The organism is Marinomonas sp. A3A (assembly GCF_018336955.1).
GTDB lineage: Bacteria > Pseudomonadota > Gammaproteobacteria > Pseudomonadales > Marinomonadaceae > Marinomonas > Marinomonas lutimaris.
Genome location: NZ_CP025532.1, coordinates 2323619 through 2381289, shown reverse-complemented (window position 1 = coordinate 2381289; position 57671 = coordinate 2323619). Strand labels below are relative to the sequence as shown.

Below are 57671 nucleotides of genomic sequence, written 5' to 3'. Positions count from 1 at the left end.
TGGCGAGATTTTGTGCTTCTATCAGTTTTGCTTTAGCAATTTGACGAGTAAATGTGGGGGCTGAAAGACTAGCTATTATAGAAATAATGGCAATAACAACCATTAACTCTAATAGCGTAAAACCACGTATGGTTAGACGAGAAAATAACATTCTTCACTCCTTGAAGATTTCTTAATAATTGGCATCCTGCCAAAAAACTCAATTCATTGAGTTTTTATAGATTAAATAATTTGATCGAGAAAGTCTCCCGTTGGTGTTTTTTCATGGTAGCTATTGGTTTTGCTCTCCTTAGTTGGTGGGTGAATAGTAGGTTCAAGACTGTCCTCGACGAACTCTTCCTCTTGTTCCTGTAGTATATCTGTATTTTTTTTAGCTTCGATTTCTTCTGACTTTGTTCTATTTCGCTGGGACAGCGCTTGGCCTTGTTCTGAAATAGTAACAACAAGATCACTCGACGCCTTTGCATTTCGAGCATTAAGAGCGGCCATGTTCGTGTCTTCATCAGAGCGTAAGTCAAACGTTGTGTAGCCAGGTGTGGTCGTACTTGTAAAAGTATGATTTGAAAGCGCTATAGAATGAGGGAGGCTACCAGACATGTTGATTACCCACGTAATGTTTATTCATAAATACTAATTGGCAATATGAAATATGTCTACTTTTTAGCCTAATCTAGTTAGAAAATTTTATACTGTGGATAAATCAACTCGTCTTTACTTATTAGAAAGCAAAGACGAGTTTATAAGGGGTGGGTTATTCGCCTTTAAGCTTGCCCGCCTGAATGGCTGTGATGGCAATGGTGTAGACAATATCGTCGACTAATGCACCACGTGACAAGTCATTAACCGGTTTGCGAATACCTTGCAGCATAGGCCCGATGCTGACGACGTCGGCACTGCGTTGAACGGCTTTGTAAGTCGTGTTGCCGGTATTTAAATCAGGGAAAATAAATACAGTCGCTTTACCAGCTACCTTGCTGTTTGGTGCTTTTTGTTTTGCAACCTTTTCCATAATGGCTGCGTCGTATTGCAGAGGGCCGTCTATTAATAAATCAGGACGAAGTTTTTGTGCAATCGCAGTAGCTTCTCGGACTTTGTCGACATCATTACCTGTACCAGAACCGCCAGTACTGTAACTAATCATGGCGACTTTGGGTGTGATGCCAAAAGCAGCAGCAGAATCAGCACTTTGAATGGCAATTTCTGCAAGTTGCTCAGCCGTTGGATCTGGGTTGATAGCGCAATCACCATAGACTAATACTTGATCCGGCAAGCACATAAAGAAAATTGATGAGACAAGATTTGAGTTAGGTGATGTCTTTATTAATTGCAGAGCAGGGCGGATGGTGTTTGCCGTAGTGTGTACAGCACCAGAAACCAAACCATCCACATCGCCAACTTGCAGCATCATGGTGCCTAATACTACGTTGTCTTCAAGTTGCTCACGAGCAACGATATCAGTTAGTCCGCGGCTCTTTCTTAATTCAACCATTGGCGCTACGTAACGTTCACGAATGCTGCTTGGGTCAAGTATTTCAACGCCATGGCTTAGCTCAATACCATTGTTTTGAGCAATTCGAAGGATCTCGGTTTCGTTACCTAGTAATGTGCAGCGAGCAATACCGCGTTCAGCACAGATAGACGCCGCTTGAATGGTGCGAATCTCTTCGCCTTCTGGAAGAATGATGCGTTTGTTCAACGAACGAGCGAGCTCAATCAAACGGAATCGGAAAGCAGGAGGAGAAAGTTTTCTTTCTTCTTGGTTTAGGGCAAATGAGTTGATCCAGTCGTGATCGATACAACGAGCAATATGCTCTTTCACCATCAGGACTCGCTCTTTATCGTCAAGCGGAATTTCTTGGTTGAATGATTGCATGTTAATAACCGTTTCCCAGCTGTTCGATTCAACAGAGAGAACTGGTAATCCTTTCGCCATCGCTTTGCCACAAAGCGCCATCAGTGCTTCACTTGGCTGGTAGCCGCCAGTCACAACTAATGCAGCGATTTTAATATCATTAAGTGCTGCAATGGCTGTTGCCATTATAATGTCAGTCCGATCACCTGGTGTGAAAACCAACACACCGGGGCGCAAAGCTTCAAGCATATTTTCAACACCGCGAGCACAAAGTGTATAAGATTGTACTCGGCGAGATTCGATCTCACCTGCATTGATAATACGAGCGCCAAGAAAGTCCGCCACATCTTTAACGCGAGGATAGGTTAGCTCGTCTGCTTTTGGTATTTGCCCTAGCAGACTAAAGTTACGTTTGAAAATTCCCCTTTGAGCAAAAAGATCGCCGTATGATTTGACGCCTAGAGATCCAGGTGTAGTTTTGTTCAAAATACAGCCAATCACATCGTTGGCTTTAATGCCACCATAAGAACCAGCGGCAATTTCAACATGATGTTCAAGTTCGTTAACTCGCATGTTGTTCGGTGCAGTGACTAAAACCAATCCAGCATCTAGAGTTCTTGCAATGGCTTTATTTAATCGAGTCGCATAGGGATGTCCTGCAATTTGAGCAAGACCTTCCACAATTACTGTTGAGTCAGGTTCTACGCTGGCTTGAAAGCGGCCAACGATTTCTTCCATGAGTTCGTCAATATTGTCGTTATACAAGTAGCGTTCCGCTTCATGAAGTGGAATAGGTTCAGCGGGGGTCAGTGTTGAACCCTGAGCAACCATAGCTGTTGATTTGTCAGGACCTTTATCTCCAGGTTGAGGTTGGGCGATTGGCTTGAAAAAACTGGCTTTTAGGCCTTGTTGCTCGAGCGCGCGGACAAGACCTACAGAGACTGATGTTAAGCCGACGCCTGGGCCTGTAGGAACGGTCATGAGTACATTTATTGACATATCTGATGAATCCTAAATTAGTCCATTATGGTTAGCATGGTTTTGATCATTGCTGAATTAAACTTATAGTATCAAGTGCAATCATTAGCTCTTCGTTAGTTGGTATAATCCATACATGCGTGTTGCTGTTTTCTAAGCTAATATTTAGCGCTTCACCACGAGGGGCGTTTTCATTCAATGCTGAGTCTATACAGATATTTAACGCTTTTAAATGATTGCAAATGACTTGACGTAAATAGCTAGAATTTTCACCGATTCCGCCAGTAAAGACCAAGTGATCAATACTTTCTAAAGTAGTTGCCACACTTGCTAAGTGTTTGGCCGTACGCGCTGCAAACATGTCTAAAGCCAGTTTCGCTCTTTGGTCTCCAGATTCCATAGCTTCTTCTAGTGTACGGCAGTCGTTTGAAATTTCTGACACACCAAGCAGGCCGCTTTTTTTATTGAGAATATCAAGAGCGGCGTCAGCCGATATGTTTTCAGCTTGGCTAATAAAAGAAAGTAAACTTGGGTCCAAACTTCCAGATCGAGTGCCCATCATTAGGCCTTCTAATGGCGTGATCCCCATACTGGTATCAGAGGATTGGCCTTTGTTAATTGCACAAGTGCTGGCGCCATTACCTAGGTGGGCGACGAGTACACCTTGAAGATCACTCCCTTGCGCAATTTCTGCTAAGCGCTGGCTGATATAACGATAGCTTGTTCCATGAAAACCGTACTTGCGGAAATGATGTTCACGATAGAAATGCATTGGAATGGGGTACAGATATTGTTCTGGAGCCAAAGTTTGATGGAACGCTGTATCAAAAACTGCGACTTGAGGTAAGCCCGGAAAAAGCTCAAAGGCAACTTCCATTCCTTTTGCATGTGCAGGGTTATGTAACGGAGCAAATTGTGCGCACTCTTTAATACCTTTAATAACGTCTTGATTGATTAAAACAGACTTACTAAAAGTTTCTCCGCCATGTACAACTCTGTGTCCGATGCCAGCTAATGACTTTTCTATAATTGTATGGTTTTTAAGCCAGATTTTTATTTGCGCAACAGCATTTTTGTGGCTGCTATCCTCAAGTTGAATGACATTTTTTTGCCCTTCAAACTTGAAGGTTATGCTGCTTTCATCTGAACCTAATCGGTCAGCGATACCTTCAACTAAAGTATCTTGTCCGGCATTGGCAAGAATGGCAAACTTCAAAGAAGAGCTTCCACAGTTGATGACTAAAATACTATCTTTCATAGTTATTCCTGAGATACGCGCAAAGACAGATCTATTGCTTGGATGTGTTTTGTTAATGCGCCAATGGAAACAAAGTCAACGCCTGTAGCAGCGACTTTTAATAGACGATCTTTGTCCATGTTTCCCGATGCTTCAAATTTCACTTGGCCTTTGAAGTCGGCAACCGCTTTGCTCATATCTTCATAGGAGAAATTGTCCAGCATAATGATGTCTGCACCAGCTGCAACAGCCATGGCAACTTCATCAAGATTTTCAGTTTCTACCTCAATGGTTTTACCTGGTGCAATTTTCTGTGCCATGCTGACGGCATTGGCAATGGAGCCTGCAGCCATAATGTGATTTTCTTTTATTAGAAACGCGTCATATAAACCCATTCGGTGATTCCTTCCACCGCCAACTGTGACTGCATATTTTTGTGCTTGGCGCATTCCGGGTAGTGTTTTTCGAGTATCTAGGATGGTTAGTTGAGTATTGGATACAATTTCGCTGTATTGACGAGTCACTGTGGCTGTATAAGACAGTGTTTGTAGAAAATTTAAAGCAGTGCGTTCACCCGTTAGGATGGTTCTTGCGTGACCTTTAATCGTCAAAAATGCTTTATTGGGTTCTAATAAGTCACCATCATTATTGTGCCAAGTGAGAGAGACTCGATCACCTAGTTGAGAGAATACTTCGTTTACCCACGCTTGGCCGCATAAAACAGCAAGCTCTCGGCTGATTACAGTGGCGGAGATTTCTTGATCATCAGGGATTAGCTGAGCTGTTATATCTCCTAAGCCCATATCTTCTTCTAATGCAAAAGTAACTTGCGATTGAATGTGCTCGGTTAATAGAGCGTTCAAAAGGGTCATGTACTATCCTAATTATGCCAAGTAAATAAATAAGCATTGTAGCTTTATATTGTTAATGCGTCAGTGTTGATTTTTTATATTCATTGATTTGCATGGTCTTTCTGTACAGAAAAAGGCATGGATCTACAACTTTTTTGCATAGGATGATTTTTTAAATGAAATTTTCGTGTTTGTTAAGTCGCCAAATTTCTGTCTATACAAGAGTGTCGATCGGAGGTAAATGGGTCTTGTTGGCCTAATAATGTGATACAGAAAATCATTTTTTGAATGGTACTTTGGCGCGAGTGCTGTGTATTCTTTGCCTGCTGAAGCTAGATGGAGAATTCATGTGGTTTATATATCTTATATCTCTGGTGAATTTTGGTGTGGTCGTTACAAGCTTTAAACCTTTTATTATGGGCTTTTAGCCTTTTTCTAGATAAATTCTAGAGGATTTAAAAGCTTCAAAAGTGCGTTGAGGACTTCAATCTTTATGTGGGTGGCTAGGCGATCTCTTGATTAGGTGTTAATCTAACGCCCGAATTAGGTGCTTCTGATATGTAAAAAAGCCTTATTTAGTGTAAGGTTTTAGTAAAATATCTAGAGTGCAAAAATCTTAGAAACGCTTTATCTATGCACTTTCTAAGTAAAAGACTTTGATTTTTTACATGTATTTAGTAAGGCTACTTGCATGTGGAAATTTAATGTTGGGTTTGATGAACCAAACCCAAATTGGAAGCGAACTGACTAGATTTATAGTGGTCGATGCAATGGAAATAAAATTAAAACAATAATAATTGCCATTGGAACGGATAAAAACGACGCGTTTTAAAACGTAACAAACAGTGCGTCGTTTTATCCTAGGTCGGCTGGAACTTAGTGGCTATTCATATAAGTTCCGACGGTTCGTTTAAGTAGCCTCCAAGGCTTAAACACACATAATGTCCTTGGTAGGTTAGTATCTGTTCTAATAGCGGGAGTTATTAACACGATGACTGAGCAGCATATTCTCGAAGACATCGATCCAATTGAAACAAAAGAGTGGGTCGATGCGCTTGAGTCTGTCCTTCGCGAAGAAGGTCCTGATCGCGCGCAATACATTTTAAATCGTTTGACGAATGAAGCTTCAAAAGCTGGTTCGTCTTTACCGTCGTCTATCACGACTGCATACCGAAACACAATCGCTCCTGAAAATGAGAAGCCATTGCCGGGTGATGTATTTATGGAGCGTCGTATACGTTCTATAATTCGTTGGAATGCATTGGCTATGGTAATGAAGGCAAACCGTGTTGATTCAACACTTGGCGGCCACATTACAAGTTTCTCTTCTGCAGCAACGCTTTATGATATCGGCTTTAACCACTTTTTCCGTGGTAATGACGGTAAACAACAAGCGGATATGGTCTTTTTCCAAGGTCATATTTCTCCTGGTATTTACGCGCGTTCATATATTGAAGGACGCCTGACAGACGAGCAGCTTGATAACTTCCGTCGCGAAGTGGATGGCAAAGGTATCTCTTCTTACCCGCATCCTTGGTTGATGCCGGATTACTGGCAGTTCCCAACAGTGTCTATGGGATTAGGGCCTTTACAGGCGATTTACCAAGCACATGTTATGAAGTACCAGCATAGTCGTGGCCTTATCGACCAAGGCGACCGTAAAGTATGGGCGTTCCTAGGTGATGGAGAGTGTGATGAGCCAGAATCTTTAGGTGCAATCGCTCTTGCTGGGCGTGAAAATCTAGACAACCTTATTTTCGTGATCAACTGTAACCTACAGCGTCTTGATGGCCCTGTACGCGGTAACAGCAAAATTGTTCAGGAACTTGAAGGTGTATTCCGTGGCGCTGGCTGGAATGTCATTAAGTGTCTATGGGGTCGTCATTGGGATCCTCTTTTCGCGAAAGATCACAACGGTTTGCTTGTTAAGCGTATGAACGAAGTTTGCGATGGTGAACTTCAGAACTACAAAGCAAATGGTGGTGCTTATACTCGTGAACATTTCTTCGGCAAATATCCAGAATTGCTAGAAATGGTTAAAGACATGACTGACGATGAGATTATGAATCTTAATCGTGGCGGCCATGATCCTTACAAAGTTTACGCAGCGTATTCTGAAGCAACTTCTCATAAAGGTCAGCCGACCGTTATCTTGGCGCAAACCGTTAAAGGTTACGGCATGTTTAAAGCGGCTGAAGCGCAAAACACAGCGCACCAAACGAAGAAGTTGGATGAAGAATCCCTTGCTCAGTTCCGCGATAAATTCGGTATCCCTATTAGCGATGAAGAGCTAAAAGACTTGCCGTATTACAAGCCGGCTGAAGACAGTCCTGAAATGCAATATATGCGCTCTCGTCGTAAAGAGTTGCATGGTGCTTTCCCTATTCGTAACCATGATTGTGAAGCGCTTGAAGTTCCTTCTTTGGAAGCGTTTAAGTCTCAGATCGCGGGAACAAATGGGCGTGAAATTTCTACTACTATGGCGTTTGTGCGTGCACTAAACGTTATGGTTAAAGATAAAGAAATTGGCAAACGTGTTGTACCGATTGTTGCTGATGAAGCTCGTACTTTTGGTATGGAAGGCATGTTCCGTCAGCTAGGTATTTACTCATCTGAAGGTCAGCGTTATACGCCTCATGACCATACTCAGATTATGTATTACAAAGAATCTGCTGACGGTCAAATTCTGCAAGAAGGTATCAATGAGCCAGGTGCATTCTCTGCATGGTTGGCATTGGCTACATCTTATGCAAACAGCGCTCTTCCAATGATTCCTGTTTATATCTACTACTCAATGTTTGGTTTCCAGCGTATTGGTGACTTGGCTTGGGCGGCAGGTGATTCGCAGGCACGCGGTTTCTTGATTGGTGCTACAGCAGGTCGTACTACGCTAAATGGTGAAGGTTTGCAGCATGAAGATGGTCATTCCCATATTCAAGCTGGCCTAATTCCAAACTGTGTGTCTTACGATCCAACATATTCATACGAAGTTGCTGTTATTATGCAAGATGGCTTGCGTCGTATGTATAAAGAAAAAGAAAGTGTTTTCTATTACCTAACAGTAATGAATGAAAACTACACGCACGAAGATATGCCTGAAGGTGTTGAAGAAGGCATTATTAAGGGTATGTATAAGCTTAAATCTCATGCTAAGAAAGCGAATAAGAAACAAGTTCAATTGCTTGGTTCTGGCGTTATTCTTCGTGAAGTTGAAGCCGCTGCAGAGATTCTATTTAATGATTTCGGTGTTAACTCTGATATATGGAGTGTAACGTCTTTCAATGAATTGCGTCGTGAAGGTCTTGATGTAAGTCGTTGGAATATGCTTCACCCTGAGTCAGAAGCTCGCATATCTTATGTTGAATCTTGCTTGAATGGAAACGGTCCTGTTATTGCATCTACTGATCATATTAAATTGTTCGCAGATCAAATTCGTCCATTCGTAAAAGGTACATACAACGTGCTTGGTACAGATGGTTTTGGCCGCAGTGATACTCGTGCTCAATTGCGTCACTTCTTTGAAGTTAACCGCTATTGGGTAGTGGTTTCTGCCTTGAATGCACTGGCAAAAGACGGTGTGATTGATGCATCTGTAGTTAGTGGGGCGATTGCTAAGTTTGGTTTAGATCCTGAGAAGCCAAACCCTGTAACTTGCTAATTACCTAACAAGCTAGGTATCTGGCTTAGTGTATATTTATACCTAAGTCAGATAAGTTTTTAAGTTTGATGCGTCTATAAGACAAAGGAGATTTCTGTGAGTACTGAAATCATTCGAGTACCAGATATTGGTGGTGCGACTGATGTCGAAATTATCGAGATCAGTATTGCGGTTGGTGACACTATTGAAGTGGACCAATCTATTATTGTTTTAGAAACAGATAAGGCTTCCATGGATGTTCCATCTTCCATGGCTGGTAAAGTAAAAAGCATTTCTGTGAAAGAAGGCGATAAAGTTTCTGAAGGTGATGAGCTTCTTGTTATTGAGGTTGAAGGTGCAGAAAAATCTGCTCCTGAAACGCCAGTAGAAGCTTCTGCGCCAGCAAAACCTGCCGAGAAGACTGCTCCAGCTTCATCCTCTTCTAGTGAAGAAAAAGTTTCTGTGCCTGACATTGGTGGTGCGACTGACGTAGAAGTTATTGAAGTCTGTGTTGCTGAAGGTGACATGGTTGAAGAGGGTGACTCTTTGATCGTTTTGGAAACTGATAAAGCATCTATGGATATACCTTCGCCGTTTACAGGCAAGATCGGTAAAATTTCGATCAAAGTAGGTGATACGGTTTCTGAGGGTGCTGACATACTTGTGCTAACAACCGAATCATCTGCACCTGCTGCTTCAGAAGAAAAAGCTGAAACACCAAAATCGTCAGCGCCTGCGGCTGCTGCGCCAGTATCTGGTGTTGAGGCTGTTAAGGTTCCTGATATTGGTGGGGCGGAAGGTGTAGAGGTGATCGAAGTTGCTGTAGCGGCTGGTGATCAGGTTAAAGAGGGCGATTCTATTATCGTTCTTGAGACTGATAAAGCTTCCATGGAAATCCCTGCGCCGAAATCAGGAACAGTGAAATCTGTTTCTATTAAGGTTGGTGACAAGGTTTCTGAAGGACATCTTGTCCTTGAGCTTGAAGTAGAGGGTGGTTCTGAAGCTGCGGCGCCTGCGGCAGTTGCTGAAAAATCGGCCCCTGCGCCTGCTGAAGCGCCTAAAACTAATACTGCAAAAGCGGCTCCTGCAGCTGATCAATCTGCTGTCTTGTCTGAACCTTCGAAGAAAGTTCACGCTGGCCCAGCAGTGCGTATGCTTGCTCGCGAGTTAGGTGTTGATCTGTCCCTTGTTCGTCCTACAGGCCCTCGTGGTCGTATTACGAAAGAAGATTTACATGCCTACGTGAAAGCGGCTGTACAAAAAGCTTCATCAGCTCCAGCGGGTGTTGCAACAGGTTCTGGTCTACCGACTGTGCCTGATCAAGACTTTAGCAAGTTCGGCGATGTCGAAGTTGTTAAGATGAGTAAGATTCAGCGTCTGACGGCTCAGAACATGGTTCGCAACGCGCTTGTTGTGCCTCAAGTTACTCAGTTCGACAAGGCAGATATCTCTGATCTTGAAGAGTTCCGTAAAGGCTTGAAAGGCGAAATGGAGAAACAAGGTGTTAAATTGACGCCACTTCCATTCCTGATTAAAGCGGTTGCACAAGCTATGGTTGCAAATCCTAGCTTCAATGTGTCGCTAATGGCCGATGGTGAAAGCTACGTTCAGAAGCATTATGTACACATTGGTATTGCTGTTGACTCTCCTGCTGGCTTGGTTGTTCCTGTTTTGCGTGATGCTGATAAAAAGTCAGTTATTCAAATCGCAAAAGAAGCGAGCGAGTTGATTAAGAAGGCGCTTGATAAGCAGCTTAAACCTGCTGATATGCAAGGTGGTTGTTTTACTATTTCTAGTTTGGGTGCAATTGGCGGTACAGGATTTACTCCTATCGTTAACTGTCCTGAAGTGGGTATCCTTGGTGTTTCTAAAGCAGACATTGAGCCACGTTGGAATGGTAAAGAGTTTGAGCCTCGTACAATGTTGCCATTGTGTCTGTCTTATGATCACAGAGCTGTCAATGGTGGTGATGCTGGTCGTTTCATGACCTTCTTGAACTCATTGCTAAGTGATGTTCGTCGCTTATCTCTTTAATGAGTAGCTTTGTTAAATAGCTAAGTAAATAAAAAAGCCGCTTATATAAGCGGCTTTTTTTGGTCTATTGCTTTTGGTTTAATGTAAATCTAGTTGAGCGACTACGTTATGTGTTTGTTAGGCTGGCAACGGCCTGAATTAAGGCGGATTTGCGAGAGTCGCAGAATGCATTGTGCGGTAATCGGCTTAATACGCCCAGCTTTTCAAGTCGCTCAGTGGTTTGTCCGTTGGGGCTAAATATATAAACGGCACAGCCTGCTTCTATTGCGTCTTTGATGGCGTTTTCTAGTGCAAGACCTATGGTTAGATCCATCATGGGAACGGCGCTCAGATCTAGTACTACGGCTTTATAGTTATGGATCCGGTTGTGGTGTTTTGCAATGGCTTTACTTGCGCCAAAAATCATTGGGCCGGATAGATAGAAAAGTAATACTTTTCCGTCTGCTTGATCTAACAGTTCTTTCTCTGCTTCTGATAACAGGATGTCATCATCAGCATCACTGATTGCTTTCACGTTTCCAGATTGTAGTCGACTTAGTTTTTCTATTGTCATGATGTTGGCAATAAAAACACCGATTCCTACCGCAACCATAAGATCAACAAATACAGTTAACGCCATAACTCCATACATAATGATAGTTGGCGATAGGGCGATTTTGTGAGCGCGTTTCAAAAAACTCCAGTCGAGAATGTTGATCCCTACATACAGAGCGATACCAGCAAGCACAGCCATTGGAATTGGGCTGATTAGTTCGGATGCTCCAAGTACAACCAATAGTAGAATTAAGGCTCTGGTAATGCCTGCAAGTGGTGATTTGCCACCAGACTGTATATTAACCACAGTTCCCATAGTTGCACCGGCGCCAGGAAGGCCGCCGAGTAGCCCAGAGAAGAAATTGGCTGTGCCTTGGCCGATAAGCTCTCGATTCGAATCATGCTCTTTACGCGTAAGGCTGTCCGCAATAACCGCTGTAAGTAAGGTGTCAATGCAACCTAAAGTACCAAGTACTAATCCATTTATAATCATTTCTATAAATACAGACTGCTCAAAGGTGGGCCAGTGAATTGATGGTAGGCCAGATGGAATAACACCTATGCGGCGCACATCCGAGTCGTTAAATAATAGAATGGAAATAAGCGTAATTGTTACCAATGCAACCAGTTGAGGGGGAACGTATCGGCGCCAGTGTTTTGGAAGATAAAAAAGCACCGCCAGTGTTAGTAGTCCTAGAAATAATTCTGAGAATTTCAAGTTAACAATAAGATTGGGGAGGGCATTTAATGTGCCCATCACTCCACCAGGTGGAGATGAGTGCCCTAGAAAAGGGGCGATTTGCAAGATAATCAATATAATACCAATGCCAGACATAAAGCCTGATATAACGCTGTACGGCATTAGTGTGATGTATTTGCCTAGTTTGAGATAACCTAGTGTAATTTGAAATAGGCCTGCGATCATCACCACGGTAAAGGCCATAGCCACACCGCCTTCTGGGCTGCTGGCCATCATGCTGGTTAGTACCGCTGTCATGATGACTGTCATTGGTCCAGTTGGTTCTGAGATTAGGCTGGTTGATCCGCCAAATATCGCAGCAAATAGGCCTACGAGTATGGCCCCCCAAAGCCCTGCTTCTGCTCCAGCTCCTGAAGCAACACCGAAGGCTAGAGCCAAAGGGAGCGAGACAATAGCGGTGGTTGCCCCGCCAAATAAATCGCCGGCAAGAGTCCAATCTTTAAAGCGAGAGAAATCAATGATCATTGTTTTGTACCTATCCGTTATTTATATTCAGATCAATCCGTTGAAATAATCCATAGTGCTCTGTTTGCAAAAGAGCCCGCATAGTGCGGGCTCTTTGTATTTCTTAGAAAGAAGCGGCAGTGCTTAGCACTTACTCTGCATTGGCTTCTGAGCTTTGCTCGGCGCCTTTTTCTTCTTCTCGTGCAATCCTAGGGTCGTTTTTCACACGGCCTGCTGATGCACGTCGACGTGACGTCGCAGCGTTACGCTTTTCTTCTTGCTCTAAGCGAAGCTTCTCTTGCTGAGCCAAAATAGCAGCTGGTAATTCTACTGGAGCTTTGGCTTCGGCGTTTGCTGGTTTAGTAGCAGCTTTGCCGCGTCCACGACGAGGAGTTCGAGTTGAGCGACCAGTGTTATTGCTTGATTCCTCAACTTTCGTTTCTTCGATTGCTGTTTCTGTAGTTGTTGCTTCTGAAGTGGTAGCTGGCTCAGTAGCCTTAGTAACCTCTTGCTCTACAGATTTTGTGTCTTCAGAGTTAGCTTCTACGGACCCTGTTTCTACAGTGGCTGTATTAATTTCTTGTGCTTCGGTATTTGTCTCGACTGCTGAATTTACCGCTTCCGAAGATGTTGCTGTTTGATTATCTTCTGAAAGGTTTGCTGTTTCTGGCTCAGCTTCAGTTTTTTCAGTTGCAACTTCTGATGTCTCTTGCTCGATTTTACGCATTTGAGCTTTTACTGACATCTTAGGTTTTGCAGGCTTAACTTCAGGAGTTTCGACTTTAACGGTTTCTTCTGTTGTTTCTTGAGTATCTGCTGGAGATACTTCAACAGCTTCAACAGCTTCAACAGCTTCAACAGCTTCAACAGCTTCAACAGCTTCAACAGCTTCAACAGCTTCAACAGCTGTAGTTTCTTCTTTTGTAGAAGGTTCTGACGGTGTGTCTTCTGATTTTGCTTGGGCTTCTGTTTCTGCATGCTTAACTTCTGGAGCGGTTGATTTTGCTTCTTCCGTTTGAGCTGCTGCAACGTCAGTAGATTGTGTTTCATCGGTTGTAGATTCAACATTTTCTTGCTGTGCGTTGTTTTCTTCTTTTTGTGGGCGACGTGAACGACGTGAGCGACGTGAACGACGTTGAGGTTCATCACCGTTTTCGTTACTTTCCACTTCAGCATTTTGAGCGGCTTCCACTAGAGCGGCATCTTCTTGCTCTTGTAGTTTAGTTGCTTCTAATGCTTCGTCTTTTAGTTTGCCATTACGACGACGATTGTCATTGCGATCGCGTTTACGCTCTTTAACTTCAGGAACTTCTTTTTGAGGTTGGCGCGGAGCAGCTTTTACAGCAGCTTCTTGCTTTTCAACTCTTGGTTCTTGAGTTTCTTGTTTGTTGCCGCGATTGTTACGACGGTTGTTGTTAGTGCCTTTCGTGCCAGCCTCGGCTTGTTCTCGGCGAGATTGACGAGTAGAGCGATTTTTTTCAGCTGTATTGTTATCGTCGCGGTCCGCATTTTGATGCTTAACGTTACGTTTGTTTCTGTTTACACGAGTCCCTTTAGGCTTGCTTGAGGTATCACGATCATTTTGTGAAGGCGCTACAGGAGGTGTTTTGCTTACGGGTTTTTGTTTTGGTGTACTTTTAGTTTCGCCAAACAATGCAGTCATTATGCGTTTAAGCAAGCTAGGTTTATTCTGCGTGTTTTTCGCTGCTTTTGGTGTTGTTGCTGCTACTGGTGTAGTGTGCTCAGGAGCTGGTGCTTTTGGTGCAATGCTAGTCACGGCTGCTTGTGGGCGAACGTTTTCATTCGCTTTGCGAGGCTCGTATGGCGGCTGCTCTGGCGTCTCTACCAATGTGTAGCTGTTTTCGTTTTGCATAACAACAGTGCTGTCGTCACGAATACGTTCCACTTCAAAGTGCGGTGTTTCCATATGTGGATTTGGCACAAGAATAATATGAACGTTGTTACGTTTTTCAATTTTAGCAATGTTGGTACGTTTCTCGTTTAACAAGAAAGTCGCAACAGATACTGGTAAAACAGCACGAATTTGAGCTGTGCGTTCTTTAGAGCATTCTTCTTCGATTAGACGAAGTACAGAAAGTGCTAGAGATTCCACGTCACGGATAAATCCTTGGCCATTACAGCGAGGGCAAACAATGCCGCTGGTTTCGCCAAGAGAAGGGCGCAAGCGCTGGCGTGACATTTCTAATAAACCGAAGCGAGAAATGCGGCCAAGTTGAACGCGAGCACGATCCGCTTCTAGAGCGTTCTTCATTCGTGTTTCAACTTCTTTCTGATTGCGTACTGGTGTCATATCGATGAAGTCGATAACAACTAAGCCACCAATATCACGAAGGCGTAATTGACGAGCAATTTCGTCTGCGGCTTCTAAGTTGGTTTGCAGTGCTGTTTCTTCGATGTCTCCGCCTTTCGTGGCTCGGGCCGAGTTGATATCGATAGAAACTAGGGCTTCTGTAGGATCGATAACAATAGATCCGCCTGAAGGTAGGCGAACTTCACGCTGGAAAGCCGTTTCGATCTGAGTTTCGATTTGGAAGCGGTTAAACAGTGGAGTTGAATCAGTATACATCTTAATGCGTGACTTGAAGTGCGGCATTACTTGCATAACAAAGTTAATAGCGTCTTGGTAAGCACTTTTCTCATCAATTAGTACTTCGCCAATGTCTTCACGCAAATAATCGCGAATGGCGCGGATAACGATGTTACTTTCTTGATAGATTAAGAAAGGGGCAGGTTTTTCAGATGCTGCTTTAGTGATGGATGACCATAAAGTATCAAGGTAATCCAAATCCCACTGCAACTCTTCAGTTGAACGACCAACGCCAGCGGTACGAACAATAAGGCCACCGTTTTCTGGTGTGTTCAGGCCTGACATGGCTTCTTTAAGGTGCGATCTGTCATCACCGTCGATGCGACGAGAAATACCACCAGCGCGAGGATTGTTTGGCATCAAAACCAAATAACGACCCGCTAAACTAACGAAGGTGGTCAAGGCAGCGCCTTTATTACCACGTTCTTCTTTGTCCACTTGAACAATCACTTCTTGACCTTCGCTTAACACATCTTTGATGTTAATTCGGCCTTCGTGGTTCGATTTTTTGGAAAAATAGGTTTTGGAGATTTCTTTTAGAGGTAGGAAGCCGTGGCGATCTGCTCCGAAATCAACAAAAGCTGCTTCCAGACTCGGCTCAATGCGAGTGATGCGACCTTTATATATATTTGACTTCTTCTGTTCGCGAGAACCGGATTCGATATCTAGATCATATAGACGTTGTCCGTCTACTAGGGCGACGCGCAACTCTTCTTGTTGAGTTGCATTAATAAGCATTCTAATCATTATATGTGTGAACTCTGTGGGCTGATACGAAAGAGTCACAACAGTGATAGGGTAACCATTAATAAATCTGACTCAGAATTAGAGCAAGTCATTCAGTGTTCTCTGGCGAGAGGAGTACGCGATTCGTTTATTTTATCTTAAACGCTTTTGTGCGGTCGCTGCCGTGATCAATACTAAATAGTCTCTTTAACCGGTCTCGTTTCTTTGCTTTTACGAAACAACGCGAACGCGCGGCCTAGCAATTTTAATGAGAGTTCCTTCCACTGAAGCGGATTTTTCCGAATCATGCGGTTTATTATTTAAGATTAACTGTTACAGAGGTAAGATAGGGGGCCAAAGTGTCGCTTCGGCAATTGTCATTCAATTCTTGCATCTTATCTTCGAGGTGTTTTGTTGCCTCTTACCCTTTGCGAATGTGAATATAACAGTAAAAACTAAGTGCTTCAATTATAAAGGAAACCAATCTTAGCTTATGTCGGACTCAGAACTAAATTCAACAGAGCGTCCCGCGGTTCGTTACGTCACGATTGACGACAATAATGCGGGCCAGCGAATCGATAATTTTTTGGTTACCTTTTTAAAAGGTGTTCCGAAAGGCAAGATTTACAACCTACTTAGAAAGGGGGAAATTCGCGTCAATAAAAAGCGGACCAAGCCGGACTATCGCCTTCAAAATGAAGATGTTGTGCGTATTGCGCCAATTGTTATTGCGCCAGAATCCGACAAGCCTGTCTTGTCAGATCGCCTTAAAAGCGAGATAGAATCACGCATTGTTTATGAAGACAAAGGGTTGATCGTCATTAATAAACCTTCTGGCTTAGCTGTTCACGGTGGCAGTGGTTTGAGTTTCGGTCTGGTTGAAGTTATTCGCCAAATGCGACCGTTAGAGAAGTTTATTGAGCTTGTTCATCGACTTGATCGTGATACTTCTGGTCTTATCATGGTCGCTAAGAAACGCGCAGTCCTAAAAGAGTTGCATACAGCATTGCGTGAAAAAGAAGGAGTACAAAAAACTTACCTTGCATTGGTTTATGGCAGCTGGCCTAAAAGAAAATTGCAAGTTAACGCGCCTTTATTGAAAAATGAGCTGCAATCTGGTGAGCGCGTCGTCAGAGTGCATACTGATGGAAAAGAGAGTTTGACTCGGTTTAAGCTTGTTCGACAGTTTGAAGGTTATAGTTTGGTTGAGTGTGAGCCAGTAACAGGCCGTACGCATCAAATTCGAGTTCATACCCAATATGCAGGTTATCCGATTGTTGGCGATGAAAAATATTCGCCTGCTGAGTCTTTAAAAGAGACAAAAGCTCTTGGCTTTAAACGCTTGTGTCTGCACGCGACGCGATTAGACATTATGTTGAACGGCGAGCGTATGTTGTTTGAGGCGCCACTTGATAAAGAATGGCAAACCTTGATGAATGACAATCTAACTGGGATTTTCTCTTAACTATTTGTCGTTTTTGAATCATTAGATAAAAAGACTTGCTGCGGCAGGTCTTTTTTTTAGCTTATTTTTAGTGAATCTTGCTTTTGTGATGTGTATCACCTTTCTCTAATGCTAAATGCCCTACCATGTCAGGGTGATTCCCTTGTTTTTAACAGGGAAACTTTTTCTAAGATGAAAGGATTTTTCATGAAAGCCTCTGATATCCGGACGATTCCGGGACTCATTTCTATTTTTATCACGCTGTTAATCTGGTTTGTTGTGCCAGTACCTGATGGAGTATCTGCTAATGCTTGGCATTTGTTGGCTTTGTTTGTTGGTACTGTGGTTGCTATTATCGGTAAGGCGATGCCAATTGGGGCGCTCGCGATTTTGGCCATTACTCTAGTTGCTCTAACTGGCGTAACAAGTGATTCGCCTGCAGGTGCGATTAAAGATGCATTAAGTGGTTTTTCGAATTCTCTGATTTGGTTGATTGGTATTGCGATTGTTATTTCTAGAGGTTTAGCAAAAACTGGGCTTGGAAATCGTATCGGCTATTACTTTATCTCTTTATTTGGTAAAAAAACCATCGGTATTGGCTATGCTTTGGCTATTTCAGAGTTGGTTATTGCTCCGGTAACACCAAGTAATACTGCGCGTGGTGGCGGTATTATTCATCCTATTATGAAGTCCATAGCAACTAGTTTTGGTTCTTCACCTGAAGAGGGTACTTCTCGGAAGATTGGTCATTACCTTGCCTTGGTTAATTACCATATCAATCCCATTACTTCGGCGATGTTCATTACAGCAACCGCACCCAACCCCTTAATTGTTAAATTAATCTCTGATGCCACTGGCGCTAACATTAGTATTACTTGGGGGACATGGGCACTAGCGGCGCTTTTGCCAGGTTTGGTGTGTATTGCACTTGTGCCCTTGGTTGTTTATGTCATTTATCCTCCAGAGATAAAAAGCACGCCAGATGCAAGGACTTACGCAAAGTCTAAACTCGCCGAAATGGGACCTATGTCGTATGGTGAGAAGGTGATGGTGGCGGTATTTGCTCTGTTGCTAATTCTTTGGGCTGGTATTCCTGCAATGTTGTTCGGCGCAGACTATGTGGTGAATACAACGGCGGTAGCATTTTTAGGTTTGTCTGTTTTATTAGTGACAGGTGTTTTGAGCTGGGATGACGTGCTCAAAGAAAAATCAGCTTGGGATACGGTTGTATGGTTCTCCGCCTTGGTAATGATGGCCACTTTTTTGAATAAGCTAGGTTTGGTGCAATGGTTTTCGACTGTTGTTGAAAGTAATATTGAACACTTAGGATTTGATTGGGCTATTTCTGTCGTCATCTTGGTCGCAATCTATTTCTATGTGCATTATTTCTTTGCCAGTACGACGGCGCATATTACGGCCATGTTCGCTGCTTTCTATGCCGCAGGTTTGGCGTTAGGTGCACCACCTTTGTATCTTGGTCTGTTACTGGCTGGCGCGTCTTCCTTGATGATGTCATTGACTCATTACGCTACAGGCACATCGCCGATTATCTTTGGGTCTGGTTATGTCTCGATGGAAGATTGGTGGATCATGGGCTTTATTATGAGTGTGGTGAATTTAGCCGTATGGGGTGTTGTCGGTGGCTTATGGTGGAAGGTATTGGGTTACTGGTAATGAAAGCTTTAAACAAAAACAGTCACCTATTCGGAATGAATTAGGTGACTGTTGGTGATCGTTTTTCCTCCAGAATTGACTAGATGGTGATTAGATTTTAAAGCGATCTGTTAGTGATTTAAGTTGATGGCTTAATGCTCTCAAGTTGCTAACGGCAGCAACAGATTCGATAGAGCCTTCAGCGGTTCGATCTGCTAACTGACGGACATTTTCAACACTGCGATTGATCTCATCAGACACTTGAGATTGCTCTTCCGCTGCGGTAGCTATTTGATTGTTCATATCTTGGACATAGCCGACTTGTTCGCTAATGTTTGCGAAAAGTTCCAATACTTCTTTTGCTTGTTCAGCGTTTTTCGAAGATAAATCACGGCTTCTTAGCATTTTATCCAGGGATTCTTGGGCGCCATTTTGCAATTCGACAATTAAGTCCTCAATCTCTTTAGCTGAACTTTGAGTTCTGCTAGCTAGTCCACGCACTTCGTCTGCCACTACCGCAAAGCCTCGTCCTGCTTCACCAGCTCGTGCCGCTTCTATTGCCGCATTTAGCGCTAGTAAATTGGTCTGCTCCGCAACGGCTTTAATAACTTCTAATACATTGCCGACATTATCAGTGCGTATTTTTAGTTGTTCCATTGCTGTACTGGTTACAGTCAAGTCGCTAGCTAACGATTCGATTGATTTCGCTGTGTCTGATACCTTCAAATTGCCTTGGTTTACTATGTTGTCAGTTTTAGTGGTTGCTTCTGCTGCTGTTTCCGCATTACGAGCAACTTCAGAGACTGTGGAAGACATTTCATTGATTGCCGTCGCTACTTGATCGGTTTCATCTTTTTGAGACTGCATCATTGTCTGGCCTTGTTTTGATATTGTTTCTAATTGCTCACTGGTTGAGCTTAAATTTAGAACGCCAGTAATAACTTCAGAAATGAGCTTGTTTAGAGTGCGACTCATTACCCCAATATTGTTATAAAGTTGGCCTAGTTCGTCTTTGCGATCTGTTTTTAATGTCTGAGTTAAGTCGCCATTAGATATTTTCTCAACGGCGGCCTTAACATCATTCATTGGTTTTACGATCATATGGCGGATTAGAAGAGCAAAGAATATTCCCATCAAAATAGCAATCACAGTGACGGTAATTAATAAGGTTGATACTCGTTCACCATCTTCTTTGCTTTTTTGCTCTTGAAGGGATGTGATTGAATCAATTTTATCATTCATGCTAGATGACAAATTCATTAGCTTTTCTTGTGCTTTTACAAGTTCAGCATTAACGGCGGGATTACTTTTTCCAAGCTCTTCGTATTGATTTAAAAGAGATAGGATTGTTTGCTGTTTACTTTGCAGGTCACTTGATAGCTGTAGATTTTTTGTCTTGTTGATCACTGCTTGAAATCTTGTCGTGACAAGTTCAGCTGGTATGTTTTCTTTTTTGATGACATGGTCATTTATCTCGGACGTTAGGGCGTACCAACTATTTGATGCATCCAAAGCCGTATTCATGTTCTCTACATCATTTTGCTGGCGAAGCTCTAGAATGGTTTGATTGTATTGGTTGAATATACTGCGGCGTATTATGGTGGCATTGTTATCAATGTCTTCCCATTTGTTACGGGCATTAGTAAGGTTTGTTAGCGCTTTTTGGTATTCAAGGAGATTTTGCTCTGTTTGCTTTATTAAGTCTTTAACGTCTGCACCGTTGTATAGTGTTTCGCCCGTTTTTAATAAGCTGGCGAGGGTTTCCGTTCGGCGAATTAGCTCATTTTTATCATCTGTAGATCCTGATTCTGCAAAATGCTCTCGAGCAAGTTGAATATCAATCACAGTATCGTCTAAATCGTTTGATAGACGAACTTTCTCCGCTCTATTGAGTAAGGTATTTACACCAGAAATACCGACCATTCCAACAATAAGCGCAAGTATTAATACTGACCCAAAGCCTAAACCAAGTTTAGTGCCAATGAGCCTGTTTTCTAAAAAAATTTTCATGAGAATGCTTCCTTAGCTATTCTTTGGGGGAGGAGGGGGATAGAGCGGTTAAATATTATCCTTATTATTCATGTAACCGTTTTCTTGCTCTATCATAACTGTTTCTCACTGTTTCAATAAACAGTAAGAAGGTGCATAAAATAAGATGTTTCAAGGTTTTGGTTATGTTTGTAATGCAATACTTTGATGTGTCGTTTATGCATTAATTCGTTTTTGATAGTGGTAGGGTGTCGTTCCTAGTGCTTTTTTAAAATGACTGTTCATATGGCTTTGATCGAAGAAACCGCATTCTGAGGCTACGTTGCTTGGTTGCTCACCATTTTTGAGTAATGATTTTGCTTTTTGTAGTCGAGATTGAATCTGATATTGGTGAGGAGTTATGCCAAATGATGCTTGGAATTGGCGAATGAGATGATATTTACTCATACCCACTAACCTTGATAAGTTTTCTAGGCTAATTTCCTGGCTGGCATAAGCATGAATGTACTCTTTCGCAATTAGTAATGACTTATTTGCTTTTTTCGAAGGAATGACTGAGCTGTTGGTTTTACTATTGAGAGTTAATTGTACGAAAAAATTATAAACTGTTGTTTCTATGGTTAGCCTTGATGGCTTATCAGCGAGAGAGCGGAATATGAGGTTAAATAGTTTTATAAGCTTTTCGTCATCAATAATCGGACGATGGAAATAGGGTGCGTTTTTTGATTTGAATGTTAAGTCACTCAAAAGATCATCAAAGAGCTCTGGGGTTGGGTACATGGCTCTATACCCCCAACCATTTTCTGAGGCGGGGCTACCAGTATGGGCGGTATCGGCATTCACAATAACTAAACTACCCGCGCCGGAAGTGTGGTTCTCTCCTTGGTTGAAAAAACTTTGTGCCCCATGTTCAATGACGCCAATAGCGTAACCTTCGTGTATATGTTTTGAGAAGTGCTGATTTTTGAAGTTTGCTCGCACGCATTCAATCCCATCGTAACAATCCAGATTAAAGAAATGTGAACCGATTTCCTCTTTCATAAAATGCCCTTTGAGTTGTTGAGTTGTCATAAAAACGCAATTTTATCCTATAAGCAAATATCTCTACATAGATAATAGCTTCTTGTTTTATATAGGAGGAATTATGTTTAATCTTGGTGACGATACTGTTTTGTATTACATCGCAATTTGTTTGGTTGCAGCCGGGACGCCAGGCCCAGGTACGCTTGCTGTATTGAATTCTGCTTTGTTCTTTGGTGTCAAACGGACATTGCCAGTAATGCTTGGGATTTTATTTGGTATGGCTGTCGTTTCTGTCGCCACGGTAACTGGTTTAAGTGCGTTGATTTTGCACTCTACGTTTGCCTTTTCGGTGATCAAATACTTTGGTGGATTATATATTGGCTATTTAGGTATGCGCATTTTATGGTCTATCTTTAAAAGTATACAAGGTGGGATAAAGGCCGAAAAGTCCGAGAAAGAAATGACATTCGTAACCGGTGTTATTCTGTCCATTTTTAATCCGAAAACCTTAGTGTTTTTTACCGCTCTGCTTCCTGCTTTTATCCACCAAGAGAGCAGCGTAATTTCACAGACTGTTACCCTTACACTGATTTTGTTGCTTTGTACTTTTCTTGTGCATTTAACCTACAGCATGTTATGTGGTTATGTGTCTGCTTTCTTTGTACGACATATGATATGGGTGGACGCCATTACAGGCTCGATGTTTGTCTGTTTTTCAATCGCTGTTTTGTTGTTGTCTTAATATGTACTTACTATGATGCATAAGCAGATGAATTCATCAATGTAGAACTTGGGAACATATTATCTGGTTTGAATGCAATTAATCGATAAAAAAAAGGCAGCCAGATGGTTGCCCTTTTCGTTTTTACGTAACTAAAGCGCTAGCTCTTAAATCTTAGGCGCTCATATCTTAGGTATGCCCGTGATGTAACCAACAGCAGCACCGTAACGGTCTTTGTAGTTAGCGCGAATGTATGGATCTAATGTGTCTTTTACTTTCGCGTGTAGTTTGTCATCCCAGTCACCAGCGTGTTGGATATTACTCATGATGTAAGTCCAGCCGTTGATTTCATCTACAGCGTGTAAGCCAGTTGATTCTGCGCCAGCAGGACAAGACATGATGCGTGATAACTCACCGCTGTCTACGTTATAAGCCCAAAGGAAGTTGTTTACGTGGTTGCCACTGTCTTCACCAATGAACAAAGTGCGAAGTTTTTCAGAGAACTTGATGTTATCAGGGTTCGCAATACGATCAGCGTGAGCTGTGTTGCCAAGTGCATCAGGCGTTGCTAAGTCTTCGCCAATTAGGTTTGCAGGAGCATGCATGTGAACAGACACCCATTCACTGTCGATTGCTTGGCCGTTATTGTCTTTTTGACCGCCGGTTAATTTATGTTCATAAACCGCACCCGCTTTAGGGCCTTCAACATGAATGTCGTTGCTGCCATCTGTCATGGTTTTGTAGATGTAAGACATAGCTGAATAGGCTTTTTTGTCTTTAATGTTGACAGTGGTGCCTTCCATTTTTGTGAATCCCAATGATCCGCCAACTAATGCTGCATAACGGTGAGTTTCTAGGAAAGCAGCTTCTTTTTCCATGCCAGGTTTTAGTTTTACCCAGTTGGTTTTACCGCCGTAGCCAATTTTGGTGAAGCTAGAATCTTTAGGGTCTTTAGTATGAATTTCCATGATGTCGGTCGATTTAATCCCCGCATCTACCAAACGTTGAATCTCATCACTATTGGCTTCGCCTAATTTGATCCAAGAGATATCGCCTGTACCTGGGCCTTTACTAGAAATTTGAGTCCATTTAGCCACGTAAAGCTTACCAGAAGAAAGGTCGCGGGCTTTATCTGCAATGAACATAAACAAACCGCTGTTTGTCGCATCGTCACCCATGATAACAGTGCGCTCATCAGGCATAACTTGTACAAGCTCGTGAGAAATACGACCCATGCAGTAATGTTTCTTGATAGATCCAGTGCCGTCTTTGTTAACCGTTACTTCGGGCAGATGGCCATAGTTGTATGGTTTGCCTTTATTTTCATCACCAAATAGGTTTTTAGAATAGGCTTTGAATTGTTTGTCGTCCGCTTTTGATGCATCCGGTTCGTATTCTTCACTGGAAAGGTGAGTTCCCCAAGGAGAAAGGCTGGCACCACAGGTGATCCATAAACCACCAACATTTGACGTATCAACGTTGTGGTATTTAACCAGTTTCAATTCACCGGTTTCTGGATTTTGGTCTAAGGTCAGAATAGCAATAGGAGAAGGCAGCTTGCCGTACATGTCTTCGCCAGCACCATCGCGAGTAGCATATTCAAATTGAACGACTGCAAAGACGTGATTACCGTAAACGCCAGCGACTTTTGCGTCTTTAACCGTTAATAAACTAGAGCCATCTGGACAGTCTGAGAAAAACTGACGATTACCAGCACTAGGATCAAGTATTGGCTTGTTGTTGATGTCGTAATAACCACCAGCAATCACTGTATTGCCATTACCGTCTGCCACTTTGTCGCCTGTCATGAAGAATGGTTGGTAATCCAGTTTAACCATGCGGCTTGTGCCATCTTCGAACTTCAACTGCATCGCTGAGTTAATAAGGTTGGTTGACATGGCAGCAGGATTGCTTAGTGATGGCGCGGCCATAGGAACAAAGCTAACAGAAGAAAGAGGCGAGTCCGTCATTCCTGCAAAAGCAGTAGAGCTAAATACACCACCTGCAAGTGGTAGTAATGGTGCACCAGCCATAAAGCCGAGCATACGACGGCGATTTGAGTCGACAGAATTAGTCATGATTTTTTCCTTGATTCCTACAGGTCGCAACCTGAACTACGTGTGTAAAAAGAAAGTGAGAGAGCCACTGAGATAGGGTTCTTGAAAAGGATTAAATCAGGGTTTGATGAAGTTTCTGTGACAGATTTAAATTATTTGGTTACAAATAGAAAAATACCCCATGAATGAGAATGCTTTTTATTTCAATTGGTTAAGCTCAGAGTACATTTTCAGTTTGGCTTTTAAATCGAGCTTTCTTGCTGTTGATCATTCGTAGCATTGGTTTTATGCAATTCATGAATTTAATTGTCATGAATTGATGGAATAGGATATGTTCATGATCAAACGTGGGAGTAAATTAAATCATGAATATATCCATTTTAACTTTCGATGGCTTTAATGAGTTGGACTCATTTATAGCGCTTGGTATTTTGAACAGAGTAAAAAATAAAGGCTGGAAGGTATCTATTGCCAGCCCAACTAAACAAGTTAAGTCAATGAATGGTGTTGTGATTGAAAGGCAGGCTTCCCTTGAAAGCTTATCTTCTGCTGATGCTGTCATTGTAGGGAGTGGGATAAAAACAAGAGAAGTGGTAGCTGATGCATCTATTATGGCGCAATTACAACTTGACCCAAGTCGTCAGGTAATTGGGGCTCAATGTTCTGGCACTTTAGTTTTAGCTAAACTGGGATTATTGGACGATGTTCCTGCTTGTACCGATATAACAACATTGCCATGGGTAAAAGAGGCTGGCATTGAAGTACTTAATCAAGCTTTTTTTGCAAAAGGAAATGTAGCCACTGCTGGTGGCTGCTTGGCCTCTCATTATCTTGCAGCTTGGGTAATTGCTCGGTTAGACAGCATTGAAGAAGCGAAAAACGCTATCGACTACGTTGCCCCAGTTGGTGAAAATGAAGACTATGTAAGTCGCGTCATGCAAAATATATCGCCTTATTTGTAGTGTGCTGTTGAGTGCAGTGTCAGGTAATAGACCTTAAAGGCGTAAAGATAAGGTTAAAATGTGCATCTGTACTTTGGCTGTTGTTCTTATTGTTTTGTCTCAATAGAATCAACTGTTACTTTTATTTGTCTTGTGGCGACTTTGTTTTTTGATGGGAGTTAAAAAGCAAACCAAGGCAGATTTTATATTTGCATAGAACAAGAAGGTCCGCATGAAGAAAGTTTTCTTGAAAAAACTGCAGTCTCTTACCGCGATTCTTGTGTTGAATACGGTACCTGTTAGTTTTGCCCAGACTGGTGGGATTAATTATGAAGCGGAAGTGCTGCAAGCTAGAGTACTTACGGATGATAGAAAAAATACACTTAAGAGTGCTGGTTCTCAAACAGACTCATTAAAACAACTGTATTTTGATAATTCATTGGCTTACATCCAAAAGCACTCTGAACAAACAGCTAGCTATCAGCATCAAGTGGCTTTGGCGCTGGTGGAAGAAGCGTATCAAGATGATTATGACACTCTGTTGGATACGTATGAGAGAGAGTTAGAGGGCGCGGTGGCCAGTAACGATGTTGATAGAATAGAAGGTGCTAAAAGTCTAGTTGAGGATCAATTGCAGGAATTAAAAGCGATAAGAAGTGCTAAAATTGCTGAGTTTAATCGGCAGTTCGGTTTGTCTTAAAGTTTAATTGTTTGCCCTCAATAAAGTATACAAATAGCGAGTTTTAATGTCGTTTCATCAAGCTGTAATTAACTTTGTTTTAATACGTCGGCAATTTGACTTTCGTGGCATTGAGATGGGCCGTTGGGTGACGCCAGAGGAAAGAGATCGCGCGGCGGTTAACTTCCATCAAGCGCTAGAAGATTTAATGACTGTGCTGCAAGGGCCAGAATTGCTGATATCTTTACGAGGCACTCTGGGTCTTCAATATGGGAAAGGTGGCAGGCCTGGCGTTGCTGCTCACTATGTTCCAGCAACGCGGCAGTTATCTTTAGCGAAGAACGCAGGTGCTGGCAGTCTCGCACATGAGTGGTTTCATGCTTTCGACCATTATATGGGCGAAAAAATGTTTTACCAAATATCATCTTCTCGTTTTGCTTCTGAAAGTTGGTTGAATGACGCCAAACTGCAATTGTCCCGCAACAAACAACCTCATCCTCTAAACTTGCTATTGGCCGAATGCTTCAAGACTATCATGCTAAATGAGCAAGGAAATGAGCCCAGTGACCTGTTTAAAGCGTCCCGTCTTGCAGACCAAAAGCTAAAAATAGTCTATTACGCCAAACCAGAAGAGATGTCAGCAAGAGCTTTTGAAGCCTTCGTTGAAGACACAAAACCTACCAGTAGCTTTTTAGTCAAAGGCAGTCGTCATTCAGAAGAGGCCAAAATGGGTCTTTATCCTCAAGGCGAACAGCGTCATCAGGTCAATCAAGCCTTTCAAAATTATTTTAGTTTGCTTGGTCGGGCATTGAGCCAAATTTAGCATTTCTATTGTCTTTTTATTATTTCTTAGCCCTTTTGTCGTTACTTGTCGGTTGTTTTATATTCTATATGATAAATAGGGATTAATTTTTATGAAATTTATCTTTAGCTTCTTATCATGTAGCTGTGTATTTCCTTCTTAACAAAAAAGGCGAATCATTGCTGATTCGCCTTTTTTGGTTCTAGTACTTTTTAGTAGCTTCGAAGATTAGTCTTCGTAGCTGTCTATTGGTGGACATTCGCAGAATAGGTTACGGTCACCGTAAACGTTATCGATACGACCAACCGGTGGCCAGTATTTACGCGCTTTGATCCAATTTAAAGGATAAGCACCTTCTTTACGTGAATAGGCGTGATTCCATTCCATATCTAAAAGGCTATCTGCAGTATGTGGTGCATTAACTAGCGGGTTGTCTTCTAGTGGCCATTCGCCTGCCTGTACTTTGCTGATCTCTTTGCGAATCTGAATCATGGAGTCGCAGAAGCGATCTAGCTCTTCAAGGTTTTCAGATTCCGTAGGTTCGATCATTAACGTACCAGCTACTGGGAAAGACATGGTTGGCGCGTGGAAGCCAAAGTCCATCAAGCGCTTAGCGATATCTTCTTCACTGATGCCTGATTCTGCTTTTAATGGGCGAATGTCGATAATACACTCATGTGCAACCGTACCGTTTTTACCAGTATAAAGAACAGGGTAGTGCTCGCCTAGGCGTTTAGCTATGTAGTTAGCATTCAAAATGGCATTGAAAGTTGCATCACGCAAGCCTTTGTCGCCCATCATTTTGATGTACATCCAAGTAATTACAAGGATACTTGCGCTACCGTACGGTGCTGCAGATACTGCGCCGTGTTGCTCAAGCATGCCCATTACTGGCGCAACAGCGTGACCTGGTAGGAAAGGCGCAAGGTGAGATTTTACGCCAATCGGACCCATGCCTGGGCCGCCACCGCCATGTGGAATGCAGAATGTTTTGTGTAGGTTAAGGTGAGAGACGTCACCGCCAAATGTGCCTGGAGGCGCAACGCCAACAAGTGCGTTTAGGTTTGCGCCATCGATGTACACTTGACCGCCAAATTTGTGAACGATGTCACATACTTCGCGAATGTGCTCTTCAAATACACCGTGAGTAGATGGGTAAGTCGCCATGATGCAACTAAGTTGCGCGGCATGTTTTTCTGCTTTTTCAGCAAGATCGACCAAATCAATGTTGCCGTTTTCGTCGCATTTAACAATCACAACTTTCATACCCGCAAGAGCAGCAGAAGCTGGGTTTGTACCGTGAGCAGAACTTGGGATCAAACATACATCGCGGTCATGATCGCCACGAGATTTGTGATATTTATCAATAGCGATAAGGCCAGCATATTCGCCTTGCGCACCAGAGTTTGGTTGCAAAGAAACCGTATCGTAGCCTGTTGCTTTAGAAAGCATATCGACAAGCTCTTGCAGTAATGCGTGATAGCCTGCAACTTGATTGCTTGGCGCAAACGGGTGAATACGGCCGAATTCTGCCCAAGTAACTGGGATCATTTCAGAGGCTGCATTTAGCTTCATGGTGCAAGAGCCAAGTGGAATCATGCTTTGGTTTAATGCAATGTCTTTCACTTCCAATTGGTGCATGTAGCGCATCAATTCGGTTTCGCTGTGATGGCTATTAAATACTGGGTGAGTCAGGATAGCATCTTGACGCAGCATCGAAGCATCAAAGCCGAATGCAGTCTCAGAGTTAGTAATGTCTTCAAGTGATAGTTCTGCGCCGAAACATTCAGCCAAATCGATAAGGTCGTTTGGTGTGATGGTTTCGTTTAATGCAACAGATACTTGGCTTTCAGACACTTTGTAGAAGTTCATTAACTTCGTAGCGCCTTTTGCCATGATGCTATCTGTTTGGTCGCCAGTGTTAACAATGACTGTATCAAAGTAGCTATCATTGGTTGAGAAGCCTTGCTTTTGAATGGCGCTAGCAAAGCAATTAGTTAATGCGGCAATGCGATTGGCGATTCTCTTAAGACCAACAGGGCCGTGATAAACCGCATAGAAGCCAGCCATCATGGCAAGTAATGCTTGGGCGGTACAAATATTTGAAGTCGCTTTTTCGCGGCGAATATGTTGCTCACGAGTTTGCATCGCCATGCGAAGTGCTGGTTTGCCATGGCTATCTTTAGATACGCCGATAACGCGACCTGGCATAGAACGTTTAAATGCGTCTTTCGTTGCTAAGAAGGCAGCGTGAGGCCCACCAAAGCCCATTGGTACACCGAAGCGTTGTGCAGAACCGAATACAATGTCAGCGCCCATTTCACCTGGAGATTTAAGTAGAACAAGAGAAAGCAGATCTACAGCGATGCTCACAAGAGCGTTCTGTTCATGAGCTTGTGCGATGACTGGGCTTAAATCAGTAACAGTGCCGTCAATTCCCGGATATTGGAAGATGGCGCCAAACACATCATGCTGTGCAAAGTTGGCGATGTCGTCAACAATGACTTCTATGTCTAATAGCTCAGCACGAGTTTTAACAACGTCAATTGTTTGTGGCAAGCAATGGCTCGCAACAAAAAGTTTGTCGCTCTTCTTGCGATTTGAGCGTTTCATTAGTGTCATAGCTTCGGCAGCAGCCGTTGCTTCATCTAACAAAGAGGCGTTAGATATCTCCATGCCAGTTAGGTCGATGATGACTTGTTGGAAGTTTAATAGTGCTTCCAAACGACCTTGAGAAATCTCTGGTTGGTAAGGTGTGTACGCTGTGTACCAACCTGGATTTTCTAGTAAATTGCGTAAAATAGGGGATGGCACATGCGTATCGTGGTAGCCCATGCCGATAAAAGAGCGTGCCACTTTATTTTGATTGGCAATGGCTTTTAATTGCACAAGTGCTTCGCTTTCGCTAACAGGGTTGGCTGAAAGGTCTAGATTTGCTTGACGAATGGCTTCCGGAACGGTTTTTTCGATTAGTTCTGGAAGGCTGTTTATGCCGATTGTTGCTAGCATTTTGGCTTGTTCTGATTCATCAGGGCCAATGTGGCGAGCAATAAATTCATCGTTATTTAACAAATCGCGGATGCACGAGGTCATGGTTCAATCACCTATTAAGATAAAAATCTGGGAGATTAGGCTCTCGATACAGAATAGAGGGAGAGCCTATATTTGAGACTATTCGATAGTGGCTGAATAGCCCGCAGCATCAAGTAGTTTATCAAGATCAGCTGTGTTGCTTAGCTTGATTTTTACAATCCAAGCGCCTTCATATGGTGCTTCGTTGATTAGTTCTGGCGCATCGTTTAGTGCGTCATTCACTTCAATTACTTCGCCATTAACAGGAGCATAAATGTCAGAAGCGGCTTTTACAGATTCTACTAGAGAGAATTGCTCAGTTGCGGTTACTTCTGCGCCTACTTCTGGTAGCTCAACGTAAACAACGTCGCCTAGTAGATCTTGTGCATGATCGGTAATGCCAACAGTTACTGTACCGTCACCGTTGTCTAAAACCCACTCATGAGAGTCTGCGTATTTTAGGTTATCTGGAATAGTGCTCATAATATTAATGCCTCTTTAAAAAAATACCCAAGGAGGTTAAGCCTTGGGTATGTGATTTTAGCGGTAAAGTGGGAAGCGTTTACACAGCTCTTTTACTTCTGCAAGTACGCGAGCTTCAACTTCAGGATTGCCTTCTGGCATTTCAACTAAACCGTCTAGTACGTCACTGATAAGATGACCCACTTTTTGAAACTCTTCAATGCCAAAGCCACGTGATGTTGCTGCTGGTGTGCCGATACGGATACCAGAAGTGATCATTGGTTTTTCAGTATCAAAAGGGATGCCGTTTTTGTTACAGGTAATACCAGCACGCTCTAGTGCTTTATCAACAACATTACCTTTCAAGCCTTTAGGGCGTAGATCAACCAGCATTAGGTGGTTGTCTGTTCCGCCAGTTACGATATCGCAACCACGTTCAATCATGACCGCAGCCAATGCTTTAGCGTTAGCAACAACTTGATCGATGTAGACTTTAAACTCAGGTTTCAGCGCTTCACCAAATGCTACTGCTTTACCAGCAATAACGTGCATTAGTGGGCCGCCTTGGTAGCCTGGGAAAACGGCTGAGTTAATTTTCTTACCAAGATCAAGATCGTTGGAAAGAATCATGCCGCCACGTGGGCCACGAAGTGTTTTGTGCGTTGTTGTGGTAACAACATGAGCATGTGGAAGTGGAGACGGGTGAGCGCCAGTCGCAACAAGGCCTGCAATGTGTGCCATGTCAACGAATAGGTAAGCACCGACTTTGTCAGCAATTTCACGAAAGCGTTTGAAATCAATAACACGAGGAATGGCAGAACCACCCGCGATGATCATTTTTGGTTTGCACTCTAAAGCTTGTGCTTCAATGGCATCATAATCAATCAATAGTGTTTCTGGGTTAACTTGGTATTGAACCGCATTAAACCATTTGCCAGATTGAGCTGGTGGCGCGCCGTGAGTCAAGTGACCGCCAGCATCCAAAGACATACCTAGAATTGTGTCGCCTGGTTGAAGTAGAGCAAGCATCACTGCGCCATTGGCTTGGGCGCCAGAGTGAGGCTGTACGTTGGCGAATTCACAGCTAAATAATTGCTTAGCGCGATCAATAGCAAGTTGCTCAGTAACATCAACTGCTTCACAGCCACCGTAGTAACGACGATTTGGGTAACCTTCTGCGTATTTGTTAGTTAGAACAGAACCTTGAGCTTCTAAAACCGCTTTTGAAGTGATGTTTTCAGATGCGATCAATTCAATGCCAGTTTCTTGACGTTCTTGCTCTTCAACGATTGTTGCAAAAAGCTCTGGATCTCGTTCAGCTAGCGTTTGGCTGAAAAAGGCTTCGGTGTTAGCCATGGGGTAATTCCTCTTAAATAAACATGTATGCCCAAAAGACAATGAGTCGTGCGTATAATAACACTAAGGAAGTCTAAGATGATGAAAAAAGATCATCTTTCTAAGAGCGTCAGTCATTGTTCGGTTTACGTCAATTTTGCTTATCATAATCAAAAAGTTTCCAATTGGAAACAGCAAAGGTGAGTCAATTTTCAAGTTTGTTTGTTATTAAAGTTGACCGATCATTTAGGTTTTTTGTTGATGTCTATTGGTTTTGATTTCAGATATTGCTGAATAAATGTCGCTTAGTGCTTGTCAAAACAAGTTGCTTTTAGATACTCTGTTTCCAATTGGAAACAGACTCTATCACAATTTTAATTAAGGTTTTTGTTATGAAACGTACTGCTCTATGTGATCTACATATCGCTTCTGGCGCTAGAATGGTTGAGTTTGCTGGTTATGAAATGCCTGTTCAATATCCGTTGGGTGTAATGAAAGAGCATTTGTGGACTCGTGAAAATGCGGGCTTATTTGATGTTTCGCACATGGGGCAGGTCATGTTGCGGGGTAACAATGTAAAAGCAGCTCTTGAGGCTATTTTGCCTGTTGATGTGCTTGGATTGGCTGAAGGTACGCAGCGTTATGGCATGTTTACTACCGAAAAAGGCGGTATTACGGATGATTTGATGTTTGCCAATTGGGGGGATGAAATCTTCATGGTGGTTAATGCTGGCTGCAAAGAACAGGATTTTGCTTATTTGAAAGCGTCTTTGGTCGATTGTGAGGTAGATATTATTGATGATCGATCTTTGCTAGCTATTCAAGGTCCAAAAGCGCGTGAGGTTTTTGCTCGCATGGTGCCTGGTGCGGAAGCGATGACTTTCATGCAGAGCCTAAAATTTGATTGGCAGGGAGTTGAGCTGTGGGTTAGTTGTTCTGGCTACACGGGTGAGGATGGTTATGAGGTTTCGGTACCAAATGATCAGGCTGAAGTTTTTGCTAATGCTTTGTTGGCTTATGATGAAGTTGAGTGGATTGGTCTTGGTGCTCGTGACTCTTTGCGTCTTGAAGCTGGCCTGTGTTTGTATGGTCATGACATTGATACCACCACAACACCAATAGAAGCGTCTCTTAATTGGGCGATACAAAAAGTACGTCGTTTAGAGGGTGAGCGTGCTGGTGGTTTCATTGGTGCTGATATTATATTGCCACAATTTACCAATAAGCCGACAAGAAAGCGTGTTGGTTTCTTGGTTGATGGGCGTGCTCCTGTTCGCGAAGGTGTTGAAATCGTAGACGCTTCTGGAGTGGTGAAAGGCACAGTAACCAGTGGTGGCTTCTCCCCAAGTCTTGCTCAACCTATTGTCATGGCTTATGTATCGACTCAAGCTCTTGACTCTAACGAGCCGTTGTTTGCTAATGTCAGAGGGAAAAGCATTCCTCTAAATCAAGCTGCGATGCCATTTGTGCCTTCTCGCTATTTCCGCGGCTAATAACTAATGTACTGTTGAATTTAAGGGCTATTGATCAAGCCCAATTCAAATTTTAAATGAAATGCGCTATGCGAAGCTTGGTTCTTTGCGTGGCGCATTTTTATTTCTTATGTGATAATTCTTTACTTTTGGAGTCTGCAGTTGGCAAGTGCAATACAGCTTGTGGAAGCCTTCAGCGCCTGTTTCCTTTCAAGTTTTAATACCCGCCTTATTGGTGGTGCAGATGAGCCTCTTTATCTGCCCGCTGAGCCAAATGGCTCGGCTGCTATATATTTCCGTTTTGATTATCCTTCAAGCGCGCTGCATGAAGTCAGTCATTGGTGTATTGCTGGGCGCGAAAGGCGATTGCTAGAAGATTATGGTTATTGGTATGAGTCGGATTCGCGTAACTTACAAACGCAAAAAGAGTTTGAAAAAGTTGAGGTGAAACCTCAGGCGGTCGAGTGTATTTTACATTGGGCGGCGGGGTTACCTTTTCGTGTCAGTGTGGATAATTTGTCTATGCCCGATTATGACGCGAAAGATTTTGAACGGGCAGTAATGTCTCAGGTTAGCCAATATATCGTTTCTGGTTTGCCAGAAAGGGCAGAGGTCTTTTCTAAGTATTTATTGGCACAGCGTCTTCCTGATCAAATATTTAATGAGTTTTTAAAACGACAGTATGAAAATTATTGCAGATGAGAATATGCCAAATGCTAAAGCCTTGTTTTCGCATTTAGGTGTCGTTGAGTTAGTGAATGGTCGAATGCTAACTCATGAACAAGTAAAAGACGCTGATGTGCTTCTGGTGCGTTCGGTGACAAAGGTGACTCAGGGGTTGCTTGAAGGTAGTTCTGTTCGTTTTGTCGGTAGTGCCACAATAGGCGTTGATCATATTGATTTGGATTATCTTGCCAAATCAAATATCACCTTTAGTAGTGCGCCAGGGTGCAATGCAGACGCTGTTGCCGATTATGTTTTTAGTGGCTTAAGCCACCTATATATGACGAAAAAATTTAGCTGGCTAAGTAAAAAAATCGGCATTATTGGTTATGGTAATGTTGGTAAAACCGTTTATGACCGTTTTGCCAGTATGGGTTGTCAGGTATGCGTTTATGATCCTTTTAAAGAAAAGAGTGGTAGCTCGGCTAACTTTGCTTCTTTGAAGGATATTCTTGCTTGTGACGTGATTTCTTTGCATGCACCATTAACCAGTTCTGGTCTTTATCCAACAAAAGGGATGATAGGAAGTGGAGAGCTTGCTCAGCTGTCTGCGGGTGTTGCTATTGTTTCTGCCGGTCGAGGTGGGGTTATTGATGAGATTGCTTTGCTTGAACGACATAAACAGTTAAATGGTAATATTCACCTAGTGCTAGACGTGTGGGATGGTGAGCCTATCATCAATCAAGAGCTGGTTTCTATTGTTGATATTGCAACTCCTCATATTGCAGGTTATAGCAAGCAAGGTCGTGAAAAAGGCACATGGATGGTATATCAGGCCCTGTGTCGGTATTTAGAGCTAAATGCTGATGTTGTTAGTAAAAGTGATGCTATCAGTGCTGGGTGGTTTTCTTCTGTTAATGTTGGCGCTGAAACACCTCAAGAAGAAATGCTAGCTCGAAGTGTGCAGGCAATTTATGATGTGTCAAGGGATGACGTGAGATTGCGTTATAAATATCGAGAAAATAAAGAAAAAAATGTTTTTGATTGGTTGAGAAAGCATTACGTTGAAAGAGATGAATTTAATACTTGTATCGTTAATGCTAGTAGTTGTGATGCAGGACATATTTTGAGTGCCGCTGGTTTTTCAGTAGAAAATAAATAATAGCTAAGGTAAGTGCATGGCTGGAGTAATGCAGGTTGATCTAGGAGATCTTGATGTACCAATAGGGACAAATGTTCAGGTGGAGTTTATCTCTCCTCCAGGGCGCTATATGGTGAAAGTCCTTGGTAATATTCCAAGAAGCTCGCTGATTGTGTCTTGCCCTAAGTTAAATGGAAAGAATATATTGGTGAGAGAAAGTCAGGTTGTCAATGTTCGTCTGATGCTGAGTACTCATGTTTGTGCTTTCTCGAGTAAAATTGCTAAAAGCTATATGGAACCCGCAGCCCACCTTCATATTGCTTATCCAAGCTATGTCGAAACATCTGAGGTGCGTCAGGCGGTTCGTGTTGAGACCCGTCTGATATCTAATATAGAGCCCAATGGGCTAGCAACATCAATTGGTGGTTCTTCTTCAGCGATTGTTATTGATTTGAGTCTTGGTGGCGCTAAATTGATTTCTAAAGAGGATTTTGGTTCAGTCAATCAGACGATGCGTTTAGCTTGTAATGTCAAAATCGGTCCTTATAGTCACATTCTTAAGTTGGATTGTGAAATTCGCTCCCAAGAAATTCAGATGCTTGAGCAAGTTCAAGCAACTTTGGTTGATAACGATTTTTTGAATCGAATGGGTGTTGAGTACTTCTATGTTTATGGTGTGCGCTTTGTAGATGTCTCAAAGGAGGCGGGGATTCCATTGATGGCATTTATTTTGGAGACTCAGCATAATAAAGCAAAATAAAGCTTTGGTCTTTCAGGTAAAAAAACGCCAGCATTAGCTGGCGTTTTTTTGTGTCTATTGCTTAACTGTTATAGCGCTTGAAGTGCTTTGATGCGGTCTTCAATTGGCGGGTGACTTGAGAAAAGTTCCCCCATCGTTGGTTTTTTACCGCGGCGAATACCGAAAGCAAGCATGGAGTCTGGCATGCGGCTCTCTTCGTGCTCTTGTTGTAGTCGAGCAAGAGCGGCAATCATTGCTCCTTTTCCAGCTAATCGTGCGCCAGCTTCGTCTGCTCTGAACTCTCTGAAGCGTGAGAACCACATAACAATTATAGATGCCAAAATACCGAAGACAATTTCAAATATGAATGTTGCAATGTAGTAGCCCCAGCCAACAGAGCCTTCATTGTCATCTTTACGCAAGAATTGATCGACAGCATAAGCGGCGATACGAGCAAAAAACATAACGAACGTGTTAACTACGCCCTGGACGAGAGATAAAGTAATCATGTCGCCATTTGCAACGTGACCGATTTCATGGCCAAGTACGGCTTTAATTTCATCAGGCGAGAAGCGGTCTAGCATGCCGCTGGAAACGGCGACTAAAGCGGCGTTTTTATTCCAGCCTGTTGCAAATGCATTAGCTTCATATGCGGGAAAGATAGCCACTTCTGGCATTTTGATTCCGGCTTTCTGTGAAAGCTCTTTTACCGTATCAAGCAACCATACTTCTTTGTGGTTGCGTGGTTGTTCGATAACAACGGCACCTGATCCGCGTTTTGCCATCCACTTTGAGAGAAGTAGTGAGATTAAGCTGCCAGTAAAGCCAAACACACCACAGAAAATAAGCAGCGAGGTGAAATCTAGGCCATTGCTGGTCATGTAACCGTTAACGCCTAAAAGGCTTAAAACAATACCTGCTACCACCATGACAGCTAAGTTTGTCAGTAAAAACAGAATAATACGCATTACTATGCTCCTTAAAAAACTGTTAAGGAGCATAGTAGGGCTTTCTTGGATTATTTCAAGAGAGAGGTTAACGCTTTCTTAATCTACCTAAAAACGCTGCAAATCTTTCCATAGCGGGGGTTAGCTCTTCGATATGAGGAAGAAAAACGAAACGTACATGGTCCGGTGTCGGCCAGTTGAATCCAGTACCTTGAACTATGAGTACTTTTTCTTCTCGTAAGAATTGCAAAACAAGATCCATATCATTTTTGATTTTGTACATTTTTGGATCAAGTCTAGGGAATAAATACAGTGCACCTTCTGGTTTATGGCAGTGGACCCCTGGAATTGAGTCGAGAGCTTCCCATGCTACCTTGCGCTGTTCATAGAAACGACCACCAGGCACGATAAGTTCGTTTATGCTTTGGTAACCTCCTAATGCGGTTTGTACGGCGTGTTGGGCGGGCACATTGGCACATAGTCGCATTGAGCTAAGGATGTCTAGGCCTTCTATGTAGTCGCTTATGCCGCTTCGATCGCCAGTAATCACCATCCATCCTGAGCGGAATCCAGCTGTTCGATACACTTTTGAAAGTCCGCCAAAGGTAATGCAGGGTGCGCGTCCTTCTGTAAGGGTCGCTGTCGGTATGTGCTTAGCTTCGTCGTATAGAATTTTGTCGTAAATTTCATCTGAGAAAATTAGCAGATTGTGTTCTTCTGCCAGTTCAATAATGGCTTCAAGAATGCCTTTCTCATAAACCGCACCCGTTGGGTTGTTTGGATTAATAATGACAATGGCTTTTGTTTTGTTTGAAATCTTAGAGCGGATGTCGTTGATGTCTGGCTGCCAACCTGAGCCTTCATCACATAAATAGTGTCTCACGTAACCGCCAGCTAGCGTCGCTGCCGCTGTCCAAAGAGGGTAGTCGGGCGCTGGTATTAATATTTCATCGCCGTCATTCAATAGGCCCTGCATGGCCATGACAATAAGTTCACTAACGCCGTTGCCCATCCAAACGTGATTTACGTCGGCCGATTTAATGCCCATGGCTTGGTATTTCTGCATAACAGCTTTACGGGCAGAAAAAAGCCCCTTGGATTCACAGTAGCCTTGAGAAGTTGGTAGGTTGCGAATAACGTCAACTAATATTTCGTCAGGTGCTTCAAAGCCAAATGGCGCGGGGTTGCCTATGTTGAGTTTGAGTATGCGTTGACCTTCTTCTTCCATTCGCACAGCTTCTTTTAAGACTGGACCACGGATTTCATAACATATATTAGCGAGTTTGTTTGATTTGCGAATTTGCACCACTTTATCCTTACTGAAGCTGGGCGGAGGAAATGTTAACTTTACTCCTTACTTGAGCGCATTCAAGATGGAGGCTTGAGATATAGGTAAAAAATTGGCTTGGATCTATAAAGATAAGTGGTGCTGGTGATTAGTTATCATAAAAAAGCCTGACTGAATGTTAATCAGTCAGGCTTTTTTATTTTATTGAATGGTTTTATTTGAGTAGGGCGATAATGTTTGGATCAGTTAATAGGCGATTAACTGTTTGGCTTGCAAGTGCATTCATATCGTCTTGAACTGCTTGTTGATAAGGCATGGTGCCGTACTCTCTAACTTTTTGAGATCCATAGTTAGCTTTATAAGTTTGTCCTTTTGTCGCTAATGTTGCTCTTAGTTCGAATTGTAGTGTGGCAACAGTCTTGAGTGTTTCTACTTTTGTTGTGTAGCTCATCTTGGTTATTTCGATTTTCAGATCTGCTGCAGGCATTAGACCTTGATCTGGAGTGAAGCCCATTTTGCGTAATCCGCTTAGTACACTGTCTTTAACACTCTGCTTTACATCATTTGTTGTGAAAATATCAGCTCGTTCATTTATGCCGGTTTTAATTGAGCCAACAGCATTGGTTAATTTTGTACTGGTGGTTACATCAATAACTCTTTCGTTAGAAAGGGCTGCTGTCTTAACGTCTTCTTGTGGAGTGATGCTTATATAGTGCGTTGTAGAGCAGCCAGCTAATAAAAGCGTCGAAAGGGACAAGGTTAGAAATAGTTGTTTGTTTAGCATAATAGCTCCGATCAGATTGATTTCTAAAGCGACTTTTTATCTAAGTAGCTTAAATTAATGAAAAAAACTGTTGATTTTAAGATTGGTAACAGTAATATACGCACCCGCTCACACAGCAAGATTAAAACGTTGTCCCATTCGTCTAGAGGCCTAGGACACCGCCCTTTCACGGCGGTAACAGGGGTTCGAACCCCCTATGGGACGCCATCCTTTCACACGGTTGGCTGTATAGTCTACATAAACTTAGTGCTGAATGAGAAGTTTTTTGCGGGAATAGCTCAGTGGTAGAGCACAACCTTGCCAAGGTTGGGGTCGCGAGTTCGAGCCTCGTTTCCCGCTCCACTTTCTTTAATATAGAAAGTTTAAGAAAATAGTTATAGCTCTATAAAAGCTAAATTGTGTCCCATTCGTCTAGAGGCCTAGGACACCGCCCTTTCACGGCGGTAACAGGGGTTCGAACCCCCTATGGGACGCCACTTTTAAATTAACCTTGCAGTTTGGCAAGGTTAATAGACAGTCCACTCGTTTATGCGAATAAAGAGTAGGGGTGTTAGTAATGCGGGAATAGCTCAGTGGTAGAGCACAACCTTGCCAAGGTTGGGGTCGCGAGTTCGAGCCTCGTTTCCCGCTCCACTTTCTTTAAGTAGAAAGTTTGAAAAGAAGATAGTTATAGCACTATAAAAGCTAAACTGTGTCCCATTCGTCTAGAGGCCTAGGACACCGCCCTTTCACGGCGGTAACAGGGGTTCGAACCCCCTATGGGACGCCATTTTAAATTGATCTTGCAGTTTGGTAAGGTTAATAGACAGTCCACTCGATTATGCGAATAAAGAGTAGGGGTGTTAGCAATGCGGGAATAGCTCAGTGGTAGAGCACAACCTTGCCAAGGTTGGGGTCGCGAGTTCGAGCCTCGTTTCCCGCTCCACTTTCTTTAAGTAGAAAGTTTGAAAAGAAGATAGTTATAGCACTATAAAAGCTAAACTGTGTCCCATTCGTCTAGAGGCCTAGGACACCGCCCTTTCACGGCGGTAACAGGGGTTCGAACCCCCTATGGGACGCCATTTTTAAATTGATCTTGCAATTTGGCGAGATTAATAGACAGTCCACTCGATTATGCGAATAAAGAGTAGGGGTGTTAGCAATGCGGGAATAGCTCAGTGGTAGAGCACAACCTTGCCAAGGTTGGGGTCGCGAGTTCGAGCCTCGTTTCCCGCTCCACTTTCTTTAAATAGAAAGTTTAAGAAGATAGCTGTAGCTCTATAAAAGCTAAATTGTGTCCCATTCGTCTAGAGGCCTAGGACACCGCCCTTTCACGGCGGTAACAGGGGTTCGAACCCCCTATGGGACGCCACTTTTACATTTTTAATGCAAAAGTGATGTTAGGAACGTGAAATTGTTAGTGTAATAAAAGTTTATGTCCCATTCGTCTAGAGGCCTAGGACACCGCCCTTTCACGGCGGTAACAGGGGTTCGAACCCCCTATGGGACGCCACTTTTACCTTTTTATTAAAGGTAAAATATTGCTAAGTAGTGTATAGCAATAAAAATGCGGGAATAGCTCAGTGGTAGAGCACAACCTTGCCAAGGTTGGGGTCGCGAGTTCGAGCCTCGTTTCCCGCTCCACTTTCTTTAAATAGAAAGTTTAAGAAGATAGTTATAGCTCTATAAAAGCTAAATGTGTCCCATTCGTCTAGAGGCCTAGGACACCGCCCTTTCACGGCGGTAACAGGGGTTCGAACCCCCTATGGGACGCCATCCTTTTTTGCGCTATCATAGCTAACCTTCATTTTTGAGTTTTTAGCCATGACTTGGTTTGTCAATTACAGATTAGACAATTCGGTTTCCGTTGCTGATCGTGGTTTGGCTTACGGCGATGGCGTTTTTGAAACTATCCGTGTTTTTCCTCAGTGCTTCTTACAAATCAATGATCACCTTTCTCGTCTTTTTCGTGGGCTTTCTAAGCTTGCTATGCCTTTTTCTTCGGATCAAAAATCATCTCTGTATAATTTCTTGCATTCCGATGTTTTGCCATTCATAAATGAAGAATCTGTCGTAAAGATCATTGTCAGTCGAGGCGAGGGCGGAAGAGGTTATTTAGCGCCTGAGAGCTGTATTCATTCCATTATTATCGGTATCCTACCTGCGCCTGATTACCAAATTCATCGAGAAAAAGGTGTTTCGCTTTCCGTTTCCCCCGTTCCTGTCAGTTCAAATCGTTTTCTTTCGGGCATCAAGCATTTAAACCGACTTGAAAATGTGATTGCTAAGCAATATTTATCGTCACCTGATTTTGAAGCAATTATGGTGAACGGTAATAGAGAGTTGGTTGAGTGTATTCAGAGCAATATTTTTTGGTGTAAACAAGGCCAGCTTTATACGCCTTCGCTTGAACAATCCGGTGTGCAAGGTACTTATAGAAAAGCCATTATTGAAAATCAATCTAATTATATTGTTCAAGTTGGGCGTTTTTTACTTGGTGACTTGATGGCTGCGGATGAGGTGTTTATTACAAATAGTCTGATGGGTGTCGTTCCTGTCATCAGTGTTACTGGAGTATCTTTTCCAATTGGGGTTCATACCCGGAAATTACAAATTTTAATGCAAGCTAAGGATATGCATGGCGTTCATTAAGTGGTTTTACCGCGTTGTTTTTTTATCCATTACATTGTCAGCTATTTTGGCTGGCTATCTTTATCACTCTATTACAGCTCCTGTCGAAATAACCTCCAAAGAAGAGTTTGAAGTTAAGGCCGGAGATACTGCTTATAGCATAGGCAATGAGCTGAGTGAAAAGGGTTTGATTGATAGCCCATATTTGACTCGGGTAGTTGCGAAGCTACATTCAGAGTGGGTACCTAAGGTTGGTAAGTATGCAATCAAACCTGAGATGAATTTATTGGATATCATGGCACTGTTTGATTCAGGGCAATCTATTTTTTATTCCATTGCTTTGTTGGAAGGAAAGACCACCCGTGATTTTCTATTGGCAATGCAAGCTCGTGGAAATATCACTATGACCTTGCTGGATGCATCGAATGAAGAAATAGTAAAAAAAGTAGGCTTAGATGTTTCACACCCTGAAGGCCAGTTTTTTGCCAATACCTATCGCTACCATGAAGGCGATACTGACGTTAGCATATTGAAACATGCACATGAATTAATGGCTCAGACATTGACTAATTTATGGGAGAATAAAGTGCCTAATTTACCTTATAAATCGCCTTATGAAGCCTTGATTATGGCGTCCATTATCGAGAAAGAAACCGGCGTGCCTTACGAGCGGCCATTGATTTCTCAAGTCTTTATTAGTCGCTTGGAAAAAGGCATGCGTCTACAAACGGATCCTACGGTTATCTACGGCCTTGGTGATTTGTTCAAAGGCAATTTGACACGCAAAGGCTTACAAGATTCATCACCGTATAACACCTATAGAATTTATGGCTTACCGCCAACTCCGATAGCTAATGTCGGTCGTGAGGCTATTGAAGCAGCATTAAACCCTGAGCAAACAGAAGCCCTGTATTTTGTTGCTAAAGGCGATGGTACGCATGCTTTTTCCAATACGCTGAAAGAGCACAATCAAGCGGTCAGAAAATATCAGTTTAAACGTCGAGAAGACTATCGTTCGACTCCAGTCATTGCGAAATAGAGGAATAGTGGTATGAGAGGTAAATTTATTTCTCTTGAGGGTGGAGAAGGTAGTGGTAAAACGACGGCGATTCATTTTATTCGTCAGTGGTTAGATGATCACAATATTCCATACATAATGACGCGTGAACCGGGTGGCACGCCACTTGCCGAAGAAATTCGTCAGCTTATTTTGTCCCCACGTGATGAAGCGGTAAATGATGTGACTGAACTATTGCTTGTTTTTGCAGCAAGAGCCCAGCATTTAGCGGAAAAAATTCAACCCGCATTAGAAAAAGGGATTTGGGTGATCAGCGATCGCTTTTTGGATTCAAGTTACGTTTATCAAGGTAAGGCACGTGGTGGTGATATCGCCATGCTTGATCAATTGGCAAATTGGATCGTAGGCGATAATAAGCCTGACGCCACATTGGTTTTAGATGTGCCTGTTGAAGTAGGGCAAGAACGCGTTGTACAGCGTCAACATCAAGACCGTTTAGACAAAGAGTCACTAGCATTCCATCAAAAAGTTCGTGATGGTTTTCTTGAGAGAGCGAAAGCGGACCCTAAAAGAGTTAAAGTTGTTGATGCTAGTCAGTCTTTAGAATCAGTCAAAAAACAGATTGAAGAGCAGCTGGCAAAACTAAACAAAACTTGGGCTGGTGACTGTTAGATGGCAAATATTGCTGATTGGTTGATTCCGTGTTTGCGCCAAGTTCAGGTGCTGAAACAAACCAAAAGCCTTTCTCATGCGTTATTAATTACTGGTGCTGATGGCGTTGGGCAAGAAGAACTTGCCCATGAAATGGTAAAAGATTTAATGTGCGAAAGGGATCAGGCTGCCGCGTGTGGGTCCTGTCATTCTTGTCAGCTGATGAGTGCTGATACGCACCCTGATTTTCGCGTTTTAGATGGCGAAGCCTCAACGATAAAAGTTGATCAAGTTCGTTTATTGGTTCGTCAAATTAGCCAAAAGCCCCAAGTCGGTCAAAATAAAGTCGTATTAATTACTCACGCACAAGCGATGAATATTAATGCAGCCAATGCTGTATTAAAAGCACTTGAAGAACCTGCCGATAGAACCTTTTTTGTGTTGACTAGTTCTGAATCTACTAGCCTTTTACCGACGATTCGTAGCCGTTGTTTATTGGTTAACGTGCCGACCCCGAGTATGAGTGACGTTAAATCATGGTTGATGCAGCAACCAGATGGTGAAACCTTAAGTTCGTTGTTTTGGTTAACCACTCAGCCGTTTCGTTTATTGACGATTCAGCAGCAAGGTAAAACTCAACTGTACGCAGCTTTGCCTGATCAATTGGCTGCTATGTTACGAGGCTCTTCATCAGTCTCGGCTGTATTGAAAGGGCTAGACAGTAGCAATATTGAAGATTACTGCAACGGCTTAGCGGCGATTCTTCACCAATGCATTTGCCACTCTACTGGTGCGCCTATTGATGAAGCACTTCAAGGGATTTATGACACGCTGATTGCTCGTCTAGGTATTCAAACTCTCATGCTGCGCTATCAATCGTTGCAAAAATTGAAGTCAGACCTTCAAAAAACAAATTTAAACCCCATTATGCAACTCACACACGAATTGAATCAGTGGTAAACCAACTATGTTAATTGATACCCATTGCCATCTTGATATGCTCGATCTGGCTCCACATAACAATGATATAAATTCCGTCATTGATGCCGCGTACCGCAAGGGCGTAAGACAGCTAGTTACTATTTCTGTCGATCTTAACAAAATGGATGCCGTGCTTGGTTTTACCAACCGTGACGGAGTCTACGCGAGTTGTGGTGTGCATCCATTACAGAGTGAAGGTCTTGTTACCGACGAGAATCTACTGCGCCAGTACGCTGCTGATCCAAAAGTAATCGCGATCGGTGAAACGGGTTTAGATTATTTTTATGAAGCATCAGCAGAGGCTCATGAGGCTCAGAAGGTGAGTTTTATTCATCATCTTAAAGCAGCTGGCAGCCTTGGCCTACCTGTGATTGTTCATACCAGAAATGCAAAAGAAGACACTTTGTCTTTGATCAAGCAATATGGCAATCGTGATAGTGCTGGTGTGCTGCATTGTTTTACTGAAGATTACGACATGGCAAAAGCGGCATTAGATGAAAACTATCTGATTTCTATTTCTGGCATTGTGACATTTAAAACCGCACAAGATCTAAAAGAAACCGTTCGCAAGCTACCATTAGAATCTTTGATTGTTGAAACAGATTCGCCTTATTTAGCGCCCGTACCTTATCGTGGTAAAAAAAATGAGCCCCAGTATGTTTCTGAAGTGGCCCAATATGTGGCGGATCTAAAAGGCATTCGTTATGAAGCCTTATTAGAAGCGACTGCTGCTAATTTCCATAGAGTTTTTGGAAAAGCCGATCCGCAGCTTCAGCTACAGAGCTTTCTCCAAGGTACAGTGTAATCGAGTAACAAAAAGTTGGGCAACTGATGTTCGTTTGCTAATAAAGTAGTGATATTTCCTCTTCTATATAGTCGAAGTGAAATCAGAGTGTTAGTCTCAACGTATTGTATTTATTTAAAATATTTGAAAGAAGAGCCTTCTTCTTTCACAAGCCTATTTTTGCATGGCTTGTTAGACATAAGGAAATCCATTGATGTCCAACATGGTTACTTCTCTACCGTATCAAGCTCTTTCAGCCAAAGTTCCTGCTGATCACCTAACCTTCAAAACATTAAACGATATTGAGCCACTCAGCGGTATTTTGGGGCAAGAGCGTGCGGTTGAGGCCATTCAATTTGGTGTGGCGATGCAGCGCCCAGGCTACAATATTTTTGCTATGGGAGATTCAGGCACTGGTCGTTCTTCTTATGTATTAAGCTACTTAAAAAGTGAGGCGAAACGCCGTCCAGCACCTAATGAATGGGCTTATATTAATAACTTTACTGAAAGCCATCGCCCGAAAGCATTAGAGTTTTCTCCGGGTCAAGCGTCTGAATTTGAAAAAGAGATTCGTGCGTTAATTGATGGCCTGATGGTTACCTTCCCAGCGGCTTTTGAAAACCCAACGTATCAGCAACAGAAAAGTGTTATTGACCGTGCTTTTAACGATCAATACGAAGCAGCAATTAATAAAGTAGAGCGTGTGTCTGGCAAAATTGGCGTCGCTATGTTTCGTGACGCATCTTCTGTCAGTTTTGCTCCTATGAAGGATGGCAAAGCTTTAGAAGAAAATGAGTTTGCCGCATTAACCGATGACGAGCGCGATGCATTTCAAGAAGGTGTTTCGACACTTGAAGGGTTGCTTAATGAAGAGTTGTTGGGCTTACCGCAATGGAAGCGCGCAACTTATGAGCAAATTCGCCAGCTAAATTTAGATACTGTCAAAGAAGCGCTAGACCCATTAATGTCTGGGTTGTTTGAAAAGTACAAAGATGATGCTGACATTAGTGCGCATTTAAAAGCGTTGAGAGATGATTTAGACAAAACCATCATTGATCAAATGGCTGACGATAAAGCGTCTGAAAACCGGGATGAAATCGGTCGTCGTCAGTTTTATGAAGAACTGTATTTGCCAAATATCGCTATTACTCATGAAACGAATGGTGGGCAGCCTGTGGTGTACGAGCCACATCCTACTTACCGTAACTTATTTGGTCAGGTAGAACACAGTAGCGATCAAGGTATGTTGGTAACAAGCTACCGTTTGATTCGTTCTGGTAGTTTGCATGCTGCCAATGGTGGTTACTTAATTTTAGACGCCGAAAAGCTGCTAACAGACCATTATTTATGGGAAGCTCTTAAGCGTGCATTAAAGAGCAAGACCATCAAAATTGAGCATCCTTATGCTGACATGGGCTTGATGAATACCACAACTCTATCGCCGCAGGATTTGCCTTTACAGGTGAAAGTGGTATTGATCGGAGCGCGTGATATTTATTACTTGTTACAAGATGCGGATCCTGATTTCCAGGAAATGTTCCGAGTCTTAGTCGATTTCGACGATACTCTAAAACGCTCTAAAGATTCTGAACTGTCCTTTGCTCGCCTAATGAAGGACAGAGTGGATAAAGAAGAATACGCCAACGTAACTCGTGATGGCGTTGCCGCTTTGATCGAATACAGCAGTCGTTTAGCTGAACATCAACGTGAAATGGCGGCAAAAATTGGTGACGTGTTCGAATTGTTAGGTGAGGCCGATTTTGTTCGTCAGATGGCGAAAGACAGTGAAATCACTGCAGACCACATTTCGCGTGCTTTGAAAGCGAAAAAACATCGAACAGGTCGAGTCAGTGAGAAAATCATTGAAGAGATCATCGAAGGTACGGTGTTGCTAGAAAGTGACGGTTATGCAGTGGGTAAAATTAACGGTTTAACCGTTATGCAGATAGGTGATAGTAGCTTTGGTGCCCCTGCTCGTATTTCCACAACGGTTTATCCTGGTGGCAAAGGCATTATTGATATCGAAAGAGAGTCTAATCTCGGTCAAAATATTCACTCTAAAGGTGTGTTGATCTTGTCTGGTTATCTTGGCAATAAATACGCTCAGCGCTTTCCATTAGATATTTCTGCTTCTATCGCTATGGAGCAGAGTTACGGTTATATCGATGGTGACAGTGCTTCTACAGCAGAATTATGCTGTTTGCTGTCCGCATTGATTCAGGTCCCTCTACGTCAGGATCTAGCTATTACTGGTTCGTTAAATCAGTACGGTGAAATTCAGGCCATTGGTGGCGTAAATGAAAAAATTGAAGGTTTCTTTAATGTCTGTAACGCGCGCGGATTAACTGGCACACAAGGTGTGATTATACCTAAATCTAATGCCGTTAATTTGATGTTGAGCGACGAGATTGTCGACGCTGTTCAAGCGGGGATGTTCCATGTTTACGCCATCTCTACCGCCGACGAAGCCTTGCATTTACTGACTGGCATTGAGCCTGGTATTGCCGATGAAGAGGGCGAATACCCAGAAGGTTCGGTATCTGCTCGAGTAATCGAACGACTAGAAGAAATATCTAAGCTTGGTGAAGAAGAGGAAGATGAAGACGACGACTCTGAAGAAGAATCTAATGAATCTTCAAAAACAGATAAAGATAAAAAATCTGAGAAAGTGAAGAAACCAGAAAAAGATAAAAAATAAATGGCGAAGTAAGGGAGTTGTTGCAAGATCTTCCTAGTGCTTGCCATTGGTTCTTTTGATGATTTTAGTCTTGCACTTAGAGTCTACTAAAGAAAAAACCGTATAATAGAGGTCGTCTGCTTTGACATAAACATAGCTGGCGACCTCTTTTCTTTTGCTAGGAAGGTGCTTTTTTAAGACCAAAGCATTTTTAAATGTTTTTCCACTCATGTACTTTTGCGCATCCTTGTCTGCTGCAAGTTTTGCGTCAAAGTCGCTGCATTCTGCGAAAGTAAAACTGCTTATGGTTAGACTGAACAGAACAAGTAATTTGTATCTAAACTTAAAAATATTGAACTCCCTTATCATTCAAATGACTAATCTATCTGACGAGGTAATAAAGTTTGTAAGATACACGTCAAACACCTTAAATGTCATTAGTGAATTAGATTACAAGGTTAAAGTAGTTATAACGATTACAATATAGTAGGTGTTTTTTTCAACGAGCATGTTATTTTAAGTGAATTGTTTTTATGCGAGTCGTTAAGCCTCATTTTTAAAATATTTTGGATGAAAGGTGTATTTATGAAAAAAGGTCTTCTTACTGCTGCAATTATTTCTATTTCTTGCTCATCTACTTTATTTGCTGCTTCATGTGATGATACTACGTTGCATAGCTACATGGAGCATATCAAAGATGAGATGCGCTCCATGTCCTCAGATGTAAAGTCTGGTGACAATGAATCTGCTGCTAAACGAGCAAATACCTTGATTACGTACTTCGAGAAGGCACGTACTGAAACACCTTATAAATTCACGGCTGAAAACTTGCAAGGCAATGAATTAAAAGATCAAAAAGCAGAATACACGAAAGTGGTTGATGACACTATCGTGGTACTGAAAGATCTAGAGGTGGCATTGCAGTCTGGTGATTCCTCTAAAGTGAAAGAGTTGCTTGGTGCGATGGGCAACCAAAGAAAAACTGGTCACAGTTCTTTTAAAGCAAATTGCTAGTTCTGCTGGATGACCTAGCATGAATTCACTGCTACAATGCGCGCGATAAAGAGAGGATATTATGGCTCGTGTTAAAAAATCGCGCAGTATGCGTGGCAAACTTGGAAAAACTGGTTCAAAAGAGATGATGAAAGAGCAAAACAAAGCTCGTAAATCCTCACCAACTCGCCGTTTTGTAACTAAAAAATCCAAGGAACGCAAAGAACAAGCGCACAAAAAACTTGAACGATTAGGATTGCTTCCAGAAAAAGAAGCTGGGGCAGCACCTGTGCGTCCTCGTCGTTTTGTTTTCGTAAAACCTGTTGATGAAAAAGCAGAGCAAGCGGAAGCTATGGAAAACGCTAACAACATCGATACGGATAGTGAAGATCTGTCACTAGACGAATTGTTGTCTGCCTTTACTGAGCAAAAGTAAATAAATAAACGTAAAATAAAAAAAGGCTGCTGATGCAGCCTTTTTTTATGCTAAAAAAGCACCCTAGAATAAAAAATATTAACTAGGGTAATCTGATAGATAGGTGATAAGTGTGAAAGCTTCTGTTCCGATGTCGAGTGTTCGCTATCTTTTAAAAGCAGTTGAAGGTCAAGGATTAGACCGTCAGTCAGTGTTAGAGAGTTTAGAGCTAACACAAGATGAAATAGAACAGAGTGACTCATTTCCCGCTTATCGGTACGGTATGCTTTATCAGAAAATTATGTGGCTTATGCAAGATGAGTCATTTGGGATGCTGAGCGGTGGTAAAGTGCCAAATGGTACGTTCAGAATGATGTGTCTTTGTATCATACATGCACGAAGCCTTGCTCATGCTTTGTATCGTTGCAGTGATTTCTATGAAATTTGCCGAGGTCCAACGGTTAAGCCTGTGTTGATTAAAAAAGGTCGTTTCGCCATGGTGACCTTTGCACCTTTGGACTCTTCTGAAGAAAATATCAGCGAGCTGGTTGTGCCTGAGTCAAAAGAGCAGCTAAGAACAACCCTTTCTATGTGGCATCATTTTATTTGTTGGTTAATTGGTCGTCGATTAAATTTGAAAGCGGCTTACTTCACCAGTGAGCGACCAGACGATGTTGAATATTATAAAACTCTTTTCCAATCCGAGGTTAAATTCAACCAACACGCCAACGCTTTAGTATTTCCTGCCAGTTATCTTGATATGCCTATTGTGCAAACAGAAGACAGTTTAAGAGGCTTTTTAAAAACCGCGCCATACCAGTTGTTGGTGATGGTTGAAAATGACAACAGTTTGAAATCACAAGTCATGGCTATGCTAGGAAAGGATTTCTCCCGAGAAATGCCGAGTGCGGATGAAGTAGCGAGTGCGCTTAATATGAGTGTATCCACATTGCGACGACGTCTAAATGACGAAAAAACCTCCTACCAGAACATCAAAGATGACTGTCGTAAAGAAGCGGCGATTACTTATATGAACGCGCCTCAACTCAGTATCAACGATATCGCCGCGTTAATGGGATTTGATGAACCTAGTGCTTTTTTCCGTTCTTTTAAAAAATGGACGGGGATGACGCCAGGCGAATATCGAAAAAGTGAGGAATACTTAAAGTTTGGCAAAGCAATGAAACGCCTATAAATTATACCTTTAACGCTTTTTATTTTATGCCGTGAATGTATTTGTCAGAAATATAGGCCTGAATTGTTATTGAGAGATTTGCTTTATTTTTCCATTCTATAGGCATAAATCCGCTCGGATAACTAACCGGAGAATAAAAAATGAGCGAATACCTATATCCAATCAATGACATTCTATTCAGCTTACGTTCCGTTGCTAAAACTGAGCGCCTTACACCTTATTTAGAAGATGCTGTCGATAACGATCTATTAGAGGCGATTCTTGGGGAGGCTGGTAAATTAGCTGAGCAAGTTATCGCGCCTATCAATGCCAGTGGTGACAAAGAAGGTTCTCGGGTAGAGAATGGCGAGGTTATTGAGGCTAAGGGCTTTAAAGAGGCTTTCAAGGCGTATTCAGAAGGAGGTTGGATCGGCCTATCTGGCGATCCAGAATACGGCGGACAAGGCCTTCCTTCTTATGTCGCAACGGCTGTTAACGAAGGCGTTCAAGCGGCTAACCTAGCTTTTTCCCTATGTCCTTTGTTAAGTCTAGGGGCAATCGAGGCGATTAGCTTGCATGCCAATGATGAGCTAAAGAGCCTTTACCTTCCAAAAATGTTGGCTGGCGAATGGGCCGGCACAATGAACTTAACTGAGCCTGCTGCAGGTTCTGATCTCGCCGCCATTGCTTGTAAGGCAACGCCTGACGGCGACGTATTTCGTATCAAAGGGCAAAAAATATTTATCACGTGGGGTGATCACCAAATGAGTGACAACATCATTCATTTGGTATTAGCTCGTCTTCCAAATGCTCCTGATGGTGTGAAAGGCATTTCGCTGTTTATCGTGCCAAAATTCCTTTTAGATGACCAAGGTGAGCCTGCTCAGCGTAATGATGTTCATGTGGTTTCTGTTGAACATAAAATGGGCATCCATGCGTCACCAACTTGTGTGATGAGCTTTGGTGATAAAGAAGGTGCTGTTGGCTACCTTGTTGGTCAAGAAAACGAAGGCATCAAAGCCATGTTCACCATGATGAACAATGCAAGACAGGGTGTCGGCTTGCAAGGGTTAGCTATATCAGAGCGAGCTTATCAACAAGCGTTAACCTATGCTCAAGAACGTAAGCAGGGCATGAATGCTGAGCGAACAGGTCGTGCCGCTATCATCGAGCATCCTGATGTATTGCGTATGCTGATGACGATGAAGTCGCAAATAGATGCCATGCGCTCTCTTATTTATGTGGCAGCGGTTGAAAATGACATGTCACACCTTGCTTCAGGAGATGATCAAAAACACGCCATCGCTCGAACCGCTCTTTATACTCCGATTGTTAAAGGATGGATCACTGAGCAAGCTCAAGAAATCACTTCTTTAGCGGTTCAAGTACACGGTGGTATGGGATTTATTGAAGAAACTGGTGTTGCTCAGCACGCACGTGATGCACGAATTCTACCAATTTATGAAGGTACAAATGGCATACAAGCAATTGATTTGATTGGTCGTAAATTGTATGCCGATAAAGGCCAGTCAATGACCTTGCTGTTGGCAGATATAGAAACTGAGCTTCATTCTTGGCAGCAACCTAATGTTTGTATTCATGCTGATAAAATAAAACCTGTACTTGAGCAGGCTAAACAAGCAACAGCAAGCTGTTTGGCCGCAATGGAAAAAAATCCTGTCTTAGGTACGGGCTTAGCGTATTCTTATATGATGCTAATGGGATATTTGATTGGCGCGTGGTTGCAAGTAAGAGCATTACACGCCGCACAGGATGATGAAAAATTGAATGAATCGCAGAAAAATTCTTGGGAGCATTCTGTCGCATTTTATTGCGATCATGTTTTGCCACGTGCTTTGGGCCATGTTCATTCAATAATGTTTGGGTCAACAACTGTTGACAATCTAAACAAAAATGCTTTCAATCGATAAAAAGTATTTTATGACCATAAAGAATGTCCTAAAAAATAATAACGGGAGGCAACATGTCAGATAGAGAAGTAATGGAATTTGATGTTTTAATCGTCGGTGGTGGACCTGCTGGGTTATCTGCTGCCTGCCGTATTATGCAAAAAGCGCAGGATGAAGAAAAAGAAATCAGCGTTTGTTTGGTTGAAAAAGGCTCTGAAATTGGAGCGCACATATTATCTGGTGCCGTAGTCGATTCAAAAGCCTTAGCTGAGCTTTTTCCTGAATGGCAAGAAATGGATGCGCCATTAAATACAAAAGTAAACGTTGACGAACTTCATTGGTTAGGCTCAGAGAGTGCTTCGAAAAAATTCAGTAATTGGATGATTCCAAAGACACTACATAACGATGGCAATTATATTATTAGCCTTGGCAACCTATGTCGCTGGCTTGCAGAGCAAGCTGAATCTTTGGGTGTAGAAGTCTTTCCTGGTTTTTCTGCAGCGCATGTTGCTTATGATGATAAAGGCAATGTGGAAGGTGTTATTACGGGAGATATGGGTTTAGCGGCTGATGGCTCTGAAAAAGATGGCTTTATGCCGGGCATGTTACTCAAGGCTAAATACACCATTTTTTCTGAAGGTTGTCGTGGCCATTTAGGCAAAGAGCTTCTTGCTCGTTTTGAGTTGGATAAAGATAAGGCTCCTCAACATTATGGTCTTGGTATAAAAGAGCTGTGGGATGTTCCTGAATCTCAAAGTAAACCGGGCACCGTTATTCATACTGCTGGTTGGCCGTTAGGCAATGAAGCCGGAGGCGGCGGTTTTTTATATCATTTAGAAAGTAATCAGGTGGTGGTTGGTCTCATTGTCGACTTAAACTATAAAAACCCATACCTAAGTCCTTATGAGGAATTCCAGAAATACAAGCACCATCCTGTTATTTCTGAGCATTTGAAAGGCGCAAAACGCGTTTCTTATGGCGCTAGGGCAATTGCAAAAGGCGGCTGGGCCTCGTTGCCTAAAATGAGTTTCCCAGGTGGTTTGCTGATTGGCTGTGATGCCGGTACGTTAAACCCTGCCAAAATCAAAGGTACTCACACCGCAATGAAGAGCGGGATGTTAGCGGCAGAAAGCATTTATGATGCACTACAGTCAGAAGCGCCTGCAGCAGATCTGGTTCAATTTAATGACGCTATGCGTAATTCTTGGTTAGGAAAAGAATTACAGCAAGCACGTAACTTTGTACCTGTGATGCATAAGTTTGGTACTTTCTGGGGAGGCGCTTATAACTGGTTGGATCAGAATGTTTTTTCAGGCGGCTTGCCATTCACATTTAATGATATGACACCCGACTATGCATGCATGGAGCTAGCTGAAAAACATGTGGCTCCAAAGTATAAAAAACCAGATGGATTATTAAGCTTTGATAAGCTGTCTTCTGTATTTTTGTCGAATACTAATCATGAAGAAAATCAACCGTGTCATTTGCAATTAAAAGATGCGGCTATTCCGATCCAAAGCAACCTACCTAAATACAATGAGCCCGCTCAACGGTACTGTCCAGCGGGTGTATATGAAGTTGTTGAGTCCAATAATGAATCCATTTTTCAGATAAACTCACAAAACTGTATTCATTGTAAAACTTGTGACATTAAAGACCCTGCACAAAATATCACATGGGTAACACCAGAAGGTTCTGGTGGACCAAACTACCCAAATATGTAGTAGCACAAAGCGTTAGAGTAAACGGATCACTTATATGTGCTCCGTTTGTTCTTATTCATTACTGGATTTCACTTTTTGACTGATTAATAATAGTGTCCAACAAAAAGGGGAATCCTATGCGCTTGTGGGTCGATGCTGACGCCTGTCCAAATGTTATTAAAACCATTCTTTTTCGTGCTGCTGAACGTCTTGAAATCTCCTGCATTTTGGTAGCCAATCAAGCCATTTCTATTCCCCCATCAAAATGGATCGAACGCCGTGTGGTAAGTTCTGGCTTCGATGTCGCGGATAATTACATTGTCGATAATATCGATACTCAAGATTTGGTAATCACTGCAGATATTCCTTTGGCATCAGATGTGATCGAAAAAGGCGCCTTAGCAATTAACCCACGTGGTGAACTTTATACAAAAGAAAATATTAAACAGCGCTTGAGTATGCGAGACTTCATGGAGCAAATGCGTTCTTCTGGTATTCAGACGGGTGGCCCTGCGGTGTTTAGTCAACAAGACAGAATGGCTTTTGCCAATACGTTGGATAAGTTACTGGCACAAAGAATCAAGTAAAGGTTTCCTATTGAGGAATCTGGAAAGTGTTTGATGAATACTTTCCAGATTATTCAATGTTTATAGGTGATTTTATATGAAAAAAATCGTGGTTGTTGGCGGTGGTGCCGGTGGTTTGGAATTGGTTACTAAGCTAGGGCATAGCTTTGGTAAAAAACGCCAAGCAGAGATCGTACTTATTGATAGAAGCCAGACACATATTTGGAAGCCTCTGTTACATGAGGTGGCAACCGGCTCTCTAGATATCAATAACGAAGGCGTCAACTACAGAGCCCATGCCGCTAAACACCACTATCAGTTTCAATTAGGTACTTTGATGGGAGTTGATCCTGAAGCGCGTACTTTAACGTTGGATTCTCTTTCTGATGATATGGGTCACATTGTTCTTCCTGAACGCTCTATTTCTTATGATATTCTCGTCATGGCAGTAGGGAGTGTGAGTAACGATTTTGGTACACCTGGTGTCTTAGAACACTGCTATTTCCTAGACTCTCATAAACAAGCGGAACGTTTCCAGCAGGCGCTTTTAAATCAGTTCTTACGTGTTCACCAGGAAGGAACGGATGCCAAGTTAAAGCTAGCCATTGTTGGTGGTGGCGCAACGGGCGTTGAATTGTCTGCAGAGTTGTTCCATGTGGCTGATATGCTTAAAGCTTACGGCATGCCGGAAATGTCTGGTAAACGAGTCAATATTCAACTTATCGAAGCTGGCCCACGAATTTTAGCGGCTTTGCCAGATCGAATTGCTTCATTAGCAACGAAAGAGCTGATCCGTTTAGGCGTTACTGTTAGTCAAAGTACACGCGTTGTACGTGCTTATGATGGCGGTTTTCAAACAGCGGATGAGAAAAATATTGAAGCAGATTTAATGATTTGGGCAGCTGGTGTAAAAGCACCCGATTTTGTTGCCAAGATTGAAGGCTTCGAAACCACAAGAAACAACCAGATATTGGTTAAAGGGACATTACAGACAACAGGGTTTGAAAATATTTATGTCATTGGCGACTGTTGTGCTTGCAAACAAGCTGATGGTTCTTTTGTTCCACCTAGGGCCCAGTCTGCTCACCAAATGGCATCGTTAGTCTTTGAAAATATTAAGGCGTCTTTCTTGAGTGAGCCATTGAAAGAATATACTTACAAAGATTATGGGTCCTTGGTTAACCTGAGCCGTTACAGCACAGTGGGGAACTTAATGGGTAATCTCATGGGGGGCTCTATGTTTATAGAAGGCCGCATTGCTCGTTTCGTTTATGTGTCTCTATATCGGCTTCACCTTATTGCGATACATGGCTGGTTTAAAGCAACAGTAATCATGGCTGCGCAAAAGATCGGCAAGGTTGTTAAGCCAAAGCTGAAACTACATTAATCTCTAGCTTACATAAGCAACATAGAAACCGAGTCATTATGAACTCGGTTTTTTTTGGCTTCAAATATCTGGTCTAGCGATTATTGTGCTAAAGCTTGACCTATGTGCTACCCATAGGTTTTACACTAAGGTTACAGTTTAGATATTTCAAAGGAGTTTCTATGCGAGTGAGTGAACTAGCAAAAAAAGCTAATGTGACAGCTGAAACAGTTCGTCACTACACTAGGCTTGGGCTGATCAACGCAGAGCGAAACCCAAACAATGGTTATCAGCTATACGATAAAGTGGCATTACAGCGACTAAATTTCATTCGCCAAGCCAGTGATTTAGGTTTTAGCTTAAAACAAATTGAGGAGATTTTTCATCAATCTGACAGTGGTGATTCACCTTGTCCTATGGTTCGCGATTTGTTGGAAAAGAAAGTTCCTGAAACAAAATTAAAGATAGCTCAACTACAGGCGCATTTAGTCAAAATGGAAGACGCGTTAGCAGCTTGGGAAAATATGCCAAATGGTGCACCTGATGGGCATTCAATCTGCTGTTTGATTGAAGACTGGGAAGATGCCAAGTAAGGCGATCAATAGCTATATAAGAGGAGGGTAGAAATGACGTATCCAGAACCAAAACCAGCTGATCAAATGACAAGGCTAACGTTAAATGTTACTGGCATGTCTTGCCAAGGTTGTGTGTCAAAAGTTCGCAAACTCATTCAAGAAAAAAGTCCTGAATCGACCATCGAAGGTATGCCGAAAGAGCATAGATTAGTGGTTACATCGGATTTGGACTTAGCTGCTATTGAAGCTAGTGTCCAGAAAGCCGGATATAAATCATTAGGCTTATTTGATGATAGTGAGCTTGCTCAATCAAATAATGGGCAAGAATCCAACGAAGCAAACACAGTAAGCAAAGAACAAGACAGTACAGACAAAATAGATAGTTCATTCAGCTACCAATTTTCTATTGGTGGAATGACCTGTGCTGGTTGCGTTAATACGGTACAAAAGGCACTGTCGAATTCTGCCGATGTTGTTTCCGCCGACGTTAACTTCGCTAACCATACTGCGCAAGTCATCACCAAAGGTTCTTCGGACGCATTAATCAAAGCGGTGGAGGATTCAGGTTATCAAGCAAGTCTTATTCTTGATGCAGAAAAAAGCGAAGAAGAGCGAGGTGAAAGAGAGTTAGCGGAATATCATCATAAATGTAAATCGTCAGCGCTGGGTTTAGGCTTAGGAATTCCCTTGATGCTGTATGGCCCGTTTGGCGGAAATATGATGGTGAGCTCGCTCATCGAAAGGATGATCTGGTTTGTGGTTGGTGTTGCAACACTGTTGATTATGGTGAGTGCGGGTAAACATTATTTCCGTGGTGCATGGAAAGCCTTTACCAGCCATCAGGCTAACATGGATTTATTAATCGCTTTGGGTACTGGTAGCGCTTGGTTATATTCCATGTTGGTTGTGTTGGCTCCAATAAGTTGGTTGCCAGATAGCGCTCGCCACTTATATTTTGAAGCAGCCGTGATGATCATTGGTTTAATCAACCTTGGTCAAGCGTTAGAGCTTAGAGCGCGTCGTAAAACAAGCCAAGTCTTACATCGACTTTTAGACCTACGTCCTAAAATGGCCACTCGAGTAGATGGAGTTACAGAGTCTCGTATTAGCGTGACAGATATCAAGGTGAATGACATCTTGAGAGTTCGTTCTGGTGATAAGATTCCTGTTGATGGAGAAGTTTTAGAAGGCCTTTCAGCAGTAAACGAATCTATGCTGACAGGTGAAGCTGCGCCAATAGAAAAAAACGCAGGCAGCTTGTTATCTGCTGGCACGATAAACGGCCAAGGTAGTTTGTTGTTCAAAGCAACTCGTATTGGTTCCGATACCTTACTCGCGCAGATTATAACCATGGTCGGTAAGGCACAGAACTCAA

At 42.5% G+C, this 57671-nt stretch carries 43 protein-coding genes and 12 tRNA genes (2 of these 55 running past the window's edge); 39 read left to right on the top strand and 16 right to left on the bottom strand.

All coding sequences use genetic code 11. The features are described 5' to 3' along the window. From CYL31_RS11080 to nadC, 5 genes are all read right to left on the bottom strand, one after another. Nucleotides 1-151, bottom strand: partial view of a pilin gene (locus CYL31_RS11080; protein ID WP_212915315.1) — the start only. It extends 302 nt beyond the left edge of the window; 151 of the gene's 453 nt are visible here — the first part of the coding sequence; it begins with the start codon at nucleotides 149-151; its stop codon lies off the left edge, out of view. 71 nt (nucleotides 152-222) lie between these two features. Next, entirely contained in the window at nucleotides 223-597 is a 375-nt protein-coding gene (locus CYL31_RS11075) for a hypothetical protein (RefSeq protein ID WP_212915314.1), read from the bottom strand. Nucleotides 598-751: 154 nt separating this feature from the next. After that, nucleotides 752-2851, bottom strand: a complete 2100-nt coding sequence (gene pta / locus CYL31_RS11070) for a phosphate acetyltransferase (RefSeq protein ID WP_212915313.1) — start codon at nucleotides 2849-2851, stop codon at nucleotides 752-754. Between the two features lie 46 nt (nucleotides 2852-2897). After that, a complete protein-coding gene (locus CYL31_RS11065; RefSeq protein WP_212915312.1) occupies nucleotides 2898-4088 on the bottom strand; it encodes an acetate/propionate family kinase in 1191 nt (396 codons plus the stop codon). Nucleotides 4089-4090: 2 nt separating this feature from the next. Further along, entirely contained in the window at nucleotides 4091-4939 is an 849-nt protein-coding gene (nadC, locus tag CYL31_RS11060) for a carboxylating nicotinate-nucleotide diphosphorylase (protein ID WP_212915311.1), read from the bottom strand. Nucleotides 4940-5909: 970 nt separating this feature from the next. Between nadC and aceE the strand changes: the two genes are divergently transcribed. Continuing rightward, complete coding sequence (gene aceE / locus CYL31_RS11055) at nucleotides 5910-8576, top strand: pyruvate dehydrogenase (acetyl-transferring), homodimeric type (RefSeq protein WP_212915310.1); 2667 nt, start codon at nucleotides 5910-5912, stop codon at nucleotides 8574-8576. A gap of 96 nt (nucleotides 8577-8672) precedes the next feature. Further along, the gene (gene aceF, locus CYL31_RS11050; RefSeq protein ID WP_212915309.1) at nucleotides 8673-10589 is read left to right on the top strand and encodes a dihydrolipoyllysine-residue acetyltransferase; all 1917 of its coding nucleotides are present in this window, start codon (nucleotides 8673-8675) and stop codon (nucleotides 10587-10589) included. A 106-nt stretch (nucleotides 10590-10695) separates the two neighbouring features. On the opposite strand, the gene CYL31_RS11045 is transcribed toward aceF, so the two are convergent. Together CYL31_RS11045 and rne are read right to left on the bottom strand one after the other, a co-directional pair. Beyond that, nucleotides 10696-12348 carry a SulP family inorganic anion transporter gene (locus CYL31_RS11045; RefSeq protein ID WP_212915308.1) on the bottom strand — a complete coding sequence of 551 codons (1653 nt, stop codon included), beginning with the start codon at nucleotides 12346-12348 and terminating at the stop codon, nucleotides 10696-10698. Between the two features lie 130 nt (nucleotides 12349-12478). Continuing rightward, complete coding sequence (rne, locus tag CYL31_RS11040) at nucleotides 12479-15682, bottom strand: ribonuclease E (RefSeq protein WP_212915307.1); 3204 nt, start codon at nucleotides 15680-15682, stop codon at nucleotides 12479-12481. Between the two features lie 472 nt (nucleotides 15683-16154). Between rne and rluC the strand changes: the two genes are divergently transcribed. Further along, nucleotides 16155-17126 carry a 23S rRNA pseudouridine(955/2504/2580) synthase RluC gene (rluC, locus tag CYL31_RS11035; RefSeq protein ID WP_212915306.1) on the top strand — a complete coding sequence of 324 codons (972 nt, stop codon included), beginning with the start codon at nucleotides 16155-16157 and terminating at the stop codon, nucleotides 17124-17126. A 186-nt stretch (nucleotides 17127-17312) separates the two neighbouring features. Then, nucleotides 17313-18779: an anion permease gene (locus CYL31_RS11030; RefSeq protein WP_212915305.1), complete on the top strand. Its 1467-nt coding sequence runs from the start codon at nucleotides 17313-17315 to the stop codon at nucleotides 18777-18779. A 90-nt stretch (nucleotides 18780-18869) separates the two neighbouring features. Here the strand turns inward: CYL31_RS11030 and CYL31_RS11025 are convergent, their stop codons facing one another. Both CYL31_RS11025 and CYL31_RS11020 read right to left on the bottom strand, forming a co-directional pair. Continuing rightward, nucleotides 18870-20768: a HAMP domain-containing methyl-accepting chemotaxis protein gene (locus CYL31_RS11025; RefSeq protein ID WP_212915304.1), complete on the bottom strand. Its 1899-nt coding sequence runs from the start codon at nucleotides 20766-20768 to the stop codon at nucleotides 18870-18872. A gap of 195 nt (nucleotides 20769-20963) precedes the next feature. Further along, nucleotides 20964-21818 (bottom strand): AraC family transcriptional regulator, encoded by an 855-nt coding sequence (locus CYL31_RS11020; RefSeq protein ID WP_212915303.1) that lies wholly within the window; start codon nucleotides 21816-21818, stop codon nucleotides 20964-20966. A gap of 73 nt (nucleotides 21819-21891) precedes the next feature. Here CYL31_RS11020 and CYL31_RS11015 point away from each other — a divergent pair, with 73 nt between their 5' ends. Then, nucleotides 21892-22512: a LysE family translocator gene (locus CYL31_RS11015; RefSeq protein WP_212915302.1), complete on the top strand. Its 621-nt coding sequence runs from the start codon at nucleotides 21892-21894 to the stop codon at nucleotides 22510-22512. Between the two features lie 161 nt (nucleotides 22513-22673). Here the strand turns inward: CYL31_RS11015 and CYL31_RS11010 are convergent, their stop codons facing one another. Further along, nucleotides 22674-24569: a PhoX family protein gene (locus tag CYL31_RS11010; RefSeq protein ID WP_212915301.1), complete on the bottom strand. Its 1896-nt coding sequence runs from the start codon at nucleotides 24567-24569 to the stop codon at nucleotides 22674-22676. A 344-nt stretch (nucleotides 24570-24913) separates the two neighbouring features. Between CYL31_RS11010 and CYL31_RS11005 the strand changes: the two genes are divergently transcribed. From CYL31_RS11005 to CYL31_RS10995, 3 genes are all read left to right on the top strand, one after another. Next, nucleotides 24914-25510 carry a DJ-1/PfpI family protein gene (locus tag CYL31_RS11005; RefSeq protein ID WP_212915300.1) on the top strand — a complete coding sequence of 199 codons (597 nt, stop codon included), beginning with the start codon at nucleotides 24914-24916 and terminating at the stop codon, nucleotides 25508-25510. Between the two features lie 211 nt (nucleotides 25511-25721). Beyond that, nucleotides 25722-26189, top strand: a complete 468-nt coding sequence (locus CYL31_RS11000) for a hypothetical protein (protein WP_212915299.1) — start codon at nucleotides 25722-25724, stop codon at nucleotides 26187-26189. 46 nt (nucleotides 26190-26235) lie between these two features. Beyond that, nucleotides 26236-26991 carry a CLCA_X family protein gene (locus tag CYL31_RS10995; RefSeq protein WP_212915298.1) on the top strand — a complete coding sequence of 252 codons (756 nt, stop codon included), beginning with the start codon at nucleotides 26236-26238 and terminating at the stop codon, nucleotides 26989-26991. Nucleotides 26992-27198: 207 nt separating this feature from the next. Here the strand turns inward: CYL31_RS10995 and gcvP are convergent, their stop codons facing one another. From gcvP to glyA, 3 genes are all read right to left on the bottom strand, one after another. After that, on the bottom strand, nucleotides 27199-30063 hold the full coding sequence (gene gcvP, locus CYL31_RS10990) for an aminomethyl-transferring glycine dehydrogenase (RefSeq protein WP_212915297.1): 2865 nt from the start codon (nucleotides 30061-30063) through the stop codon (nucleotides 27199-27201). Nucleotides 30064-30141: 78 nt separating this feature from the next. After that, a complete protein-coding gene (gene gcvH, locus CYL31_RS10985; RefSeq protein ID WP_212915296.1) occupies nucleotides 30142-30525 on the bottom strand; it encodes a glycine cleavage system protein GcvH in 384 nt (127 codons plus the stop codon). Nucleotides 30526-30582: 57 nt separating this feature from the next. Continuing rightward, nucleotides 30583-31860 carry a serine hydroxymethyltransferase gene (gene glyA / locus CYL31_RS10980; protein ID WP_212915295.1) on the bottom strand — a complete coding sequence of 426 codons (1278 nt, stop codon included), beginning with the start codon at nucleotides 31858-31860 and terminating at the stop codon, nucleotides 30583-30585. Nucleotides 31861-32231: 371 nt separating this feature from the next. Here glyA and gcvT point away from each other — a divergent pair, with 371 nt between their 5' ends. From gcvT to CYL31_RS10960, 4 genes are all read left to right on the top strand, one after another. Continuing rightward, nucleotides 32232-33332, top strand: coding sequence for a glycine cleavage system aminomethyltransferase GcvT (gene gcvT, locus CYL31_RS10975; RefSeq protein WP_212915294.1), 1101 nt, complete (start codon nucleotides 32232-32234; stop codon nucleotides 33330-33332). A gap of 141 nt (nucleotides 33333-33473) precedes the next feature. Then, a complete protein-coding gene (locus tag CYL31_RS10970) occupies nucleotides 33474-34013 on the top strand; it encodes an elongation factor P hydroxylase (protein WP_212915293.1) in 540 nt (179 codons plus the stop codon). Continuing rightward, on the top strand, nucleotides 33994-35136 hold the full coding sequence (locus CYL31_RS10965; RefSeq protein WP_212915292.1) for a 4-phosphoerythronate dehydrogenase: 1143 nt from the start codon (nucleotides 33994-33996) through the stop codon (nucleotides 35134-35136). Before CYL31_RS10970 ends, CYL31_RS10965 begins: the two co-directional genes overlap by 20 nt. A 16-nt stretch (nucleotides 35137-35152) precedes the next feature. Then, nucleotides 35153-35875: a flagellar brake protein gene (locus CYL31_RS10960; protein WP_212915291.1), complete on the top strand. Its 723-nt coding sequence runs from the start codon at nucleotides 35153-35155 to the stop codon at nucleotides 35873-35875. A 68-nt stretch (nucleotides 35876-35943) separates the two neighbouring features. Here the strand turns inward: CYL31_RS10960 and htpX are convergent, their stop codons facing one another. From htpX to CYL31_RS10945, 3 genes are all read right to left on the bottom strand, one after another. After that, nucleotides 35944-36822 carry a protease HtpX gene (htpX, locus tag CYL31_RS10955; protein WP_212915290.1) on the bottom strand — a complete coding sequence of 293 codons (879 nt, stop codon included), beginning with the start codon at nucleotides 36820-36822 and terminating at the stop codon, nucleotides 35944-35946. Nucleotides 36823-36889: 67 nt separating this feature from the next. Beyond that, nucleotides 36890-38107 carry a pyridoxal phosphate-dependent aminotransferase gene (locus CYL31_RS10950; protein ID WP_283248192.1) on the bottom strand — a complete coding sequence of 406 codons (1218 nt, stop codon included), beginning with the start codon at nucleotides 38105-38107 and terminating at the stop codon, nucleotides 36890-36892. 196 nt (nucleotides 38108-38303) lie between these two features. Then, nucleotides 38304-38873, bottom strand: coding sequence for a YajG family lipoprotein (locus tag CYL31_RS10945; protein ID WP_212915288.1), 570 nt, complete (start codon nucleotides 38871-38873; stop codon nucleotides 38304-38306). Nucleotides 38874-39004: 131 nt separating this feature from the next. On the opposite strand from CYL31_RS10945, the gene CYL31_RS10940 reads away from it, so the two are divergent. The 27 genes from CYL31_RS10940 to CYL31_RS10810 form a co-directional block, all read left to right on the top strand. Next, nucleotides 39005-39080: transfer RNA gene (locus CYL31_RS10940), tRNA-Glu, on the top strand. Nucleotides 39081-39140: 60 nt separating this feature from the next. Further along, nucleotides 39141-39215 (top strand) — tRNA-Gly (locus CYL31_RS10935). Between the two features lie 58 nt (nucleotides 39216-39273). Beyond that, nucleotides 39274-39349, top strand: a tRNA-Glu gene (locus CYL31_RS10930). A gap of 82 nt (nucleotides 39350-39431) precedes the next feature. After that, a tRNA-Gly gene (locus CYL31_RS10925) sits at nucleotides 39432-39506 on the top strand. Nucleotides 39507-39566: 60 nt separating this feature from the next. Next, nucleotides 39567-39642, top strand: a tRNA-Glu gene (locus CYL31_RS10920). Between the two features lie 81 nt (nucleotides 39643-39723). After that, a tRNA-Gly gene (locus tag CYL31_RS10915) sits at nucleotides 39724-39798 on the top strand. A 60-nt stretch (nucleotides 39799-39858) separates the two neighbouring features. Beyond that, a tRNA-Glu gene (locus CYL31_RS10910) sits at nucleotides 39859-39934 on the top strand. A gap of 82 nt (nucleotides 39935-40016) precedes the next feature. Further along, nucleotides 40017-40091: transfer RNA gene (locus CYL31_RS10905), tRNA-Gly, on the top strand. A gap of 57 nt (nucleotides 40092-40148) precedes the next feature. Further along, nucleotides 40149-40224, top strand: a tRNA-Glu gene (locus CYL31_RS10900). Between the two features lie 65 nt (nucleotides 40225-40289). Further along, nucleotides 40290-40365 (top strand) — tRNA-Glu (locus tag CYL31_RS10895). A 56-nt stretch (nucleotides 40366-40421) separates the two neighbouring features. Continuing rightward, nucleotides 40422-40496, top strand: a tRNA-Gly gene (locus tag CYL31_RS10890). A gap of 56 nt (nucleotides 40497-40552) precedes the next feature. Continuing rightward, a tRNA-Glu gene (locus CYL31_RS10885) sits at nucleotides 40553-40628 on the top strand. Nucleotides 40629-40676: 48 nt separating this feature from the next. Then, nucleotides 40677-41504, top strand: a complete 828-nt coding sequence (gene pabC, locus CYL31_RS10880) for an aminodeoxychorismate lyase (RefSeq protein WP_212915287.1) — start codon at nucleotides 40677-40679, stop codon at nucleotides 41502-41504. Beyond that, on the top strand, nucleotides 41491-42522 hold the full coding sequence (gene mltG, locus CYL31_RS10875) for an endolytic transglycosylase MltG (RefSeq protein WP_212915286.1): 1032 nt from the start codon (nucleotides 41491-41493) through the stop codon (nucleotides 42520-42522). The genes pabC and mltG overlap by 14 nt, the downstream gene beginning before the upstream one ends. A gap of 12 nt (nucleotides 42523-42534) precedes the next feature. Continuing rightward, nucleotides 42535-43173 (top strand): dTMP kinase, encoded by a 639-nt coding sequence (gene tmk / locus CYL31_RS10870; RefSeq protein ID WP_212915285.1) that lies wholly within the window; start codon nucleotides 42535-42537, stop codon nucleotides 43171-43173. Further along, nucleotides 43174-44112 carry a DNA polymerase III subunit delta' gene (gene holB, locus CYL31_RS10865; protein WP_212915284.1) on the top strand — a complete coding sequence of 313 codons (939 nt, stop codon included), beginning with the start codon at nucleotides 43174-43176 and terminating at the stop codon, nucleotides 44110-44112. It begins immediately after the preceding gene. A gap of 7 nt (nucleotides 44113-44119) precedes the next feature. Continuing rightward, nucleotides 44120-44938, top strand: coding sequence for a TatD family hydrolase (locus tag CYL31_RS10860; protein ID WP_212915283.1), 819 nt, complete (start codon nucleotides 44120-44122; stop codon nucleotides 44936-44938). Nucleotides 44939-45131: 193 nt separating this feature from the next. Beyond that, on the top strand, nucleotides 45132-47615 hold the full coding sequence (locus CYL31_RS10855) for a Lon protease family protein (protein ID WP_212915282.1): 2484 nt from the start codon (nucleotides 45132-45134) through the stop codon (nucleotides 47613-47615). Between the two features lie 564 nt (nucleotides 47616-48179). Continuing rightward, nucleotides 48180-48608: a cytochrome b562 gene (locus CYL31_RS10850; RefSeq protein ID WP_212915281.1), complete on the top strand. Its 429-nt coding sequence runs from the start codon at nucleotides 48180-48182 to the stop codon at nucleotides 48606-48608. A 61-nt stretch (nucleotides 48609-48669) separates the two neighbouring features. Continuing rightward, entirely contained in the window at nucleotides 48670-49023 is a 354-nt protein-coding gene (locus CYL31_RS10845; protein ID WP_212915280.1) for a hypothetical protein, read from the top strand. Between the two features lie 112 nt (nucleotides 49024-49135). After that, entirely contained in the window at nucleotides 49136-50197 is a 1062-nt protein-coding gene (locus CYL31_RS10840) for an AraC family transcriptional regulator (protein WP_212915279.1), read from the top strand. Between the two features lie 140 nt (nucleotides 50198-50337). Next, nucleotides 50338-52107, top strand: a complete 1770-nt coding sequence (locus CYL31_RS10835) for an acyl-CoA dehydrogenase family protein (RefSeq protein ID WP_212915278.1) — start codon at nucleotides 50338-50340, stop codon at nucleotides 52105-52107. A gap of 53 nt (nucleotides 52108-52160) precedes the next feature. Beyond that, nucleotides 52161-53810: an electron transfer flavoprotein-ubiquinone oxidoreductase gene (locus CYL31_RS10830; protein ID WP_212915277.1), complete on the top strand. Its 1650-nt coding sequence runs from the start codon at nucleotides 52161-52163 to the stop codon at nucleotides 53808-53810. 116 nt (nucleotides 53811-53926) lie between these two features. Beyond that, on the top strand, nucleotides 53927-54376 hold the full coding sequence (locus tag CYL31_RS10825) for a YaiI/YqxD family protein (protein WP_212915276.1): 450 nt from the start codon (nucleotides 53927-53929) through the stop codon (nucleotides 54374-54376). A 76-nt stretch (nucleotides 54377-54452) separates the two neighbouring features. After that, the gene (locus CYL31_RS10820) at nucleotides 54453-55742 is read left to right on the top strand and encodes an NAD(P)/FAD-dependent oxidoreductase (protein WP_212915275.1); all 1290 of its coding nucleotides are present in this window, start codon (nucleotides 54453-54455) and stop codon (nucleotides 55740-55742) included. Nucleotides 55743-55903: 161 nt separating this feature from the next. Further along, the gene (locus CYL31_RS10815; protein ID WP_212915274.1) at nucleotides 55904-56314 is read left to right on the top strand and encodes a MerR family transcriptional regulator; all 411 of its coding nucleotides are present in this window, start codon (nucleotides 55904-55906) and stop codon (nucleotides 56312-56314) included. Nucleotides 56315-56347: 33 nt separating this feature from the next. Continuing rightward, nucleotides 56348-57671 carry the 5' portion of a heavy metal translocating P-type ATPase gene (locus tag CYL31_RS10810; protein WP_249411556.1) on the top strand. 1277 nt of this gene lie beyond the right edge of the window, so the window shows 1324 of its 2601 coding nt (coding positions 1-1324); its start codon is at nucleotides 56348-56350; its stop codon lies off the right edge, out of view.

Excerpts from the sequence above, each read along its gene's own strand:
- glyA (WP_212915295.1), bottom strand. The coding sequence starts at position 31,860 with ATGGCTAACACCGAAGCCTTTTTCAGCCAAACGCTAGCTGAACGAGAT.
- gcvP (WP_212915297.1), bottom strand. The coding sequence starts at position 30,063 with ATGACCTCGTGCATCCGCGATTTGTTAAATAACGATGAATTTATTGCT.
- CYL31_RS10830 (WP_212915277.1), top strand. The coding sequence starts at position 52,161 with ATGTCAGATAGAGAAGTAATGGAATTTGATGTTTTAATCGTCGGTGGT.
- CYL31_RS10835 (WP_212915278.1), top strand. The coding sequence starts at position 50,338 with ATGAGCGAATACCTATATCCAATCAATGACATTCTATTCAGCTTACGT.
- CYL31_RS10845 (WP_212915280.1), top strand. The coding sequence starts at position 48,670 with ATGGCTCGTGTTAAAAAATCGCGCAGTATGCGTGGCAAACTTGGAAAA.
- pabC (WP_212915287.1), top strand. The coding sequence starts at position 40,677 with ATGACTTGGTTTGTCAATTACAGATTAGACAATTCGGTTTCCGTTGCT.
- pta (WP_212915313.1), bottom strand. The coding sequence starts at position 2,851 with ATGTCAATAAATGTACTCATGACCGTTCCTACAGGCCCAGGCGTCGGC.
- CYL31_RS11030 (WP_212915305.1), top strand. The coding sequence starts at position 17,313 with ATGAAAGCCTCTGATATCCGGACGATTCCGGGACTCATTTCTATTTTT.
- CYL31_RS10820 (WP_212915275.1), top strand. The coding sequence starts at position 54,453 with ATGAAAAAAATCGTGGTTGTTGGCGGTGGTGCCGGTGGTTTGGAATTG.
- CYL31_RS10850 (WP_212915281.1), top strand. The coding sequence starts at position 48,180 with ATGAAAAAAGGTCTTCTTACTGCTGCAATTATTTCTATTTCTTGCTCA.
- CYL31_RS11000 (WP_212915299.1), top strand. The coding sequence starts at position 25,722 with ATGAAGAAAGTTTTCTTGAAAAAACTGCAGTCTCTTACCGCGATTCTT.
- gcvH (WP_212915296.1), bottom strand. The coding sequence starts at position 30,525 with ATGAGCACTATTCCAGATAACCTAAAATACGCAGACTCTCATGAGTGG.
- CYL31_RS11075 (WP_212915314.1), bottom strand. The coding sequence starts at position 597 with ATGTCTGGTAGCCTCCCTCATTCTATAGCGCTTTCAAATCATACTTTT.
- CYL31_RS10965 (WP_212915292.1), top strand. The coding sequence starts at position 33,994 with ATGAAAATTATTGCAGATGAGAATATGCCAAATGCTAAAGCCTTGTTT.
- CYL31_RS11020 (WP_212915303.1), bottom strand. The coding sequence starts at position 21,818 with ATGACAACTCAACAACTCAAAGGGCATTTTATGAAAGAGGAAATCGGT.
- CYL31_RS11025 (WP_212915304.1), bottom strand. The coding sequence starts at position 20,768 with ATGAAAATTTTTTTAGAAAACAGGCTCATTGGCACTAAACTTGGTTTA.
- CYL31_RS10825 (WP_212915276.1), top strand. The coding sequence starts at position 53,927 with ATGCGCTTGTGGGTCGATGCTGACGCCTGTCCAAATGTTATTAAAACC.
- rne (WP_212915307.1), bottom strand. The coding sequence starts at position 15,682 with ATGATTAGAATGCTTATTAATGCAACTCAACAAGAAGAGTTGCGCGTC.
- CYL31_RS11005 (WP_212915300.1), top strand. The coding sequence starts at position 24,914 with ATGAATATATCCATTTTAACTTTCGATGGCTTTAATGAGTTGGACTCA.
- mltG (WP_212915286.1), top strand. The coding sequence starts at position 41,491 with ATGGCGTTCATTAAGTGGTTTTACCGCGTTGTTTTTTTATCCATTACA.
- CYL31_RS10860 (WP_212915283.1), top strand. The coding sequence starts at position 44,120 with ATGTTAATTGATACCCATTGCCATCTTGATATGCTCGATCTGGCTCCA.
- gcvT (WP_212915294.1), top strand. The coding sequence starts at position 32,232 with ATGAAACGTACTGCTCTATGTGATCTACATATCGCTTCTGGCGCTAGA.
- holB (WP_212915284.1), top strand. The coding sequence starts at position 43,174 with ATGGCAAATATTGCTGATTGGTTGATTCCGTGTTTGCGCCAAGTTCAG.
- htpX (WP_212915290.1), bottom strand. The coding sequence starts at position 36,822 with ATGCGTATTATTCTGTTTTTACTGACAAACTTAGCTGTCATGGTGGTA.
- CYL31_RS11015 (WP_212915302.1), top strand. The coding sequence starts at position 21,892 with ATGTTTAATCTTGGTGACGATACTGTTTTGTATTACATCGCAATTTGT.
- CYL31_RS10960 (WP_212915291.1), top strand. The coding sequence starts at position 35,153 with ATGGCTGGAGTAATGCAGGTTGATCTAGGAGATCTTGATGTACCAATA.
- CYL31_RS11010 (WP_212915301.1), bottom strand. The coding sequence starts at position 24,569 with ATGACTAATTCTGTCGACTCAAATCGCCGTCGTATGCTCGGCTTTATG.
- rluC (WP_212915306.1), top strand. The coding sequence starts at position 16,155 with ATGTCGGACTCAGAACTAAATTCAACAGAGCGTCCCGCGGTTCGTTAC.
- CYL31_RS11045 (WP_212915308.1), bottom strand. The coding sequence starts at position 12,348 with ATGATCATTGATTTCTCTCGCTTTAAAGATTGGACTCTTGCCGGCGAT.
- aceE (WP_212915310.1), top strand. The coding sequence starts at position 5,910 with ATGACTGAGCAGCATATTCTCGAAGACATCGATCCAATTGAAACAAAA.
- CYL31_RS11065 (WP_212915312.1), bottom strand. The coding sequence starts at position 4,088 with ATGAAAGATAGTATTTTAGTCATCAACTGTGGAAGCTCTTCTTTGAAG.
- tmk (WP_212915285.1), top strand. The coding sequence starts at position 42,535 with ATGAGAGGTAAATTTATTTCTCTTGAGGGTGGAGAAGGTAGTGGTAAA.
- CYL31_RS10995 (WP_212915298.1), top strand. The coding sequence starts at position 26,236 with ATGTCGTTTCATCAAGCTGTAATTAACTTTGTTTTAATACGTCGGCAA.
- CYL31_RS10815 (WP_212915274.1), top strand. The coding sequence starts at position 55,904 with ATGCGAGTGAGTGAACTAGCAAAAAAAGCTAATGTGACAGCTGAAACA.
- CYL31_RS10855 (WP_212915282.1), top strand. The coding sequence starts at position 45,132 with ATGTCCAACATGGTTACTTCTCTACCGTATCAAGCTCTTTCAGCCAAA.
- CYL31_RS10945 (WP_212915288.1), bottom strand. The coding sequence starts at position 38,873 with ATGCTAAACAAACAACTATTTCTAACCTTGTCCCTTTCGACGCTTTTA.
- nadC (WP_212915311.1), bottom strand. The coding sequence starts at position 4,939 with ATGACCCTTTTGAACGCTCTATTAACCGAGCACATTCAATCGCAAGTT.